General features: G+C 64.5%; 57 protein-coding genes, 1 tRNA gene and 1 riboswitch (2 of these 59 only partly in view). Of the genes, 28 read left to right on the forward strand and 30 right to left on the reverse strand.

What is annotated here, in order from left to right; all coding sequences use genetic code 11:
• From MVC20_RS16020 to MVC20_RS16045, 6 genes are all read left to right on the forward strand, one after another.
• Positions 1-824 carry the 3' portion of a homoserine dehydrogenase gene (locus MVC20_RS16020; RefSeq protein ID WP_297543190.1) on the forward strand. It extends 463 nt beyond the left edge of the window, so the window shows 824 of its 1,287 coding nt (coding positions 464-1,287); the start codon falls outside the window, past its left edge; the stop codon is at positions 822-824.
• Between the two features lie 79 nt (positions 825-903).
• Positions 904-1,869: a class II fructose-bisphosphatase gene (glpX, locus tag MVC20_RS16025; protein ID WP_297543192.1), complete on the forward strand. Its 966-nt coding sequence runs from the start codon at positions 904-906 to the stop codon at positions 1,867-1,869.
• Positions 1,870-1,963: 94 nt separating this feature from the next.
• Positions 1,964-3,712, forward strand: a complete 1,749-nt coding sequence (gene recJ, locus MVC20_RS16030; protein ID WP_297543195.1) for a single-stranded-DNA-specific exonuclease RecJ — start codon at positions 1,964-1,966, stop codon at positions 3,710-3,712.
• Between the two features lie 124 nt (positions 3,713-3,836).
• A tRNA-Glu gene (locus MVC20_RS16035) sits at positions 3,837-3,911 on the forward strand.
• A 208-nt stretch (positions 3,912-4,119) separates the two neighbouring features.
• Positions 4,120-4,482 (forward strand): OB-fold nucleic acid binding domain-containing protein, encoded by a 363-nt coding sequence (locus MVC20_RS16040; protein ID WP_297543197.1) that lies wholly within the window; start codon positions 4,120-4,122, stop codon positions 4,480-4,482.
• Between the two features lie 35 nt (positions 4,483-4,517).
• Positions 4,518-5,027 carry a peptidoglycan-binding domain-containing protein gene (locus MVC20_RS16045; protein WP_297543199.1) on the forward strand — a complete coding sequence of 170 codons (510 nt, stop codon included), beginning with the start codon at positions 4,518-4,520 and terminating at the stop codon, positions 5,025-5,027.
• A gap of 99 nt (positions 5,028-5,126) precedes the next feature.
• Here MVC20_RS16045 and MVC20_RS16050 read toward each other — a convergent pair whose 3' ends face one another.
• Positions 5,127-6,182 carry an Mrp/NBP35 family ATP-binding protein gene (locus MVC20_RS16050; RefSeq protein WP_297543201.1) on the reverse strand — a complete coding sequence of 352 codons (1,056 nt, stop codon included), beginning with the start codon at positions 6,180-6,182 and terminating at the stop codon, positions 5,127-5,129.
• A 250-nt stretch (positions 6,183-6,432) separates the two neighbouring features.
• Here MVC20_RS16050 and MVC20_RS16055 point away from each other — a divergent pair, with 250 nt between their 5' ends.
• A complete protein-coding gene (locus MVC20_RS16055; RefSeq protein ID WP_297543203.1) occupies positions 6,433-6,657 on the forward strand; it encodes a DUF1127 domain-containing protein in 225 nt (74 codons plus the stop codon).
• A 284-nt stretch (positions 6,658-6,941) separates the two neighbouring features.
• On the opposite strand, the gene MVC20_RS16060 is transcribed toward MVC20_RS16055, so the two are convergent.
• From MVC20_RS16060 to pyrH, 8 genes are all read right to left on the reverse strand, one after another.
• Positions 6,942-7,211, reverse strand: a complete 270-nt coding sequence (locus MVC20_RS16060; RefSeq protein WP_297543205.1) for a hypothetical protein — start codon at positions 7,209-7,211, stop codon at positions 6,942-6,944.
• Positions 7,212-7,319: 108 nt separating this feature from the next.
• Positions 7,320-7,521: riboswitch (cobalamin riboswitch) on the reverse strand.
• A gap of 50 nt (positions 7,522-7,571) precedes the next feature.
• On the reverse strand, positions 7,572-8,042 hold the full coding sequence (locus MVC20_RS16065; RefSeq protein ID WP_297543207.1) for an OsmC family protein: 471 nt from the start codon (positions 8,040-8,042) through the stop codon (positions 7,572-7,574).
• A gap of 80 nt (positions 8,043-8,122) precedes the next feature.
• Positions 8,123-9,472, reverse strand: coding sequence for an RIP metalloprotease RseP (gene rseP / locus MVC20_RS16070; protein WP_297543209.1), 1,350 nt, complete (start codon positions 9,470-9,472; stop codon positions 8,123-8,125).
• 3 nt (positions 9,473-9,475) lie between these two features.
• Positions 9,476-10,654 carry a 1-deoxy-D-xylulose-5-phosphate reductoisomerase gene (gene dxr / locus MVC20_RS16075; RefSeq protein WP_297543211.1) on the reverse strand — a complete coding sequence of 393 codons (1,179 nt, stop codon included), beginning with the start codon at positions 10,652-10,654 and terminating at the stop codon, positions 9,476-9,478.
• The gene (locus MVC20_RS16080; protein WP_297543212.1) at positions 10,651-11,430 is read right to left on the reverse strand and encodes a phosphatidate cytidylyltransferase; all 780 of its coding nucleotides are present in this window, start codon (positions 11,428-11,430) and stop codon (positions 10,651-10,653) included. Before MVC20_RS16080 ends, dxr begins: the two co-directional genes overlap by 4 nt.
• A complete protein-coding gene (locus MVC20_RS16085; protein WP_297543214.1) occupies positions 11,427-12,170 on the reverse strand; it encodes an isoprenyl transferase in 744 nt (247 codons plus the stop codon). Before MVC20_RS16085 ends, MVC20_RS16080 begins: the two co-directional genes overlap by 4 nt.
• On the reverse strand, positions 12,170-12,733 hold the full coding sequence (gene frr, locus MVC20_RS16090) for a ribosome recycling factor (protein ID WP_297543216.1): 564 nt from the start codon (positions 12,731-12,733) through the stop codon (positions 12,170-12,172). The genes MVC20_RS16085 and frr overlap by 1 nt, the downstream gene beginning before the upstream one ends.
• Positions 12,734-12,781: 48 nt before the next feature.
• Positions 12,782-13,507: a UMP kinase gene (pyrH, locus tag MVC20_RS16095; protein WP_206018426.1), complete on the reverse strand. Its 726-nt coding sequence runs from the start codon at positions 13,505-13,507 to the stop codon at positions 12,782-12,784.
• A gap of 141 nt (positions 13,508-13,648) precedes the next feature.
• Here pyrH and miaA point away from each other — a divergent pair, with 141 nt between their 5' ends.
• From miaA to MVC20_RS16135, 8 genes are all read left to right on the forward strand, one after another.
• Positions 13,649-14,536, forward strand: a complete 888-nt coding sequence (gene miaA, locus MVC20_RS16100) for a tRNA (adenosine(37)-N6)-dimethylallyltransferase MiaA (protein WP_297543218.1) — start codon at positions 13,649-13,651, stop codon at positions 14,534-14,536.
• Positions 14,537-14,674: 138 nt separating this feature from the next.
• Positions 14,675-15,529 carry a xanthine dehydrogenase family protein subunit M gene (locus tag MVC20_RS16105; protein ID WP_297543220.1) on the forward strand — a complete coding sequence of 285 codons (855 nt, stop codon included), beginning with the start codon at positions 14,675-14,677 and terminating at the stop codon, positions 15,527-15,529.
• An 11-nt stretch (positions 15,530-15,540) separates the two neighbouring features.
• Positions 15,541-16,035 carry a (2Fe-2S)-binding protein gene (locus MVC20_RS16110; protein WP_297543223.1) on the forward strand — a complete coding sequence of 165 codons (495 nt, stop codon included), beginning with the start codon at positions 15,541-15,543 and terminating at the stop codon, positions 16,033-16,035.
• Positions 16,032-18,449 (forward strand): aerobic carbon-monoxide dehydrogenase large subunit, encoded by a 2,418-nt coding sequence (locus tag MVC20_RS16115; protein ID WP_297543225.1) that lies wholly within the window; start codon positions 16,032-16,034, stop codon positions 18,447-18,449. The genes MVC20_RS16110 and MVC20_RS16115 overlap by 4 nt, the downstream gene beginning before the upstream one ends.
• A gap of 67 nt (positions 18,450-18,516) precedes the next feature.
• Positions 18,517-19,395 (forward strand): MoxR family ATPase, encoded by an 879-nt coding sequence (locus MVC20_RS16120; RefSeq protein ID WP_297543227.1) that lies wholly within the window; start codon positions 18,517-18,519, stop codon positions 19,393-19,395.
• Positions 19,392-20,573 (forward strand): VWA domain-containing protein, encoded by a 1,182-nt coding sequence (locus MVC20_RS16125; RefSeq protein ID WP_297543229.1) that lies wholly within the window; start codon positions 19,392-19,394, stop codon positions 20,571-20,573. The genes MVC20_RS16120 and MVC20_RS16125 overlap by 4 nt, the downstream gene beginning before the upstream one ends.
• Complete coding sequence (locus MVC20_RS16130; RefSeq protein ID WP_297543231.1) at positions 20,570-21,325, forward strand: XdhC family protein; 756 nt, start codon at positions 20,570-20,572, stop codon at positions 21,323-21,325. The genes MVC20_RS16125 and MVC20_RS16130 overlap by 4 nt, the downstream gene beginning before the upstream one ends.
• A gap of 26 nt (positions 21,326-21,351) precedes the next feature.
• On the forward strand, positions 21,352-21,801 hold the full coding sequence (locus MVC20_RS16135; protein WP_297543233.1) for a carbon monoxide dehydrogenase subunit G: 450 nt from the start codon (positions 21,352-21,354) through the stop codon (positions 21,799-21,801).
• Positions 21,802-21,928: 127 nt separating this feature from the next.
• Here MVC20_RS16135 and MVC20_RS16140 read toward each other — a convergent pair whose 3' ends face one another.
• Entirely contained in the window at positions 21,929-22,351 is a 423-nt protein-coding gene (locus tag MVC20_RS16140; protein ID WP_297543235.1) for a heme-binding protein, read from the reverse strand.
• 11 nt (positions 22,352-22,362) lie between these two features.
• Positions 22,363-24,489 (reverse strand): malate synthase G, encoded by a 2,127-nt coding sequence (locus tag MVC20_RS16145; protein ID WP_297543237.1) that lies wholly within the window; start codon positions 24,487-24,489, stop codon positions 22,363-22,365.
• A 112-nt stretch (positions 24,490-24,601) separates the two neighbouring features.
• On the opposite strand from MVC20_RS16145, the gene MVC20_RS16150 reads away from it, so the two are divergent.
• Entirely contained in the window at positions 24,602-25,390 is a 789-nt protein-coding gene (locus MVC20_RS16150) for an IclR family transcriptional regulator (RefSeq protein WP_297543239.1), read from the forward strand.
• On the opposite strand, the gene xseA is transcribed toward MVC20_RS16150, so the two are convergent.
• Complete coding sequence (gene xseA / locus MVC20_RS16155; protein ID WP_297543241.1) at positions 25,387-26,874, reverse strand: exodeoxyribonuclease VII large subunit; 1,488 nt, start codon at positions 26,872-26,874, stop codon at positions 25,387-25,389. The genes MVC20_RS16150 and xseA overlap by 4 nt on opposite strands.
• 79 nt (positions 26,875-26,953) lie before the next feature.
• Here xseA and purD point away from each other — a divergent pair, with 79 nt between their 5' ends.
• Positions 26,954-28,219, forward strand: a complete 1,266-nt coding sequence (purD, locus tag MVC20_RS16160) for a phosphoribosylamine--glycine ligase (RefSeq protein WP_297543243.1) — start codon at positions 26,954-26,956, stop codon at positions 28,217-28,219.
• The gene (locus MVC20_RS16165) at positions 28,216-28,692 is read left to right on the forward strand and encodes a GNAT family N-acetyltransferase (protein WP_297543245.1); all 477 of its coding nucleotides are present in this window, start codon (positions 28,216-28,218) and stop codon (positions 28,690-28,692) included. Before purD ends, MVC20_RS16165 begins: the two co-directional genes overlap by 4 nt.
• A 7-nt stretch (positions 28,693-28,699) precedes the next feature.
• Here the strand turns inward: MVC20_RS16165 and MVC20_RS16170 are convergent, their stop codons facing one another.
• The 4 genes from MVC20_RS16170 to MVC20_RS16185 form a co-directional block, all read right to left on the reverse strand.
• Positions 28,700-29,446 (reverse strand): VCBS repeat-containing protein, encoded by a 747-nt coding sequence (locus tag MVC20_RS16170; RefSeq protein WP_297543247.1) that lies wholly within the window; start codon positions 29,444-29,446, stop codon positions 28,700-28,702.
• A 1-nt stretch (position 29,447) separates the two neighbouring features.
• Entirely contained in the window at positions 29,448-29,771 is a 324-nt protein-coding gene (locus MVC20_RS16175; RefSeq protein ID WP_297543249.1) for a 2Fe-2S iron-sulfur cluster-binding protein, read from the reverse strand.
• 98 nt (positions 29,772-29,869) lie between these two features.
• Entirely contained in the window at positions 29,870-30,937 is a 1,068-nt protein-coding gene (locus MVC20_RS16180; protein ID WP_297543251.1) for a hypothetical protein, read from the reverse strand.
• Positions 30,938-31,043: 106 nt separating this feature from the next.
• On the reverse strand, positions 31,044-32,090 hold the full coding sequence (locus MVC20_RS16185) for a hypothetical protein (protein WP_297543253.1): 1,047 nt from the start codon (positions 32,088-32,090) through the stop codon (positions 31,044-31,046).
• Between the two features lie 266 nt (positions 32,091-32,356).
• Between MVC20_RS16185 and MVC20_RS16190 the strand changes: the two genes are divergently transcribed.
• Complete coding sequence (locus MVC20_RS16190) at positions 32,357-32,641, forward strand: hypothetical protein (RefSeq protein WP_297543255.1); 285 nt, start codon at positions 32,357-32,359, stop codon at positions 32,639-32,641.
• Here the strand turns inward: MVC20_RS16190 and MVC20_RS16195 are convergent.
• From MVC20_RS16195 to MVC20_RS16205, 3 genes are all read right to left on the reverse strand, one after another.
• Entirely contained in the window at positions 32,638-34,248 is a 1,611-nt protein-coding gene (locus MVC20_RS16195; RefSeq protein WP_297543257.1) for a thiamine pyrophosphate-binding protein, read from the reverse strand. The genes MVC20_RS16190 and MVC20_RS16195 overlap by 4 nt on opposite strands.
• A 26-nt stretch (positions 34,249-34,274) precedes the next feature.
• Positions 34,275-35,723, reverse strand: coding sequence for a TrkH family potassium uptake protein (locus MVC20_RS16200; RefSeq protein WP_297543259.1), 1,449 nt, complete (start codon positions 35,721-35,723; stop codon positions 34,275-34,277).
• A 63-nt stretch (positions 35,724-35,786) separates the two neighbouring features.
• Complete coding sequence (locus MVC20_RS16205; protein WP_297543261.1) at positions 35,787-36,014, reverse strand: DUF1127 domain-containing protein; 228 nt, start codon at positions 36,012-36,014, stop codon at positions 35,787-35,789.
• 255 nt (positions 36,015-36,269) lie between these two features.
• On the opposite strand from MVC20_RS16205, the gene MVC20_RS16210 reads away from it, so the two are divergent.
• Together MVC20_RS16210 and MVC20_RS16215 are read left to right on the forward strand one after the other, a co-directional pair.
• Positions 36,270-36,857 carry a cytochrome P460 family protein gene (locus MVC20_RS16210; protein WP_297543262.1) on the forward strand — a complete coding sequence of 196 codons (588 nt, stop codon included), beginning with the start codon at positions 36,270-36,272 and terminating at the stop codon, positions 36,855-36,857.
• 85 nt (positions 36,858-36,942) lie between these two features.
• Complete coding sequence (locus MVC20_RS16215) at positions 36,943-37,650, forward strand: CDP-alcohol phosphatidyltransferase family protein (RefSeq protein ID WP_297543264.1); 708 nt, start codon at positions 36,943-36,945, stop codon at positions 37,648-37,650.
• Between the two features lie 121 nt (positions 37,651-37,771).
• Here the strand turns inward: MVC20_RS16215 and MVC20_RS16220 are convergent, their stop codons facing one another.
• From MVC20_RS16220 to ilvD, 4 genes are all read right to left on the reverse strand, one after another.
• On the reverse strand, positions 37,772-38,149 hold the full coding sequence (locus tag MVC20_RS16220; RefSeq protein ID WP_297543266.1) for a hypothetical protein: 378 nt from the start codon (positions 38,147-38,149) through the stop codon (positions 37,772-37,774).
• Positions 38,150-38,158: 9 nt separating this feature from the next.
• Positions 38,159-38,917 (reverse strand): DUF6478 family protein, encoded by a 759-nt coding sequence (locus tag MVC20_RS16225; RefSeq protein ID WP_297543269.1) that lies wholly within the window; start codon positions 38,915-38,917, stop codon positions 38,159-38,161.
• Between the two features lie 107 nt (positions 38,918-39,024).
• Positions 39,025-39,588 carry a hypothetical protein gene (locus MVC20_RS16230; protein ID WP_297543271.1) on the reverse strand — a complete coding sequence of 188 codons (564 nt, stop codon included), beginning with the start codon at positions 39,586-39,588 and terminating at the stop codon, positions 39,025-39,027.
• A 19-nt stretch (positions 39,589-39,607) separates the two neighbouring features.
• Complete coding sequence (gene ilvD / locus MVC20_RS16235; protein WP_297543273.1) at positions 39,608-41,365, reverse strand: dihydroxy-acid dehydratase; 1,758 nt, start codon at positions 41,363-41,365, stop codon at positions 39,608-39,610.
• A 98-nt stretch (positions 41,366-41,463) separates the two neighbouring features.
• Here ilvD and MVC20_RS16240 point away from each other — a divergent pair, with 98 nt between their 5' ends.
• The 4 genes from MVC20_RS16240 to MVC20_RS16255 all read left to right on the forward strand — a co-directional run bounded on the left by MVC20_RS16240 (position 41,464) and on the right by MVC20_RS16255 (position 45,581).
• Complete coding sequence (locus tag MVC20_RS16240) at positions 41,464-42,351, forward strand: CPBP family intramembrane glutamic endopeptidase (RefSeq protein ID WP_297543275.1); 888 nt, start codon at positions 41,464-41,466, stop codon at positions 42,349-42,351.
• Positions 42,352-42,413: 62 nt separating this feature from the next.
• On the forward strand, positions 42,414-43,334 hold the full coding sequence (accD, locus tag MVC20_RS16245) for an acetyl-CoA carboxylase, carboxyltransferase subunit beta (RefSeq protein WP_297543277.1): 921 nt from the start codon (positions 42,414-42,416) through the stop codon (positions 43,332-43,334).
• Complete coding sequence (locus tag MVC20_RS16250; protein ID WP_297543279.1) at positions 43,331-44,605, forward strand: folylpolyglutamate synthase/dihydrofolate synthase family protein; 1,275 nt, start codon at positions 43,331-43,333, stop codon at positions 44,603-44,605. The genes accD and MVC20_RS16250 overlap by 4 nt, the downstream gene beginning before the upstream one ends.
• Positions 44,606-44,963: 358 nt before the next feature.
• Complete coding sequence (locus MVC20_RS16255; protein WP_297543281.1) at positions 44,964-45,581, forward strand: LysM domain-containing protein; 618 nt, start codon at positions 44,964-44,966, stop codon at positions 45,579-45,581.
• Positions 45,582-45,664: 83 nt separating this feature from the next.
• On the opposite strand, the gene MVC20_RS16260 is transcribed toward MVC20_RS16255, so the two are convergent.
• The gene (locus tag MVC20_RS16260) at positions 45,665-46,108 is read right to left on the reverse strand and encodes an Lrp/AsnC family transcriptional regulator (RefSeq protein ID WP_297543282.1); all 444 of its coding nucleotides are present in this window, start codon (positions 46,106-46,108) and stop codon (positions 45,665-45,667) included.
• 81 nt (positions 46,109-46,189) lie between these two features.
• On the opposite strand from MVC20_RS16260, the gene MVC20_RS16265 reads away from it, so the two are divergent.
• Complete coding sequence (locus tag MVC20_RS16265; RefSeq protein ID WP_297543284.1) at positions 46,190-46,786, forward strand: LysE family translocator; 597 nt, start codon at positions 46,190-46,192, stop codon at positions 46,784-46,786.
• A 71-nt stretch (positions 46,787-46,857) separates the two neighbouring features.
• Positions 46,858-47,820 (forward strand): acetyl-CoA carboxylase carboxyltransferase subunit alpha, encoded by a 963-nt coding sequence (locus tag MVC20_RS16270; RefSeq protein WP_297543286.1) that lies wholly within the window; start codon positions 46,858-46,860, stop codon positions 47,818-47,820.
• A 23-nt stretch (positions 47,821-47,843) separates the two neighbouring features.
• Here the strand turns inward: MVC20_RS16270 and MVC20_RS16275 are convergent, their stop codons facing one another.
• A complete protein-coding gene (locus MVC20_RS16275) occupies positions 47,844-48,896 on the reverse strand; it encodes a hypothetical protein (protein WP_297543287.1) in 1,053 nt (350 codons plus the stop codon).
• Between the two features lie 141 nt (positions 48,897-49,037).
• Between MVC20_RS16275 and MVC20_RS16280 the strand changes: the two genes are divergently transcribed.
• Complete coding sequence (locus tag MVC20_RS16280; RefSeq protein WP_297543289.1) at positions 49,038-50,444, forward strand: XRE family transcriptional regulator; 1,407 nt, start codon at positions 49,038-49,040, stop codon at positions 50,442-50,444.
• Between the two features lie 48 nt (positions 50,445-50,492).
• On the opposite strand, the gene MVC20_RS16285 is transcribed toward MVC20_RS16280, so the two are convergent.
• The 5 genes from MVC20_RS16285 to MVC20_RS16305 all read right to left on the reverse strand — a co-directional run.
• Entirely contained in the window at positions 50,493-52,004 is a 1,512-nt protein-coding gene (locus MVC20_RS16285) for a tripartite tricarboxylate transporter permease (RefSeq protein ID WP_297543291.1), read from the reverse strand.
• A gap of 38 nt (positions 52,005-52,042) precedes the next feature.
• The gene (locus MVC20_RS16290; RefSeq protein ID WP_297543293.1) at positions 52,043-52,546 is read right to left on the reverse strand and encodes a tripartite tricarboxylate transporter TctB family protein; all 504 of its coding nucleotides are present in this window, start codon (positions 52,544-52,546) and stop codon (positions 52,043-52,045) included.
• A 34-nt stretch (positions 52,547-52,580) separates the two neighbouring features.
• The gene (locus MVC20_RS16295; protein WP_297543295.1) at positions 52,581-53,537 is read right to left on the reverse strand and encodes a tripartite tricarboxylate transporter substrate-binding protein; all 957 of its coding nucleotides are present in this window, start codon (positions 53,535-53,537) and stop codon (positions 52,581-52,583) included.
• Between the two features lie 166 nt (positions 53,538-53,703).
• Positions 53,704-54,537 (reverse strand): universal stress protein, encoded by an 834-nt coding sequence (locus tag MVC20_RS16300; RefSeq protein ID WP_297543297.1) that lies wholly within the window; start codon positions 54,535-54,537, stop codon positions 53,704-53,706.
• Between the two features lie 231 nt (positions 54,538-54,768).
• On the reverse strand, positions 54,769-54,929 hold the 3' portion of the coding sequence (locus MVC20_RS16305; RefSeq protein ID WP_297543299.1) for a methionyl-tRNA formyltransferase. 757 nt of this gene lie beyond the right edge of the window; only the last 161 of its 918 coding nucleotides appear in the window; its start codon lies beyond the right edge, outside the window; the stop codon is at positions 54,769-54,771.

The raw sequence follows: 54,929 nt of genomic DNA on the forward strand, positions 1-54,929 counted from the left end.
GCGTCATGGGCGTGATGAACGGCACCTGCAACTATATCCTGACGCGCATGCAATCGGCAGGCCTGCCCTATGCGCAGGTCTTCGAGGAGGCCGCCAAACTTGGCTATCTCGAGGCGGACCCGACCCTTGATGTGGGCGGGATCGACGCGGGGCACAAGCTGGCGCTGCTCGCCTCCATCGCCTTTGGCTGCCAGGTCAATTTCGACGGTGTGACCCTCGAAGGCATCCAGAAAGTCACCATCGAGGATATCCGCCACGCGGCCGACATGGGCTATCGCATCAAGCTCTTGGGCGTGGCGCAGATGACGGGGCGCGGGCTGGAACAGCGCATGTCTCCCTGCCTTGTGCCCGACACCAGCCCCCTCGGGCAACTGGAAGGTGGCACCAACATGGTCGTGCTCGAGGGCGACAATGTCGAACAGATCGTGCTGCGCGGCCCGGGTGCGGGCATGGGCCCCACGGCCAGCGCGGTCATGGGCGACGTGATGGACATCGCGCGCGGCTTCCGCCTGCCGACCTTTGGCCAACCCGCCGCCAGCCTCAACCGCTGCCAGACCGCGACCAGCGCCACACCGGCCCCCTATTACATGCGCATGTCGCTGATCGACAAACCCGGCGCCCTCGCCAAGGTCGCGACCATCCTCGGCGAGGCGGGAATTTCCATCGACCGGATGCGCCAGTATCGCCATGACGCCACCACAGCGCCGGTACTGATCGTGACGCACAAGACCACGCGCGACGCGCTCGACACTGCCCTGACCGGCATCGGACGCCTTGACGTCCTGTCAGGAGAACCGGTGGCCCTGCGCATCGAAACCGTCTGACGCGGCCCCGCCCGCCGGACTTGTGCGCCAGAGCGCGCGGCGCTAATGCTGATTTGACCCGATTTACAAGGACCATCCCATGACCTCTGATACCGCCTTCAACGATCGCATGCTCTCGCTCGGCCTCGCGCGCGTGGCCGAACAGGCCGCCTTGGCCTGTGCTGACCTGATCGGGCGCGGCGATGAAAAGGCCGCCGATCAGGCCGCCGTGAACGCCATGCGCGAGCAGCTCAACATTCTGGCCATCAAGGGGGTCGTGGTGATCGGCGAGGGCGAGCGGGACGAGGCGCCGATGCTCTTCATCGGCGAAGAGGTGGGCACCGGCGGCGGCCCCGGCGTCGATATCGCACTTGATCCGCTCGAAGGCACGACCCTGACCGCCAAGGCCATGCCCAATGCCCTGACCGTGATCGCCATGGCCCCGCGCGGCACGCTGTTGCACGCTCCCGACACCTATATGGACAAGCTGGCCATCGGGCCGGGCTACCCTGAGAATGTCGTCTCTCTCGCCATGAGCCCGCGTGAGAGGGTCGAGGCGCTGGCGGCCGCGCGTGGCTGCCGCCCGTCCGAGATCACCGTCTGCGTGCTGGAGCGCCCGCGCCATCAGGAAATGATCGAGGAACTGCGCAGCACGGGGGCCGCCGTGTTCCTCATCCCCGACGGCGATGTGGCCGGCGTCATCCATTGCGCCGAGGCCGACCGCACCGGCATCGACATGTACATGGGCACGGGCGGCGCACCCGAGGGCGTGCTGGCGGCCTCTGCGCTCAAATGCATGGGCGGGCAGATGTGGGGCCGCCTCGTGTTCCGCAACGAGGATGAACGCGCCCGCGCCGCCAAGGCCGGGATCACCGATTTCGACCGCATCTATGCGCGCGACGAGATGGTGACATCGGATGTGATCTTTGCCGCCACCGGCGTCACCGACGGCTCGATCCTCTCGGGCGTCAAACGCCGCCCCGGCTATGTCGAGACCGAGACCCTGCTGATGCGTTCGCGCACCGGCTCGGTGCGGCGGATGATCTATCGCAGCAAGCGGGACTGAGCACGGCACGGGGGTGGGGGCGCTGCCCCCGTCCCGGGCCTGACCCGGGACTCCCCCGAGGTATTTCTCGCCAGATGAATGAGAGGAGGCGCGCATGGGACCGGCCTTTCTCGGAGTGGAACACTCGCTCTCGGGGCGACGCTGGATCGGTCCGGGGGCCGAAGCCGATCGCTTGGCCGAAGCGATGGCGCAGGCCACCGCCCTGCCCCGACCGCTCTGTCAGACGCTGGTCCGGCTGGGTGTGACAGAGGATGCCGCCGAGGCCTATCTCGCCCCCACCCTGCGCGATCTGCTGCCCGATCCGCGCAGCCTGCGCGACATGCAAGAGGCTGCGGCGCGGTTTCTGCGGGCGGTGCGGACCTCGGAGCGCATCGCCATCTTCGCCGATTACGATGTGGATGGCGGCACCTCTGCCGCGCTGCTGATCGACTGGCTGCGCCAGATGCAGGCCCCCGCGCCCACGCTCTATATCCCGGACCGGATCGACGAGGGCTATGGCCCCAACGTGCCCGCCATGTCCGATCTGGCCGCGCGCAACGATCTCATTGTCTGCGTCGATTGCGGCACCCTCAGCCATGAGGCGATTGCCGCCGCCAAGGGCGCGGATGTGGTGGTGCTCGATCACCACCTGGGCGGCGAGACGCTGCCGCCTGCCCTCGCCGTCGTCAATCCCAACCGGCAGGACGAGAGCGGCGATCTGGCCCATCTCTGCGCCGCCGGGGTGGTCTTTCTCATGCTGGTCGAGGCCGGGCGGCAATTGCGCGCGGCGGGCACGCAGGGGCCGGACCTGATGGCGATGCTCGATCTGGTGGCCCTGGCCACCGTCGCCGACGTGGCGCCTCTGATCGGCGTCAACCGCGCCTTCGTGCGCCAGGGCCTGCGCGTCATGGCCGCGCGCGCGCGCCCCGGTCTGGTGGCGCTGTCAGACGTGGCGCGTATGGACAGCGCGCCCAATGCCTATCACCTGGGCTTTCTTCTGGGGCCGCGCGTCAATGCCGGGGGCCGCATCGGCAAGGCGGACCTGGGCGCGCGCCTCTTGGCCTGTGATAACCCCGCCGAGGCCCGCGCCATGGCGGAACGCCTCGACCAGCTCAATTCCGAACGGCGCGAGGTCGAGACGCAGGTGCGCGATGCCGCCCTCGCCCAGGCTGAGGCGCGCGGCCTTGAGGCCCCTCTTGTCTGGGCGGCGGGCGAGGGGTGGCATCCCGGTGTCATGGGCATCGTCGCCAGCCGCCTCAAGGAACGCGCCAACCGCCCCGCCATCGTGATTGGGCTGGACGGCGACGAGGGCAAAGGCTCGGGCCGCTCGGTCTCGGGCGTCGATCTCGGGGCCGCCATTCAGCGACTGGCCAGCGAGGGGCTCTTGATCAAGGGCGGCGGACACAAGATGGCAGCGGGTCTCACCGTGGCGCGGGATCACCTCGAGGCTGCCATGGCGCGGCTCTCAGAGTTGCTCGCCAAACAGGGCGCGGGCGCGGGCGGCCCCGCCGATCTGCGGCTGGACGGTCTCCTGATGCCCGGTGCGGCAACGGTCGACCTGGTCGAGCGGATCGAGGCCGCCGGCCCCTTTGGCGCAGGCGCGCCCGGCCCCCGCTATGTCTTTCCCGATTGCCAGATCACCTTTGCCAAGGCGCTGAGCGGCGCGCATCTCAAGCTGCGCTTTGGCGATGGCATGGGCGCCAGTCTCGATGCCATCGCCTTTGGCGCGCTCGACGGGCCGCTGGGGCCCGCGTTACTGGCGCATGGCGGCGCGCGATTCCACCTTGCCGGACGGCTCGACATCAACAGTTGGGGCGGCAGACAGAGCGTGCAATTGCGCCTCGAAGACGCCGCTCCGGCCTGAAAATCCCCCTGTTCGACAGGCCCGCGCCCCGGAGCGTAAATTTCTGATTGCGGCGTGAAGTTTTTGCAAAATCCCTCTTGCGCCCCCCGCCGCTTTTGCCTAGTTACGCGTCACGCCAAGGCATGGCCCGTTCGTCTATCGGTTAGGACGTCAGGTTTTCAACCTGAAAAGAGGGGTTCGACTCCCCTACGGGCTGCCACTTTTCCACATCATCGAATTCTGCTCTTGTCGCCGTCGGCATCGTCGGGTCACGTTGTGATCGTGTGCCAGAAAGCACGCGCTTCGCAGATCGGAACGCCGCATCACCGCGTATCACCGTGATCCGACCACGTCGCGATCTTGCACAAGGCCCTCGGGATTGGATAGCTCTTGCTCAAGACCGCACGGACCAGAAAGCCCCGATCACGATGCCACCTGCCGGCCCCCCCTCAGCCCTGATCGCTGCCGCCCTCCCCGAGGTGGCGCCGGGGCGGCGCGTGACCGTGGCAGGGCTGGTGCTGGTGCGCCAGCGTCCCGGCACCGCGCGCGGCGTGGTCTTTGTCACGCTCGAGGACGAGACCGGCACCGTCAATGTCGTGATCTGGCGCAAGGTGTTCGACCGCTTTCGCCGCGCGGTCATCGCCGGGCGAATGCTGCGGGTCACTGGCCGGGTCGAGCGGCAATCGGGTGTGACCCATGTCGTCGCCGAAGAGATCGAGGACATCTCGCCCCTGCTTGACCTTCTGGCCGATCCCGAAACCCCGCTTTCCCCACCGGATCAAACAGGCTAGGCTCTGCCCGTTCCTCTCTCGCGAGACGCCTGCCCATGATGCCTTTCCGCCTGTCCTGTCTCGCGCTCGCGCTCGCCCTTGCCGCCTGCCAGCCCGCGCCACCCGGCCCGGATCGCCCAAACCTCGGGGCCGAGGCCCCGCCCGGTGCCGCGCCCGGCACCTGCTGGGGAAAGAAGGACACCCCGGCCGTGATCGAAACCGTGACCGAGCAGGTGCAGCTTTCGCCGGCTGAAACCGATGCCACGGGACGCGTTCTGCGCCCCGCCACCTATGCCACCGTGACCCGTCAGGCCATTCTGCGGGAACGTGTCACGACCTGGTACGAAACACCCTGCCCCGATGTGCAGACGCCCGAATTCATCGCCTCGGTGCAACGCGCGCTCGCGGCACGCGGGCTCTATACGGGCCAGATCACGGCCCGGTTCGATGCCCGCACCCGCGCCGCCATCGCCCGCTATCAGGCCCCGCTTGGTCTGGACAGCGACACGCTCTCGCTCGACAGCGCCCGTCGCCTGGGGCTGGTGGCCACGCCGATCCCCGACTGACGCGGTCGCCCTCTTCAACCCTGCCTCCGGCTTCGCCTGGCCAGAAATACCTCGGGGGAGTCCCGGATCAATCCGGGACGGGGGCAGCGCCCCCAGCCCTCAGCCCTGCCCCTGATCGACCAGCCGCTGTGCCAGCGCCAGATAGGCCCGCGCCGCCGCGCTATCGCCCGCCGCCACGGGACGGCCCGCGTCCCCCGCCAGCCGGGTTTCCAGATCAATCGGCAAGGCCGCCAGAAGCGGCAGACCCAAGCCCTCGGCCTCGTGCCGGACCCCGCCATGACCAAAGACATGGGCCTCATGGCCACAGGCGGGACAGGAAAAGAACGACATGTTCTCGATCATGCCCAGGATCGGCACCTGCAGCGTGCGGAACATGTCCATCGCCTTGCGCGCATCAAGAAGGGCCACATCCTGCGGCGTCGAGACGATGATCGCCCCATCGGGCCGCGCGCGTTGGCTGAGCGTCAGTTGCACATCGCCCGTGCCCGGCGGCAGATCGACAATGAGCGCGTCAAGATCGCCCCAATCGACCTGCGCCAGCATCTGCTGCAACGCCCCCATCAGCATCGGCCCCCGCCAGATCACCGCCTTGGCCGGATCGAGCATCAGCCCGATCGACATGACCTTGACGCCATGCGCCTCAAGCGGGGTGATCCGCGTGCCATCCGGGCTTGCCGGGCGCGCGCTCAGCCCCATCATCCGCGGCTGGCTCGGCCCGTGGATATCCGCGTCGAGCAATCCCACGCACCGCCCCTGACGCGCCAGCGCCACCGCCAGATTGGCCGCGACGGTGGATTTGCCCACACCGCCCTTGCCGCTGGCCACCGCCAGCAGCGCACCGATGCCCTCTGGCCTGATCGAGGCGTTGCCCCCCTTGGGATGCTGCCCCAGCTTGAACACAGGCGGGGCCGCCTGCGCCGTGAGCACCACCCGAGCCCGGACGATCCCCGGCAGGCTCAGCGCCGCGCGTTCGGCGGCGGCACGCAACGGCTCCATCATCCGCGCCATCTCCGGGCTTGGAGCCTCGATGACAAAGCGCACCTCGCCCGCCTCGACTTCGAGCGCGCGCACCATATCCCGTGACATCAGATCGCCCCCGTCGGGCAGTTCGAGGTGCCGCAACCGCGCTTCAAGTTCGCTGCGAAAATCGCTCATTTTCGGTCCTTTGGTCTTGGGTTGCTCTTTCGCCCGCCCCACAACCGGGACGGCACATCTTCACATAACGCCTAAAAAATGCCGCATTTGCTTAACCTTAGGTCACTTTCGGCTTATGCAATTGCTGCATAGCAGCATTGCTCATGCGGGGTATTGTGCAGGCGCAGCAAAGGCGTATCTTAGTCTCAACAAAGGGCGAAACGAACTTCGCCGAACTTGAACACGATCAAATCCGCAAGGACCCGAAAAAATGCCGACGACGTTTTACACCAGACGCTCTGCCGCCGCCGTTCTTGGCGAAGACCTGAGCGCGGCTGTTTATGCTGCCATGCAGCGTATCGTGGATTATCGCACCTATCGCCGCACGGTCAATGAGTTGTCGCAGCTCAGCGCGCATGACCTCGCCGATCTGGGCCTGCACCGCAGCGAAATTCGCCGCGTTGCGCATGAAACAGTTTACGGCCACCGGTCGTAATAAAGGATCAGATACCCCCCTCCTCCTCCCTGGGGTATCTGTTACGGTCACGGGCATCTTTCCTCCTCCCTGATGCTCGGGGCCGTCAAATTGGGACTGAACAGGTCCTTATGTTTTGCGGATGGCCCTCTCCTCCTCCCTGGGCCGGACGTATAGGAAACGGCGGCACCCCTCCTCCTCCCTGGTGCCGCCGTTTTTTATTGCGCGCAGGCAAAGCAGAGATTTTCAGTGACATGACCGAACGGCTGGTGCCTCCGGTCGCCATTGGCCACGCGGCCCTGCCCTCAATGCAGAATCCGCGCCCGTCCACGCCGCACCGGCTTGACCTGAAAGGCCCGGCAGGCCTCTTGCAGGACCCCGACAAAGGCCCGCGCCGCGTCGCTCTCGGCGGTCTGGGCCTCCGGACTTTCCAGCGCGGCCCTGACAAGCTGTGACGTGACCGGCCCATCGACCGCGCAGGCCCATTGCAGGAAACCCAACCGCGCGGCCTGCATCGCCTGTGACCCGGTCGCCGGGCTGCTCTCAAGCCCATCCATGATTCGTAGAAAACTCATCTTGCTTTTCTCCCCGACCGCACCCCGGGTCGGATGGGGCGAGAGCGGCAAGGGTCATGGCACGTCAGAGCATCGGCCTGGCGTGCACACGCCCGCACCGCACCCCGCGATTCGACGTCACGCCAAGGCTGGTTTCCGGGCTTGGACGGCAGGCCATGCGGCCCTCGCGTTGCGGCACCTTCCCGGGCAAACCTGCCCAGTGGCCTATTGCCGAAACGCCCTTCCTTACCGTTGCGGGGGCAGCGCCGGACTTGCACCGGCTTCCCAATTCTCCGCCCCAAAGGGCGGCACCCTGACCGGTTCAGCCTAACCGCGCGGGCCCCCAAGCCGCAAGCCTGAAACCGACGCCGCCCGGACCGCTCACGCCAGAACCCGGTAGCGCGCCGCGTAGCTCACCGGAAAATTCACCGAACGCGCAATAAAGCAAAAGGCATGGACCTGCCCATGCAGCGCATCGGCTTGGGCAAGGTCGGTTCCCGCCGGCACCGCAATCCTTGGCCGCAGCGTGGCGCGCAGAAACCGGCTCGCCCCGGTGCTGTCGGTCTCACCCACCGCCAGCGGATCATCCTCGTAGGATTGCACGGCTATGCCTGCGTCACTCGCCAGATGCAGAAACCACAGCATGTGGCAGGCGCTGAGCGCGGCAATCAGCATGTCCTCGGGATTGTGCAGGCCGGGGTTTCCCCCGAGCAGCGGGTCGTTGGAACAATGGATCACCGGCTTGCCCGGCGTCTCGACATTCCAGGTGCGGTCATAGCCTTTGTAATGCCGCGTCCCCTCGCCCCGATTTCCGGTCCAGACGACGCGGGCGGTATAGTCATGCTCTGACATGCTCTGCGCTCCCCTTTGGCACGCGCGCAGCATCGCGCGAAATCGTCGCGCCAGACAAGTCAGGATCGCCGCACCCGCCCTCAGGGGCAGAAAATATCGTTGAAGAGGGCAAACAGCATCAGCGACAGAATGAGCGTGAGACCAACGGTCATCAGCACCCGCAAGGCCCGCTCGCTCGGCGGGCGGCCCGCGACCGCCTCGTAGGCGTAGAACACCAGATGCCCGCCATCCAGAACCGGCACCGGAAAGAGATTGAGCAGCCCCACCGCCGTCGACAGCACCGCGATGAACCAGATGAAACTCTGCGCGCCCTGGCTGGCCATCGCCCCCGAAACCTGCGCGATACCGATCGGCCCGGACATGTTGCAACTGCTGATCGCGCCCGTGATCATGTGATAGAGACCCGAGAGCGAGCTTTGAATGATCTCGCCTGTCTGGCCCACGGCATCGCCCACCGCCTCGACCACGCCCAACCGTTCGGTCGCAGGCTCGAACGCCATACCCCCCGCAATGCCGATCCGCCATTCGGTGCGAAACCCGCCTTCGGGTTGCGGTTCGTCCACCCGGCGCGGGGTGATCGTGACCTCGTGGCCCTCGCTACCCGGCCGCCACACCGTCAGCGCGAGCGGCGCGCCATTCGAGCCCTCGACAACCTCCTTGAGCTCTTCAAAGGCCACAATCTGCGTGCCGTTGACCGCCGTGATGACATCGCCCGCCTCCAGATCCGCGGCAAAGGCCGCCGATTGCGGCGCAAGCCCGCTGATCAAGGGCGGCATGAGCTGTGGCCCCATCGCCTCGATCTCGCGCCCTGCGCGTTCGACCCTGTAGCTGAGCAGCGCCTCGCGCGGCAGCGCGTCGATCATATCGTCATAGACCTCGCCCGCCGCCACATCCGGCAGGGGTTGGCCTTCGATGCTCAGCACCTGGTCGCCCGGCTCCAGGGTGATTCCCGCCACCGGCAGCGGCTTCAATGACCCCACGGTCAGCGGATCGGCGGTCTTGCCGCCGCTCATCATCACCGCGCTGAAAATCGCGATGGACAGAATGAAATTGAACACCGGGCCCGCCGCCACCGTCGCCGTGCGCGCCCAGAGCGGCGCACCATGCATGGTCTGGCGCAGCCGTTCCGGCGGCAACGCCGCCATCGCCGCGCTGTCCTTGCCGCTGGCGGCATCGGCATCGCCGAGAAACTTGACATATCCACCAAAGGGCAAGGCGGCGATCTGCCAGCGCGTCCCATGCCGGTCCATGCGCGAAAACAGTACCGGACCAAACCCCAACGAGAATACCTCGGCCTTGATCCCCGACCAGCGCCCGACGATGTAATGACCATATTCATGCACAGCCACGATCACCGACAGGGCCGCGACAAAGGCTGCAAGGGTCAGGAACAGATTGCCGAACTGCGGTAGAGAGGTAAAAATTTCCACGCTTTATCCTTGGGTTCTTCGCTGGGTCACGACCAGATCGGCCTGCTTCCTAGCCAGATGGTCCATGTGCGCCACCACATCAAGGGTCAGATCGGAATTCCGCGCCTCCGGCGCATCGTGCAAGGCGGTCAACACCTCCTCCACCACGATGTTCATGTCGGTAAATCCGATCCGTCCTGCGATGAAATGGTCCAGCGCCCGCTCCTTGGCGGCGTTGAACACCGCCCCCGACAGGCCGCGCGCCTGCATCACCTCGCGGGCAAGCCGCAGCGCGGGATAACGCTCGGGATCAGGCGGGCGAAATTCCAGCGTGCCAATCGCCGCCAGATCGAGTGCGGCCACCGGCAGCGCCTGACGCTGCGGCCAGTTCAGCGCGTAGCCGATGGCATGGCGCATGTCGGGCGGCCCCACATGCGCCATGAGCGCCCCGTCGCAGAACCCCACCAGCGCATGCACAAGCGATTGCGGATGGATCAGCACCTCGATCTGATCGGGGGCAAAGCCAAAGAATTCGCGCGCCTCGATCATCTCCATCGCCTTGTTGAACATCGAGGCGGAATCGATGGTGATCCTCTGCCCCATGGCCCAATTGGGATGGCTCGACGCCTCGGCCACCGTGGCGGCGGCCAGCCGCTCCAGCGGCCAATCGCGAAATGCCCCGCCCGAGGCGGTGATGATGACCCGGCTCACGGCGGCGGCATCCTCGCCGACCAACGCCTGAAAAATCGCCGAATGCTCACTGTCCACCGGCAGGATATTGGCGCGGTTGGCGCGCGCGGTGCGCATCATCAGCGCCCCCGCCGTCACCAGCGATTCCTTGTTGGCCAGGGCCAGCGTCGCGCCCTGCTCCAGCGCCGCCAGACCGGGGGCCAGCCCTGCGGCCCCTACAATCGACGACATCACCCATTGCGCCGGACGGCTGGCCGCCTCGATCAGCGCCGCCTTGCCCGCCGCTGCCTCGACCTTGCTCCCTCTCAGCGCCTCGCGCAGCGACACCAGCAGGTCGTCATGCGCCGTAACCGCCACTTCGGCCCCCAGATCAATCGCATCCCGCGCCAGCTGGTCGATATGATGCCCGCCGGTCAGCGCGACCACCTTGTAGGCCCCCGGCGCGCGGCGGATCAGGTCAATCGTGTTCTGCCCGACAGAGCCGGTCGCACCCAGAATGGAAATACGTTTCATGCCACCCCCGGCAAGAGGCCAAGCGCCCATATCGTCACGACCACCAGCGCCGCGCCCAGCATCGCATCGAAGCGGTCCAGAACGCCGCCATGACCGGGGATGAGGTTGGAACTGTCCTTGACCCCGCGCAGCCGCTTGACCGCGCTCTCGGCGATGTCACCCATCTGCCCGGCAAACCCCACCAGCACCGACAAGGGCACCAGCGCAAGACCTGCCCCGGTCGGCCCGGCAAAGATCAGCCCGATCACCGCCGCACCAATCCAGCCCGCAATCGTGCCGGACCATGTTTTCTTGGGGCTGAACCGTGGCCAGAATTTCGGCCCCCCCAGAATGCGCCCGGCAAAGTATCCCGCCACATCCGAGATCACCACAACCGCGACCAGCCACAAAACCCAGACCAAACCGGCCTCGGCGCGCAGCGTGCCCATGGCATAGCAGCCCAAAAGCGCCCAGAGCGCCAAGGCAAAGAACGGGCCGCGCTCGCGCGCGACCGAGCTTGACGCAACCACCACTGCCGCCAGCAAAAGAGGCATGACCATGATCCCCGGCAGCCACAGCGCCAGCGCCAGGGCCACCGCCGCCAGCACGCCAGAGCGCAGCGCATCGGGGGCTGCGAACATCCGCGCCGCCTCCCACATCATGGCCCCGGCGAGCACACAAACCAGCGCGGCAAAGGGCAAGCCGCCCAGCCAGATCTCAACCGCGCCCACCACGATCAGAACCACCCCCGACGCAAGCCGCGGCCAGAGATCCGCCCAACGCGCCGCGCCGCTCATGCAGGCACAGCCCCAAAGCGGCGGTCCCGCGTGCCATACTGCGCGAGCAATCGCGCAAAGACATCCGGCGTGAAATCCGGCCAGAGCGTGTCGATGAACTCATATTCCGCATAGGCCGATTGCCAGAGCAGGAAGTTGGAAATCCGCGCCTCGCCGCTGGTGCGGATCACCAGATCGGGGTCGGGCAAGACATAGGTATCCAGATACCGGGGCAGAGTTTCCTCGTCCACATCCTCGGGGCGCAACCGCCCCGCCGCCACATCCTCTGCCAGCCGCCGCGTGGCGCGCGACACCTCGTCCCGCCCCCCGTAATTCAGAGCAATGGTGAGGTTCGTGCCGGTGCAATGGGCAGTCATCGCCTCGGCCTCGTCCATCAGCCCGCGCAGCTTGGCATCCAGTCGCGGTCGGTCCCCGATGAAACGCACCTGCACGTTCTCGCGCACGAACTCTTGCATTTCCTTCATGATGTAGCGGCGAAAGAGACTCATGAGACCGGCCACCTCGGTCTGGGTCCGCTTCCAGTTTTCGGTAGAAAAGGCAAATATCGTCAGATACTTGACCCCCAAACCGGGGCAGGCCTGCACGATTTCACGCACCCGCCGCGCGCCGGCGTGATGCCCAAAGAGGCGCGGCCGCCCGCGCCTTTGCGCCCAGCGCCCGTTGCCATCCATGATGATCGCCACATGGCGCGGCCCCTCGGCCGGCGCGGATGTTCCTGCCGTGGGCGCAGTTTTCGCCATCAGACCTGCATGATCTCCGCTTGCTTGCCGTCAAGCAACTCGTCCACATGCTTGATGAAACGGTCGGTCAGGGATTGCACCTCGGATTCCCAGAACTTCTGGTCATCCTCAGACATGCCATCGCCCTTGGCCTTCTTGATCTGATCCATGCCATCGCGGCGCACATTGCGCACAGCGACGCGGGCGTGTTCGGCATATTGCGCGGCGACCTTGGTCAATTCCTTGCGGCGCTGCTCGTTCAACTCGGGGATCGGCAACATGATGATCGTGCCATTGAGCTGCGGGTTGATACCCAGACCACTCTCGCGAATGGCCTTTTCGACCTTGCCGACCAGCCCCTTGTCCCAGACATTGACCGTCACCATGCGCGGCTCTGGCACGTTGACCGTGCCCACCTGGTTGATCGGGGTTTTCTGGCCATAGGCATCGACCATGATCGGCTCCAGCATCGAGGCCGAGGCGCGCCCGGTGCGCAACGAGGCGAACTCGGTCTTCAGCGCGCCAATCGCCCCTTCCATCCGGCGTTCCAGATCGCCTGTGTCGATTTCGATTTCATCCGCCATACTGTCTTGGTCCTTCTTGCGGCTCTTGCGTCTGAGCCTTGTTTTGCCTCAACCGTGCACGGTTGTATAGGTGCCCTCACCGGCCAGAATGCCCTTGAACCCGCCCGGTTCGTCAAGTGAGAAGACGATGATCGGCAGGTTATTGTCCCGCGCCAGCGCAATCGCAGAGGCATCCATCACCCCCAGATGCTGCGCCAGAACCTCGTCATAGGTCACACGCTCGAACCGCTTGGCATCCGCGTGCTTGATCGGGTCCTTGTCATAGACGCCATCCACCTTGGTCCCCTTGAAGATCGCCTCGCAGGCCATTTCATTGGCGCGCAGCGTGGCGGCCGTATCCGTGGTGAAATAGGGATTGCCGGTTCCGGCGGCAAAGATGCAGACGCGCTTTTTCTCAAGATGCCGCACCGCGCGGCGGCGGATATACGGCTCTGCCACCTCATCCATGCGAATGGCCGAAATGACCCGACAGAACACGCCCATCTTTTCCAGCGCGGATTGCATCGCCAGCGCGTTCATCACCGTGGCCAGCATCCCCATGTAATCGGCGGTCGTGCGTTCCATCCCCTGCGCGCTGCCTTGCAAACCGCGAAAGATGTTACCGCCCCCGATCACCATGCAAATCTCGACCCCCAGATCATGAACGATCTTGACCTCGCGCGCGATCCGCTCGACCGTGGGCGGATGCAGGCCATACCCCAGATCCCCCATCAGAGCCTCCCCGGAAATCTTGAGCATCACACGGGTGAATTTGGCTCTCTCCGGGGTGGTCATCGGCATTCTCCGCTCGGTCGTGTCAATCCCGCGCAAAATGTCGCAAATGCCGCCCATGTGCAATCGCTGATCACCCCCTTTTGCGGGGAAAAGGCGGCAAACCGCCTCGCCAAACCGCGCGATTGGCGCTAACCGGGGCCTATGCACCTGCCCGTTGACATCGCCCCCGACCGCCCTGTTCTGATCGCCGGCCCCACCGCCAGCGGCAAATCGGCGCTCGCATTGGAAATCGCCCGCACCCAGGGCGGCGTGATCGTCAACGCCGACGCTCTGCAAGTCTATGAAAACTGGAGGATTCTCAGCGCGCGACCCAGCCCCGAGGATGAGGCCGCACTCCCCCACCGCCTTTATGGTCACGTTGGTGCGCGCACGCCCTATTCCACCGGCCATTGGCTGCGCGAGGTGGCGGCGATCCTCAAGGCTCCCGCGCGGCCCATCATCGTCGGCGGCACCGGTCTCTATTTCAGCGCCCTGACCGAAGGTCTGGCCGAAATCCCCGCAACCCCCGCCGCGATCCGCGCCGAGGCGGATCACCTGCTGGCCAGCCGGGGCCTTGCCCCCCTTCTGGCTGCGCTCGACCCAACGACCCTTGCCCGCATCGACACGCGCAATCCGATGCGCGTGCAGCGCGCCTGGGAGGTGCAGCGCGCCACGGGTCGGGGGCTGGCCGCCTGGCAGGACGACACGCCGCCCCCCCTTCTGCCGCTCGACGCCTGCACGCCACTGCTGATCACCGCCGACAAGGACTGGCTTGGGGCCCGCATCGCCCGCCGCTTTGACGCCATGCTCGAAGTCGGGGCGCTGGACGAGGCGCGCGCCAATCTGCCCCATTGGGACCCGGCCCTGCCGTCGATGAAGGCCATCGGCGCGCCCGAACTCATCGCCTATCTGCGCGGGGAAATGACCCTCGATCAGGCACGCGAGGCCGCCACCATCGCCACGCGCCAATATGCCAAGCGACAACGCACATGGTTCCGCGCCCGGATGCGGGCCTGGCACGCCGTCGCGGCGGAAACCCTGACCGCCTGAGGCTTTCGCATTTCGTGCAAGCATTTCGCATTTCGTGCAGCGAGCCGCGATTTTCACGACATGTGAGGCGACAAACCCCCGTTTCGCTCTCCAGATCCCGTCCAAGGCCACCCGGCCCCGTCTTTGGGAGGAGACCACATGATTCCAGCCGCATTCGAGTATCACCGCCCCGGTGATCTGCCATCCGCCTTGGCCCTGCTGCAAGAACACGGCGACGAGGCCCGTGTCATCGCAGGCGGTCACAGCCTCATCCCGATGATGAAGCTGCGCATGGCCGAGGTGCCGCATCTCATCGACCTGCAAGCCATCGACGCCCTGCGCGGCATCACCATCGACGGCCGCCGCATCACCCTTGGGGCCATGGTCACGCAGGCCGAGATCATCGCCCATGCCGGCCTCAACACCCACGCCCCCATCCTGCGCGAAGCGGCGCTGCAAATCGCCGACCCGCAGGTTCGCGCCATGGGCACCCTCGGCGGCAATGTCGCCAATGGCGATCCCGGCAACGACATGCCCGGCCTCATGCAATGCCTGAATGCCACCTTCCACGTCACCGGCCCGGACGGCAGCCGCGACATCCCCGCGCGAGAGTTTTACGAAAGCGCCTATCTCACCGCCCGCGAGGATGACGAAATCCTGACCGCCGTCAGCTTTGACGCCCCCACCGGCGGGCAGGCCTATGCAAAACAGAAACGCAAGATCGGCGACTACGCCACCGCCGCCGCCGCCGTGATCCTGACCCGCGAGGGCGCGCATTGCACTGCCGCCTCCATCGCCATGACCAACCTGTCGGATACGCCCATCTGGGCCGAGGCAGCAGGCGATGCGCTTGTCGGCACCGCCTGCAACGAGGATGCCGTCATCGCCGCAATCACCGCGATGCAGGCCGCCATTGATCCATCAGAGGACAATCGCGGTCCAGCCGAATTCAAACGCCACGCGGCGGGCATCATCCTTGCCCGCGCCATCGCCCGCGCGTGGTCGCGCGCCTGAGGAAGAGACCCATGTCAAAGAAAATGCAGATCACCCTCACCGTCAACGGCACCCGGCACGAGGTGCTGGCCGAGCCGCGCGAACTCCTGATCCATGTCCTGCGCGAACGCCTCAACATAACTGGCCCGCATATCGGCTGCGAAACCTCGCATTGCGGCGCCTGCACCGTGATCATGGGCGACCGCTCGGTCAAATCCTGCACGGTGTTCGCCGCGCAGGCCGATGGCGCCTCCATCACCACCATCGAGGGCCTTGGCACGCCGGACGCGCTGCATCCGCTGCAAGAGGCGTTCCGCGAGCATCACGGGTTGCAATGCGGCTTCTGCACGCCGGGCATGATCACCCGCGCAGCGCAACTCCTCAAGGAAAACCCCGACCCGACCGAGGAAGAGGTGCGCTTTGGCATGGCCGGCAATCTCTGCCGCTGCACCGGCTATCAGAACATCGTCAAATCCGTGCTTGCCGCCGCCGCCACGATCAATGCTGCCAAGGAGGCCGCAGAATGAACGACCTGACCCCAGACCGCGACGACCGCACCGCCAAGCTCAAGGGCATCGGCTGCGCCCGCAAGCGCGTGGAGGATGCGCGCTTTACCCAAGGCAAGGGCAACTATGTCGATGACATCAAGCTGCCCGGCATGCTCTTTGGCGATTTCGTCCGCTCGCCCTACGCCCATGCCCGCGTCAAATCCATCGACACCTCCGCCGCCATGGCGCTCGATGGCGTGGTCGCTGTGCTGACCGCCAAGGATCTCGAGCCCTTGGGCCTGCACTGGATGCCCACGCTTGCGGGCGACAAACAGATGGTGCTGGCCGATGGCAAGGTGCTCTTTCAAGGACAAGAGGTGGCCTTTGTCGTCGCCCGCGACCGCTATATCGCCGCCGATGCCGTGGAACTGGTCGAGGTCGAGTATGAGGAACTGCCCGTCATCACCGACCCGTTCGAGGCCCTGCAATCCGATGTGACCCTGCGCGAGGATCTCACCCCCGGTGCCGATGGCGCGCACGGCCCCCGCCGCCACCCCAACCACATTTTCCTGTGGGAAGAGGGCGACAAATCCGCCACCGAAGAGGTCATCGCCGCCGCCGATGTGGTGGCCGAGGAAATGATCTATTACCACCGCACCCACCCCTGCCCACTGGAAACCTGCGGCTGCGTCGCATCCATGGACAAGGTCAATGGCAAGCTCACCGTCTACGGCACCTTTCAGGCCCCGCATGTGGTGCGCACGGTGGCCTCCTTGCTATCGGGCATCGACGAGCACAACATTCGTGTGGTCAGCCCCGACATCGGCGGCGGATTTGGCAACAAGGTGGGCGTCTATCCCGGTTATGTCTGCGCCATTGTCGCCTCTATCGTGACCGGCGTGCCGGTGAAATGGGTCGAGGACCGGATGGAAAACCTGATGGCCACCGCATTCGCCCGCGACTACTGGATGAAAGGCAAGATCGCGGCCACCAAAGACGGCAAGATCACCGGCCTCTGGTGCCATGTCACCGCCGATCATGGCGCGTTCGACGCCTGCGCCGATCCCACCAAATTTCCTGCCGGCTTCTTTCACATCTGCACCGGCAGCTATGACATCCCCGTGGCCTATGTCGGCGTCGATGGGGTCTATACCAACAAGGCCCCCGGCGGCGTCGCCTATCGCTGCTCCTTCCGCGTGACCGAGGCCGCCTATTTCATCGAACGGATGATCGAGATACTTGCGATCGAGTTGGGCATGGACGCCGCAGAGCTGCGGCGCCTCAACTTCATCCGCGCCGACCAGTTCCCCTACCAGTCGGCGCTTGGTTGGGAATACGATTCGGGCGACTATCACACCGCTTGGGACAAGGCGCTCAAGGCCGTGGATTACGCCGGTCTGCGCGCGGAACAGGCCGACCGGGTCGCCGCCTTCAAACGCGGCGAAACCCGCAAATTGCTGGGGATCGGCCTGACCCATTTCACCGAGATCGTCGGCGCTGGCCCGGTCAAGAATTGCGACATCCTCGGGATGGGCATGTTCGACAGCTGCGAGATTCGCATCCACCCCACCGGGTCGGCCATCGCCCGTCTTGGCACCATCTCTCAGGGCCAGGGCCACGCCACCACCTTTGCCCAGATCCTCGCCTCCGAAATCGGCATTCCGGCGGACAAGATCACGGTGGAAGAAGGCGACACCGACACCGCCCCCTACGGCCTTGGCACCTATGGCAGCCGCTCGACCCCCGTTGCAGGCGCGGCCACCGCGCTCGCCGGTCGCAAGATCCGCGCCAAGGCGCAGATGATCGCGGCCTATCTGCTGGAGGTCCACGACGATGACGTCGAATTCGACATCGACCGCTTTGTCGTCAAGGGCGCGCCGGAACGGTTCAAGACCATGGCCGAGATTGCCTATGCCGCCTATCATCAGGCCATTCCCGGCGTCGAGCCGGGGCTCGAGGCGGTCAGCTACTATGACCCGCCCAACATGACCTATCCCTTCGGCGCCTATATCTGCGTGATGGAGATCGACGTGGACACCGGCGAGATCGAGGTGCGCCAGTTCTACGCGCTCGACGATTGCGGCACCCGCATCAACCCGATGGTGATCGAGGGCCAGGTCCACGGCGGCCTGACCGAGGCGCTCGCCATCGCCATGGGGCAAGAGATTGCCTATGACGAGATGGGCAATGTCAAAACCGGCACGCTGATGGATTTCTTCCTCCCGACCGCCTGGGAGACGCCGCATTACACCACCGATCACACCGAAACCCCCTCGCCGCATCACCCCATCGGGGCCAAGGGCGTGGGCGAAAGCCCGAATGTCGGCGGTGTCCCGGCCTTTTCCAACGCCGTGCATGACGCGCTGCGCCCGTTTGGTCTCAGGCAAACGCATATGCCGCATGACCACTGGCGCATCTGGCGCGCGGCGCATGCGCTTGGGCTGCATGGCTGAGGACGGGACCGGGGGCCAGCCCCCGGACCCCCGGAGTATTTGCACCAAGAAGAAACAGGATGACAGCATGGCAGACTGGCGCGACCTGCAACAGGGCATGGCGGATCATGGCTATATCGCGGGCGATGATCTGGTCATGGCGCTGCATATCGCGCTGTCGCTGGGGCGGCCTCTCCTGCTCGAAGGGGCGGCGGGCGTGGGCAAGACCGAAGTGGCCCGCGTGCTGGCCGCCCTCAAGGGCGCGCGCCTGATCCGGCTGCAATGCTACGAAGGGCTGGACGCCGCCCAAGCCATCTACGAATGGAACTACCCCCGCCAACTCCTTGCCATCCGCGCCGCCGCCGAAGGGGGCGAGACAGGGGCCGGCGTCGAGGCGCGGATATTCTCGGATGACTATCTTCTGGAGCGTCCCTTGTTGCAGGCCATCAGGCAGACGGAATCGCCGGTTCTGCTGATCGACGAGATTGACCGCGCCGATGAGGAATTCGAGGCCTATCTCCTTGAAATCCTGTCCGAGTTCCAGATCACCATTCCCGAGATGGGCACCATCGGCGCCACGGCGCGCCCTATGGTGATTCTCACGGCCAATGGCACCCGCGACCTCTCGGATGCGCTGCGCAGACGCTGCATTTATGCGCATGTCGACTACCCTGACCGCGCCGCAGAGCTTGCAATATTGCAAGGCCGCTGTCCCCAGATCGACCAACACCTCACCCGCCAGATCGTCAGCTTCGTGCAGACACTCCGCCGCGAGGATCTGGAGAAAACCCCCGGCATCGCCGAGACCCTCGATTTCGCCGCCGCCCTTGCCGGCCTCGGGATCAACGACCTGACCCATGATCCGGTGGCCCTGCAAGCCGCCCTTGCCACCCTGCTCAAGACCCAAGTGGACCGCGCCCGCATCACCACCGAAGTGGCGCAGCGCCTTGCGGGACAAGCGGCATGAGCCGCGTCACCCGCTTTGCCGCCCGCGATCCGGGGCCATCGGCGCGTGTCGCGGGTTTCATCGCCCATCTGCGCGCCAATGGCCTGCGGTTGGGGGTGGGCGAGACGGAAACAGCCCTCGCCGCGCTCACCCATGTCAACGCCGCCAACCCCGACGAAACACGCCGCGCCCTCAAGTCGGTCTGCGCCAGCACCGCCGATGAGGTGACGCAGTTCGACGCGCTCTTTGACAGCTATTGGCTGAACGCCGGCCGCGTGCGCGAAAAATTTGCCCCGTCAGAGCGCGGCGGCAACGCCCACAGCCGCAACAGCCGCGAGGCAAGCGGTGAAAACGCCGCCGCGCGCGGGCAAATTCACGCCCCCGACGATGGTGCAGGTGCCGCGCATGGCGAGGGCACCGGCACGCTCATCGCCAGCCGCACCGCCAGCCTCATGCATCACGACATGCGCAAACTGGTCAGCCCGCAGGACATTGCCGCCGCGGAATCCATCGCCCGCCACCTCGCGCATTCCCTCGCCTACCGCCGCTCTCGCCGCCGCCGCGCCGCGCGCCGGGGCGATCACATCCACTTTCGCCGCCTGATCCGCGCCAGCCTCTCGACCGGGGGCGAGCCGCTGACACTCCCACGCAAGAAGCGCCCGGACCGGCGCATGCGGATCATAGCCCTGTGCGATGTCTCCGGTTCGATGACAATCTACGCGCGGGTGTTTCTCGCCTTTCTCACCGGCCTCATTCGCGCCGATGACGCCACCGATGCGTGGCTGTTCCACACCCGCCTTGTACGCATCTCGGACGCGCTGCGCGACCCTGACCCGCTGCGCGCGCTCAACCGCCTGTCGCTCTTGGCCGATGGCTTTGGCGGCGGCTCGAAAATCGGTGCGTCGCTTGCACAGTTCGCCCATGGCCCTGCGCGGCATTGCGTCACTTCGCGCTCGGTCGTTGTGATCCTTTCGGACGGCTATGACACCGACCCGCCCGCCGCCCTGACCGACGCCCTCACGCGACTGCGCAGGCGGGGCGGCCGCATAATCTGGCTCAACCCGCTGAAAGGCTGGAAGGATTACGCACCTGTGACCGCTGCCATGGCCGCCGCCCTGCCGCATCTTGATCTCTTCGCCGCAGCCACGACGCTCAATGATCTGGCAACGCTCGGCCCGCAACTGGAGCGCCTGAAATGATCCCCGACACGCTCGATACCGCCACCCGACGCCTGGATGCGGCACGCGCGCCCTATGCCATCGCCACCGTGATCCGCACCGTGGGGGCCACCGCCGCCAAACCCGGCGCGCGGGCGCTGATCCTCGCGGATGGCACCATGACCCAGGGCTGGATCGGCGGCGGATGCGTGCGGGGTGCGGTGGCCCGCGCCGCCCAGAGCGCCATCGCCGAAGGCACACCGCGCCTGATTTCCATTCAGCCCGACGAGGATCTGACCGCGCAGGGTCTCACCCCCGGTCAGCGCCATGAGGGGCGCGACATCGCCCGCAACGGCTGTCCCAGCAAGGGCGCGATGGAGATTTTCGTGGAACCCGTCCTGCCCCGCCCGGAACTGGTGATTCTCGGGGCCTCGCCCGTGGCTCTGGCGCTTGCCTCTCTCGCCCAGCCCTTCGGCTTTGACATCACCACGCCGGATGCCGGCCCCCTGCCCGCCGCCAACCATGTGCGCATGGTGGTCATCGCCACCCAGGGCGCGGGCGATCTTGACGCCCTGCGCGCGGCGTTGGCCTCTGACGCCACCTATATCGGCTTTGTCGCCAGCCGCCGCAAGTTCGCCACCCTCGCCGCGCGGCTTGAGGCCACGCTCGAGACGCTGGCGCGGGTTCACGCGCCCGCAGGCCTTGCGATCCATGCCGTGACGCCCGAGGAAATCGCGCTCTCGATCCTTGCGCAGATCGTCCAGCACCGCCGCCAGGGCCAGCGCCAGACCTGACATTCCCCAAGTATCAAGGAGACCCCATGGACCTCGCCGATGAAATCACGCTTCACGCGCCCAAATCCCGCGTCTACGCCGCGCTGAACGATCCCGAAATCCTGCGCCAGAGCATTCCGGGCTGCGAGGAGCTGATCAAACATTCCGACACCGAGTTCGAGGCGCGCGTCGTGCTCAAGATCGGGCCGGTCAAGGCGCGCTTTACCGGCACGGTCACGCTCGACACCACCGGCGCGCCGGATGCGTTTTCACTGACGGGTCAGGGCAATGGCGGCGCCGCAGGCCATGCCAAGGGCGGTGCGGATGTGACTTTGACCGAAGACAACGGCGTCACCACGTTGCGCTACACCGCCCGCACCGAAATCGGTGGCAAGCTTGCGCAATTGGGCAGCCGCCTGATCCAGAGCACGGCGAAGAAACTCGCCGCACAGTTCTTTGCCAATTTTCAAGAGGTGGTCGCCCCGGCAGAGGTCTAGCTGCGTTACACTCTCATCCTCTCGCTCGCCCCGCCCCGGCCGGGCACCCGGACCGGGGCCTCTGCGCGGACGAGGCGCGGTGCCGGGCCAAGCCCGGGACGCGCCTTGCAAGTGCACAGATGGCTGGCTAGATCCCCGCCAGAAACGCCGCGATCCCGGCCTCTGCGACGTCGCGGTCCTGCATCGGTGTGCCCGAACTCACGCCGATACCCCCCACGACCTCGCCCTCCACGATCACCGGCAGGCCACCGCCCACCACCATCAAGCGCCCGCCAATGGCCGAGGCGATGCCGTACACCGGCTTGCCGGGTTGGCTCACCTCGCCATATTCATGCGTCGCCTTCTTGGCCCCGGCCGCGGTAAAGGCCTTGTCGATGGCGATGGTGATCGACGTGACCTTGCCGCCATCCATCCGCTCGAATGCCACCAGATTGCCGCCCTCGTCGGTGATGGCGATGCACATCGGCACGCCGATTTCCGCCGCCTTGGCCCGCGCCCCGGCAAGGAGCACCCCGGCATCCGCCAGATCAAGCCGCTTCACTGTCATCATGGCCCTGTCCCTTATGCCGCCTTGATCCCGCGCCGCGCCGCATGCAGCAGCGGCTCGGTATAGCCCGAGGGCTGCTTGGCCCCCTCGAAAATCAGATCCCGCGCCGCCTTGAACGCGGCCCCGTCGAAATCGGGCGCCATGGGGCGATAGGCCGGGTCATGCGCGTTCTGCGCATCCACCTTGGGGGCCATCCGCCGCAACGAAGCGTCGATGTCCTCCGCCGTGCAGATCCCGTGGATAAGCCAGTTCGCCAGATATTGCGACGAAATCCGCAGCGTTGCGCGATCCTCCATCAGGGCGACATCATTGATGTCCGGCACCTTGGAACAGCCAATGCCCTGATCGACCCAGCGCACCACATAGCCCAGGATGGACTGACAGGAATTGTCCAGCTCGCGCCGCACCTCTTCGCCCGATAGGTTCCGCCCCACCATCAGCGGCGGCGTCAAGAGATCGGCGCGCGCCGCGCGATCCCGCCCTTTCAGCGCCTCTTGCAACCCGGCCACATCCACCTGATGATAATGCGTGGCATGCAGCGTCGCCGCGGTGGGCGACGGCACCCATGCGGTATTCGCCCCGGCCTTGGGATGCGCGATCTTGACCTCCAGCATATCGGCCATGGCATCGGGCTTGGCCCACATGCCCTTGCCGATCTGTCCGCGCCCGGTCATGCCCGCCGCAAGACCGGCATCGACATTCCCGGCCTCATAGGCCGCGAGCCAGATCGCCTTTTGCATCTCGCCCTTGGGAATGACCGGCCCCGCCTGCATCGAGGTGTGAATTTCATCCCCGGTGCGGTCGAGAAACCCGGTATTGATGAACACGCAGCGATCCTTGACCGCCTTGATACAGGCCATGAGATTGGCCGAGGTGCGCCGCTCTTCATCCATCACGCCCAGTTTGACGGTGTTGCGCGTCAGGCCCAGAATATCCTCGACCCGCCCATAGAGCGTGTCGACAAAGGCACATTCCTCCGGCCCATGCAGCTTGGGGATCACCACATAGACCGACCCCGCCCGCGAATTGCCCTCAGGCCCGCGCGCCAGGTCATGCATCGCCGCCGCCACGGTCACAGCCGCATCCAGCATCACCTCGGGCGTCTCCTTGCCCTCCAGCAGCACCGCATCAGTGGTCATCAAGAGCCCGACATTGCGCACCAGCATCAGCGCGCGACCGGGATGCACCACCTCGGCGCCCTGCGGATCAACATAGGTCACATCCGGGTTGAGCCGCCGGGTCAAGAGCCGCCCACCCTTCTCGAACCGCTCTTCCAGATCACCGCGCATCAGACCCAGCCAGTTGCGGTAGACCACGCATTTGTCGTCGGCATCCACCGCAGCGACCGAATCCTCGCAATCCTGTATAGCGGTCAGCGCGCTCTCGATCCGAATATCGGCAATACCGGCGGGATCATCGCGGCCAATGGTCGAGGCACGGTCAATCACGATCTCGATCATCAGACCGTTGACCCGCAACATCACGTTGCCGCCCGCGGTATGGCCCGCGAACTGCCCCGCATCGGCCAGCCCGGTGACTTGGCCGCCCACCGTGACACGTAGGCTGTCCGCCACCTCCAAGGCATCCACATCCGCCCAAGACCCAGAAGCCAAAGGCGCCACCTTGTCCAGATGCGCCCGCGCCCATGCAATCACCTGGGCTCCCCGCGCCGCGTCATAGCCCGGCCCCGCTGCACGCCCCGCAATCGCATCCGTGCCGTAGAGCGCATCATAGAGACTGCCCCAGCGCGCATTGGCCGCATTGAGGGCAAAACGCGCATTCATCACCGGCACCACCAGTTGCGGCCCCGCAACCTGCGCAATCTCGGCATCGACATTCTGCGTGCCCAGCTCGAATGCCTCGGGTTCCGGCACCAGATAGCCGATCTCGGTCAGAAACTCGCGATATGCCTCACCGTCGAATTGCTGGCCGCGCCGCGCGCGGTGCCAGCCGTCGATCTGCACCTGCAATTCCCGCCGCTTGGCCAAGAGGGCCGCGTTCCTGGGGGCCAGATCACGCAACAGCGCGGCATAGCCCGACCAGAACTGATCGGCGCTCAGCCCAAGCAGCACCTCATCCTCGATCAGACGGGCCAGCGGTGCGGCCACGCTCAGGCCGTGACGGTCAACATAGGTGGTCATGAGTATCGCTCCAGTATTTCAGGAAATCATCGGGTTTTGCAGCTACTTCAGCGCTGCGGCACTTGTAAGAACGGGAAAAATGTTTTCCATTGTATGGAAAGGTATACCGAACATGACCGATCCCCAATCCCAAGGCGTCCAGTCTGTCGCCCGCGCCCTGCGCCTGCTGCACCTGCTCAGCCAGCAGGACGAAGGCGCGCGCGTGTCAGACCTCGCGCGGCTGGCCGGTCTTGCGGTCTCGACCACGCATCGCCTGCTGACCACGCTCGAATTGCAGCATTTCGCCCAGTTCGATTCGGAACGCGCGCTCTGGCATGTGGGGCGCGGCGCGTTTTCGGTGGGCACCGCCTTTGCCCGGCGGCATAATTTCGTGACCCCGGCGCTGCCGCTCCTGCGCCACCTGCGCGACATCACGCGCGAAACCGCCAATCTCGGGATCCTCGATCAGGACGAGCTTGTGACGCTGTCACAGGTCGAAAGCCGCGAGATCATGCGCGCCATATCGCCGCCCGGCGGGCGCGTGCCCGCCTTTTGCTCTGGCATGGGCAAGGCGATTCTCGCCACCTGGCCCGATGCCGATATCGCGGAATTCGTGGCGCGCACCGGCTTTCACCCGATGACCAAGCGCTCACATCGCAGCCTCACGACCGCCATGGTTGACGTCAAACGCATCCGAGCCCAGGGTTACGCGCTCGATGACGAGGAACACGTGACCGGCCTGCGCTGCCTTGCCGCCGTGGTCTGGTCGCCGCAGGCCGAGGCGGTCTGCGCCATCTCGGTCTCGGGTCTGGCCGCCCGCCTGCCCGATTCCCGGCTCGAGACCGTCGGACGGCAAGTGGCCGAGGCGGCTGCGGACCTGACCCAGCGCATCGGCGGGCAGAAACCGGACGGCGCTTATTAGAACAGGCTGCCTTGCCCTTCGGGCGGCGTCTTGGGCTTGGATTTCGGCACCGGGGTCGCGCCCCCCGACAACTCGAGCATCCCATCGGCAAATTCGATCGCCAGCGCTCCGGCCCCCGCGGCGGCCGCCCGCGTGGTCACAACCGCCCCATCGCCACGCACCACCGCATAGCCGCGCTTGAGCGTGGCCTTGTATCCCAGGGTCTCGCGCAGTCGCTCCAATGCAGCCAGCCGATCTTCCCAGCCCTGCTTCTGTCGCCTGGCCGCATCCGAAAACCGCAGCGTCACCCGGTCCAAATCGCGCCGCTTCTGCGCAATATCGCGGTTGAGCGCGTGCACATTGAGCCGCGCCGCCGTCGCCTGCAACCGCCGCCGATCCCCCTCGACCGCGCGCCGCAAGAGCGCGGGCCGCAGCGCCCCCGCCGTTTCCGACAGATGCACCCGCCGCACCTGCACCGAACGGATGAGCGCCGCAGGCAGGCGCTCGCCCAGCGCATCCAGCCGTTGACGCGGCCCATCGAGCAGCACCTCGGCCCGTGGCAAGGCCCGCGCCAGATCGCGCAGCCGCTGCCCACGCAGGCGCACCCCTTGGCTTAGCGCATGGCTCAGCCGCGCGCCCTGCCCCTCGACCCACGCCAAAAGGTCCATGCGCACCGGCACCGCCAGTTCCGCCGCCGCCGTCGGTGTCGGCGCCCGCTTGTCCGAGGCGAAATCAATCAGCGTCGTGTCGGTCTCATGGCCCACGGCGGAAATCAGCGGAATCGCACTCTCCGCCGCCGCACGCACCACGATTTCCTCGTTGAACCCCCACAGGTCCTCAACCGATCCGCCCCCGCGCGCCACGATGATCAGATCGGGGCGCGGCAGCGCGCCACCGGGCGTCATCGCATTGAATCCCCGGATCGCCCGCGCCACCTCGGGCGCACATCTGTCCCCCTGCACGGCGACAGGCCAGATCAGCACCTTGCGCGGAAACCGATCCCTGAGCCGGTGCAGAATATCCCGGATCACCGCACCCGAGGGCGAGGTCACAACCCCGATGATCTCGGGCAGATAGGGCAGCGCCTGCTTGCGCTCCGGCGCAAAGAGCCCCTCCGCCGCCAGCGCCGCCTTGCGCTTTTCCAGCATCGCCATCAGCGCGCCCATGCCCGCTGGCTTCATATCCTCGATGATGATCTGATAGCGCGACTGGCCGGGGAACGTGGTCAGGCGGCCCATGGCCACCACCTCCATCCCCTCTTCGGGCTGCACCGCAAGGCGCGCCGCAACCCCTTTCCAGATGATCCCCGCCAGCACGGCACTATCATCCTTTAGATCCAGATAGATATGCCCCGACCGTGGCCGCGAGATACGCCCCAATTCGCCGCGCACCCGCACATGCGAAAACTCGCCTTCGATCATCCGCTTGATCACACCAGACAGATCCGAGACCGAAAATTCCGGGGCATTGCCGCCCTCTTGGGGATCGTCGATCAGATCGGACATGCGCGCGCCTCCTGCCTTGTGTCTGGCTGCCCGCCACCTTAGAACGCGGACCAACCGAGGCCAAGCAGGAGTTGCCGCCATGAACATTCTAATCCTTGGATCGGGCGGGCGGGAACATGCGCTTGCCTGGGCGGTGCTGCAAAACCCCAAATGCGATCGGTTGATCGTGGCCCCCGGCAATGCGGGCATCGCGGAAATCGCCGAATGTGCGGCGCTCGACATTCTCGACGGCGGGGTCATCGCCGGCTTTTGCGAGGCCGAGGCGATTGATTTCGTCATCATCGGCCCCGAGGCGCCCTTGGCCGCCGGTGTCGCCGACCGCCTGCGCGACGCCGGATTGCTGGTCTTTGGCCCCTCCGCCGCCGCCGCACGGCTTGAGGCCTCGAAGAGCTTTACCAAATCCATCTGCGACGCCGCAGGCGCCCCCACCGCCGCCTACGCCCATTTCACCGATCTCGCCGCCGCCCGCAGCTATGTCGAAACCCAAGGCGCCCCCATCGTGGTCAAGGCCGACGGTCTGGCCGCGGGCAAGGGCGTGATCGTCGCCATGACCCTGCCCGAGGCCTTGGCCGCCCTTGACGACATGTTCGGCGGCGAATTCGGAAGCGCCGGGGCCGAAGTGGTGATCGAGGAATTCATGGACGGCGAAGAGGCCAGCTTTTTCGTCCTTTGCGACGGCGAGACCGCCCTTCCCATCGGCACCGCCCAGGACCACAAACGCGTGGGCGAAGGCGACACCGGCCCCAATACCGGCGGCATGGGGGCCTATTCCCCCGCCCCCGTGATGACCGATGCCGTCACCCGACAGGCGCTCGATCAGATCGTCCGCCCCACCTTGGCCGAAATGGCACGGCGCGGCACGCCCTACCAAGGCGTGCTCTTTGTCGGGCTGATGATCAAGGACGGCGCACCGCGCCTTGTCGAATACAACTGCCGCTTTGGCGATCCCGAATGTCAGGTGCTGATGATGCGCCTCGGCGCGCAGGCGCTCGACCTGATGCTTGCCACCGCCGAGGGGCGGCTTGCCGATCTCTCTGTCAACTGGGCCGAGGATCACGCCCTCACGGTGGTTCTGGCCGCACAGGGCTATCCCGGCGATTACGAAAAAGGCAGCGTCATCAAGGGGCTGGACACTTGCCCCGAGGACAGCTTTCACATGGTCTTTCACGCCGGCACCACACGCGCCCAAGGGCAGATCACCGCGACAGGCGGCCGCGTTCTGGCCGCCACAGCCCGTGGCACCACCCTGCAAGAGGCGGCCGACCGCGCCTATGCCATGGTGGATCGCATCGACTGGCCCCAGGGCTTTTGTCGCCGCGACATCGGCTGGCGCGCGCTGAAATGACCCTCGACACGGCCCCGGTCCGGGTGCAACCCGGCGGCGGGCAGGCCGACGCGATCCTCGATCTCATCCGCCGCAGCTTTGCGCAGATGGAGGGCCGGATCGACCCGCCCTCCTCCATGCACCGTCTGACCGTGGAAACCGTCGACCAGCACTGCCGCGATGGCGAGGTCTGGACCATCGGCACGCCGCCCGTGGCCTGCGTTTTCCTGACGCCGAAATCCGGGTGTCTCTACCTGGGCAAACTCGCAGTCGATGCCGCATGGCGTGGGCAAGGGATGGCCGCGCGGCTGGTAGACCTTGCCATGGACCGCGCCCGCGCCCGTGGCCTCGACGCGGTGGAATTGCAGGTTCGTGTGGAATTGACGGAAAACCACCAGGCCTTTGCCAGGATGGGCTTTGTCAAAACCGGCGAAACCGCCCATCCCGGATATGACCGCCCCACCTCGATCACCATGCAGCGCGTCCTGCCCTGAACCGGCGTCAACCGCAGGTCAGCGCCTGTGCGAACCCCTCCGGGTTGGTCGTGATCCCCAAGGGCCGCGCCGTCAGGTCAGCGCCGTCAAACGCCACCGCCAATACTTCGCGGAATCCGGCATCCGCGACGATGATCTCGGCCCCCTCCCCACAGTCACGCAACCCGCCCCAGATCACCTCATCCCCGATCCGGTGATTGGTGACACCCGTGAGGCTGGCAATTTGCGTCAATCCCCCCGGCGCCCAGCTCCAGACGCGCAGGGTCTTGCCCAGATGTGGCGTCTCGACATAGGCGATATCGGTGATCCCGTCGCCATTCAGATCAGCAATCGCGGCGGGTGCGAGCCAGCGAAACCGTGTGCCGATATGCGGGGTGGCCGCGGATTTCACCAACTGCCCGCGCCGCAGAGTGTAAATCGCGAGTTGCGCACCTTGCGTGGGGCTCGATTCCACCACCACGACATCGGTCTGACCATCGCCATCGGCATCCACAAGACGCGGGGCCATATCCTCGAACACATGGCTTGGCTCCGGCCCTTGCCGCAGGTCGTGCCGGATTTCCGCGCCAGAGGCATCGCGCACCGCCAGGACACGACGCTCTTGTATCTGCCCCATGATCCGGTGCGGATAGCTGTCATCGGGGGCCTCAAAGCGCGCAGCGGCGATGCTGCCACCGCCGCTCGCGACCCAAGGTTCGGCCAGAACCGGCCCGGCAAACAGCAGCGCCCCGATAACCGCCGCCGCGCCGCGCATCTCAGATCTGTTTTTCCGGCATCTGCACGACCAGACCATCCAGCGCATCCGTCACCTTGAGCTGGCAGGTCAGGCGCGAACGCGCCGGGTCCGGCTGATAGGCGAAATCGAGCATGTCCTCTTCCATGTCATCCTTGGCGGGCAGTTTTTCCACCCAGGCCGGATCGACATAGACGTGACAGGTGGAACAGGCGCAGGCCCCGCCGCAATCGGCCTCGATGCCGGGGATATTGTTGTCGCGCGCGCCTTCCATCACGGTCAGGCCATTGGCCACCTCGACCTCGTGCCGGGTGCCATTATGCTCGATATAGGTGATTTTAGCCATGTCTGGGCTCACTCCATTGCGTCGCTATCGCCCATCTACCTAATCGCGCCACTGCCCCGAGACCAGCCCAATTTGCGCCAGCCCGGCAAAAGATTCCCTCACGTCTTGCGCCGGCGCGCGCCCAGCCAGCGCCGGACCCGCACGCCATCGGGTCTGGGCTCGGGCAGGGCTGCCCGCATCTCCTGCACCACATGCGTCGACAGGATCGCCACCGCCCGCTCGGCCAGCGGCACCCAATCCTCCGCCTCCGCCTTCGGTGCCTCGAACGGATCCCGCCCCCCTAGAAAATCCCGCGCCAGCGCCGCATTCGAGGCGGCACAGCGCGCCAGCAGATCGCGCCGCGCCTCGGGGCTCAGGATCTCTTGTGCGGCACCGGCTTGCGCCCGGTCTGACGCCCGCGCCATGAACCGCGCCAAGAGCGGCGCAACATCCGGTGCCCGCATCCCCTGCGCCATCAGCGCCGCCTTGATGTGCCGCGCCGCCTCGATCACCGCCGCGGGCGGGCTGACATTCTGCTGCGCGATGCCGAGCGGCCCATCTGGCAGGGCCACGCCGATCACGTCCAGCAAACGGCGCACGGCAAAATCCTGCGGCTGCGATGGGTTGAGCGGCACAATGCGCATCGCCGCGCGCCCCACCTGCGCCTCCCATGCCGACAAGAGCCGGTGATAATCCAGCGTCCCCCGCGACCACCGCCGCTCCAGCAGATCCTCAAAACTGCCGACCCAATCGCTGCGGCCCTTCACATGCTGCTTGAAATCGCTCTCGATCCACAGGTCCTGCCGCTTGAGATAGACCACCACCCGTGGCTCATAGCCCATGCGCTCCACCGCATCGCGCAGCGGCATGAACTTTTTTTCGCGCCACAGGTCGAACAGGACCTCGCTGCTCAACACCACATCGCGCCCCGAGCGCAGAAAATAGCCCAGATGCGCCTCCATCCGCGCGGCATCCTGCGCCATGCAGATGGCGGCCAGTTGCGCCGCATTGCCCTGATTGCGCGTGCGATCCTCGGGATGACGCTCGTATATCTGCCCTTGGGTCGCCAGCCAGTCTGCCCGCGCCTCCAGAAAGCTCTGGATCGTCGTCGTCGCGCATTTCGGCATGCCGATATGAAAGGTTGCTACGGGCATCACCGCGCCTGTGGTCTGAACGGGACGGGCCATGCCGGTCGCATCACCCAATGGCCGCGAGTCTATAACACGTCGAGATCACAGCGATAGAGGGGCAGCGCATGATACCCCAATCCGGCACGCCAAGAGGCGGACCATATCAGCGGTGGAGCAGGGTCTTTATCCGCTCCAGGAATGACACCTCCCGCTCTGGCTCGATCTCCGCCTCTTTGTCTTGGCCTTGCAGCAAGGACCTTGCAATCACCCCGGCAAGCACCATCGGCACCCGCGCCTCTGGTGAAACCCAGTCCGCCTCCGCCTCGGGCTCCGGATCGTCAAAGGCGGGTTTGCCCTTGAGAAAATCCCGTGACAGCGCTGCGTTCGAGCTTGCATACGCCGTCAAAAGCTCCCGCCGGGCCACCGGGCTGAGCAGGCTTTCGCCCTTGATGCGCGGGCTGACGCCATCGGCCACCTTCAGAAATGCGCGGATCACCTGTTGAACCTCACCCGGCGAAATTCCCGACGCGATCAGGCGGCGCTTGACCTCGCGCGCAGCCTCGGCCGCGCTGGCCGAGGGGCTCTTGTTTCGTCGCTTCCCTCCCGATACGTCCACCGGACGGCGCAGCCCCAACAGGCCGAGAAAACTGTCGATGGCGTAATCCTCATCCTGCGACGGGTTCAGAGCCACCACGCGCATCCGCGCATGCCCAACCTGCTTGGCCCAACTTGTCAGGAGGAAATGATAGTCAAGCGTATGCTTGGAACGGCGCAGCGCAAGCAGGTCGGCAAATGTCCCGTCCCAGAGGTTGGCGTCCTTTACATGCTGTCTGTAATCGCTCTCGATCCACAAATCCTGGCGTTTGAGATAAACGATCACCCGCAGATCAAAGCCCCGGCGCAGCACCTCTTGCTGGATCGTCTCAAAGCCGTTTCCGCGCCCCAGAGCGAACAGCATTTCACTGCTCAGAACGACATCGCCGTCACAGTTCAGGAAAAAGTCGAGATGGTCGAGCAGCTGTGCAGGGGTGCCGGTCATCGCATAGTCGGCCAACTGCGCAGCGTTTCCCTGCCTCTCGGTGGGATCATCCGGGTGCTTCTTGTAGGAAAACCCACGCTCTTCCAGCCAGGTCCCCTGCTTTGTCAGAAAATCCTGGATCGTCGTGGTGGCGCATTTCGGCATGCCAACGTGAAACAGAACCGTCTTCATACGCACCCCAGATCCTGCATCGCGCCTCAATCCTACAACCACAGCCGCCAAGCGCAAGCAAGCGCGTGTCGCACAGACACCGCGCTATGGACCCTGCCCGCGCGCCAAATGTGGCACGCAAAGCGGAACGCCCCTCAAGGCTTTGGTACAATTCGAGAATAATCCGAACGGAGAGCCGCGCTTTTGCCATGGTCCTGACGCCAACGCGCCCCTGCCGGGCGCTGGAATGACCGCCGGAACACAACATTTGAACCGGAGTCCCGACCATGAAACCCATCCTCACGCTCGTCACCGCGCTCACCCTTGGCCTCACCGGTGCGGCTCAGGCCGATGTCTCCAAGAAAATCGGCCGTGCCAGCCAGATCAAGGTCGGCAAAAGCAGCGTCACACCCCCCGCCAGCCATCAGGGCCAATGGTGGACGCATCCCTCGGGCTGCGAATATTCGCGCACCGGACGGCCCGGTGAAACGGTCTGGTATCTCATCATCAACACCGCCCGGCCCGGATGCCCGGCCTATATTTCCGTCACCGGGCGCGGGGATGTCTACTAGGCCTGTCCCGACAGAACCGGCGTCATGTGAATCAGCGTAGGGCGGTCCGCGCGCAGCGCCGCCTGCACCGCCGCTTGCAGCGCCGCCAAACTCTGCGGGGCCTCGGCATTGGCACCGTAAGCCCGCGCAAGGGCGCCGAAATCGGGGTTATGCGCCTTGACCGCATTGGGCGCGATCTGCGCACGCACCATGCTGTCCTCGATCTCTTTCAGCTTGGTATTGTCCCAGACCAGGATCGGCAGGGCCAGCCCCTGCTCCACCGCCGTGCCCAGCTCCTGCACCGTGTACTGAAACCCGTAATCGCCCGCGATGGCGACGGTGGGCTTGCCGCGCCGCGCCATTGCCCCGCCAACCGCTGCGGGCAGCGCATAACCCAGCGTGCCAAAGCCGGTGGGATGGTGCCAATGACCGGGCCGCGCCATCGGCCAGACCTCCTTGGCGACATAGGCGAATTGCGTCATGTCCGAATAGATCATCGTATCCTCGGGCAAGGCGGCGCGCAGGGCATCGCAAATGCTGGCAATCCCCGGTCGCTCGGCATCGCTCTCGGCCCGCCAGCGTGCCCGCGCAGCCGTAATCTCCTCGGGTCGCCAGCCGCCCCGAGAGCCAAGATCCTGCGCCAGAATCCCCCGCGCCAGCGCCCCGGCATCCGCCAGGATCCGGCGATCCCCGGCCATGGCACCACCCAGAACATCCGGGTCCATGTCCACCCGGATGAGCGGCGCACGATGCCCCAAGGCAGGCCGCCACAGATCGTTCTGCGACAACTCGCTGCCCACGACCAACACCAGATCGGCCTCGGCGATCAAAGACGCGCTGTCCGGCCGCGCCAGATAGGCCCCGAAATCGAGCGGGGCCGCCGCCCCCATGATCCCGCGCCCGGCATAGGTGGTAAAGGTCGCCGCCCCCAGCCGCGTCGCAATCTCGTGCCAATCTGCGGCACTCTTCACAGCGCCACCGCCCAGAATGATCAGCGGCTTGCGCGCCGCACATAGCGCCCCGGCCACCTCCGCCGCCACCTCAGCGGCCAGCGCCGGCGCATGCTCCAAAGGCACCGCCGCAGGCGCCGCTTCGGCCATGCCCTCCAGCGCCGCAATCGGCACCTGGATATGCCGGGGCCGCCCGCGCCGCGTGGCAAACTCGACAAGCGCGCGGTCGATCAACCGATAGGCACTGGCGGCGTCGCGCGCCTCGGCGCTCCATTCCGTGACACATGCCGCCGCCGCCCGCTGGTCGCGCATCTGGTGCAGCTGCCCCTGCTGCGCCGCTGCCTCATCCAGACAGGATGACAGCACCAGCACCGGCACACTGTCCGACCACGCCTGCCCCAGCGGCGTCAGGATATTGCACAGCCCCGGCCCGGTGATCACATAGGCCACCCCGGGCCTGCCCGTGGCCCGCGCGTAACCATCCGCCATGAATCCGGCCCCCTGCTCATGCCGCGCCAGAACATGGGTGATGCCCGCCTCTTCGATGCCGCGATACATCTCCTGGTTATGCACGCCCGGAATGCCAAAGATCACCTCGACCCCGCGCGATTTCAGCATATGGCTGATCTGCGCGCCCAAAGGGGCCTGCGCGCGGAACTCGTTGGATGTCTCGGCCATGTCAGGCTCCTTTTCAGGTCAGGGTGTCAGGGACGCCAGAACGACGGCAGGATAAGCACGATCACGGCCAGAATTTCCAGCCGCCCCATCAGCATGGCAAGGATCATCAGCGCCTTCGCCGCATCGGGAAAGGCAATCAGCGATCCGGTCGGCCCGACACTGGGGCCAAAGGCCGGACCGACGTTGAAAATCGCGGTCCACGCCCCCGTCACCGATTCCATCAGCGTGAGCCCCGTCAATTCCAGCGCGACCGAGAAGAATCCAAATGACAGGATATAGACGGTAAAGAGCAGCATCACCGATTGCAGCACCTCATCCTCGACGCGCCGCCCCTCATGGCGCAGGATCATCACGCTGGACGGGTTGAAAATGCGCCGCGCCTGCTGCCCCATGGCGCGCAACATCAGCTGGTAGCGGAAAATCTTGATCGAACAGCCCGTCGAGCCGGTGCAGCCGCCAATCGCCCCCACTACGATCAGCACGACAAAGGGAAAGGTCCCCCAAGCGGTCACATCGCCATCGCCGAATCCGGTGCCGGAAAAGATCGACACGATGTTGAACAGTCGCAAGCGCACGCTTTCTTCCGAAAACTGGCCGTTCATTATGAAATCATAACCCACCACCAAGGCGACGGAATAAAAGATCCACCGCAGATAGGTGCGCACCTGCGTGTCGCGATAGAGCGGCAGGATATTGCCCTGCACCCCCTGCATCATCCGCACAAAGGGAAGACTGGCCAGGATCATGAACACCACGCAGGCATATTGCGGCCCGCCAGGAAAGGCCGCAAAGGAACTGTCCATGCTGGAAAACCCCCCCGTCGAGACCGTGGTCAGCGCATGCACGGTCGCATCAAACGCCCCCATGCCAAGGGCAAGAAAGGTGAGCGTGCAAATCGCGGTCAGCCCCAGATAGACGTTGAGCACACCCTTCGAGATGTCGATGGTGCGCGGCAGCGCCTTGCCAAAGGTGTCGAACCCCTCGGCGCGAAAGAATTGCATCCCCCCCACCCGCATCTCGGGCAGGAACACCAGCGCCACGATCACGATCCCCAGACCGCCCAGCCATTGCAGGATGCCCCGCCAGAGCAAGAGCCCCTTGGGCAGGGTATCAAGCCCCGCAATCACCGTCGCCCCTGTGGTCGTCACGCCCGACATTGCCTCGAAAAAGGCGTCGATGAACTCCAGATCGGTCTCGCCCAGCATGAACGGCAGCGCGCCAAAGAGCGGCATCGCCACCCAGACCAGAGTGGTCAGCAAGAACGCCTGCTGGATCGTCAGTGGTTGACCCATCGAATTCTTGCACGACAGCGCCACCAATCCGCCCGCAATGCAGGTCACGATCATGCTTTCGGCGAAAACAGGCCAATGTTCGCGCCCCTCGGCGATATCCACCAAGAGCGGCAGCGCCATGGTCAGGCCCATGGCCATGACCATCAGGCCAACGAGATATCCCACGGGTCGCACATCGAACATGAGGCGCAGAGTTGGCCGTTGCCGCCGGTACTGTCAAGCTGCATCGACACCCGTATCCTGCCCTCAACCGGGCAGAATGTCCTCGAACACAAAAGCGGCAATATCGTCGCGCGTCAGCCCCATGGCCGCCAACTCCGAGTCGCTCAGACTCTGAAGATGCGCCACGCTCGCCAGCCTCGATCGAGCCAGCAGATAGCCGTTCATCCCGGCGGCGCGTTCCACCAAGAAAAGATCCAGATCGCGCCGCCAATTGGCGGGCATGAAGCGGGTCGTCAGGTCGGTCTCGGCCATGTGGGTTCCCTTTCCCGGATCGGACAGGTCCCCTCCCAAAAGCTATCATAGCGCGAATCCGGTCGAAAATCGCCCATCCCCGCACGGCCGCCACAGAGTGTTGCCGCATTGCAGCAATCGCACGGACCAAGGACGGGATGCCGTCCGAACCCTTCAACGCCTCACGCAATAGTTAAGTTCAATTACAGTGGATTCATGCAAATGTCCGCGTGGACGACCAACGTGTCTCATGATTTTCAAGGGAGTGAACATAGAATGAAACGCCAGCTTTTCGCCGCCGCGACCCTGATGGCCAGCCTCAGCCTTGCGCAAACCGCACATGCTGCCGAATGTGCCGTCGACGTGGATGACCCCTTCGCGCTCGAGGCCGCCGCGATCGAGGAAATCTACGCCTGCATCAAGGACGAGTTGGTCGCAGGCTACGCAAAAGAGGGCGATGCCGTCGCCAGCGCCTATCGCGACTGGACCGTGTCCTCGACCCGCCCCGCCGTGGCCGGTGCGCATGGCAACCGCCTGCTTTATACCTTCGCCAATGACATCGCCGCCGAGCAATACCTGAAATACGCGACCGAGGGTGTGAGCATGCCCGTGGGCTCTGTTCTGGCCAAGGAAAGCATCACCATCAGCGCCAAGAAAAAGGCCGCCGTGCCCGGCCCGCTCTTTATCATGACCAAGGGCGAACCCGGCAGCGCGCCGGAGACCGCCGATTGGGTCTATGGCGGCATTCAGCCCAACGGCCAGCCGATGAAATTCAAGCAGAGCTTCTGCCATGACTGCCACGTCGCATGGGAGGCACAGGACATGCTGGCCTATCCGCTGGAAGAGGTGCGGCTCGCAAACTGAGCAGCATGCCAGAAAATGCGCCCGGCTCCTCTCAGGGGCCGGGCTTTTGTTTGCAAATCCGTGTCCCCTGGGTCATTAAACCCGAATGACCTTACAGATGCGCGCACTCCTTGTTCACCTCTTTACTGCCACCGGCGCCGTCTTCGCGATGCTCGCGATGCTTGCGGCGGTCGATCACAAATGGGAACTGATGTTTCTCTGGCTGGTGGTGGCCTTTGCGGTGGACGGCATCGACGGGCCGCTCGCGCGCAAATACGATGTGCAGCAATATGCCCCCGAATTTGACGGCGTGCTGCTCGATCTGATCATCGACTATCTCACCTATGTGTTCATCCCGGCCTTTGCGCTGTTCAAATCCGATCTCTTGCCGGGCTGGACAGGCTGGCTCGCCATCATCGTGATCACCTTTGCAAGTGCGATGTATTTCGCCGACACGCGGATGAAAACCAAGGACAATTCCTTTTCCGGCTTTCCCGGATGCTGGAACATGCTGGTGCTGGTGCTCTTCGCGCTTGCTCCGAATTTCTGGATCATCCTCGGATTGGTGGTGGTGCTCGCGGTGGCCATGTTCCTGCCGCTCAAATTCGTGCATCCCGTCCGCACCGAACGCTGGCGCTGGCTGACCCTGCCGATGGCCCTCGCGTGGACGTTCTTTGCCGGATGGGCCGCTTGGGTCCATTTCGATCCGCAAAGCTGGGCGCATTGGGGGCTGGTCGTCACAAGCGTCTACCTGCTCTTCGCAGGGATCGTGCAACAGATTTTCCCGCGCAAGGGTGATCTCGACCGCCTTTAGAACGTGCGGCACCCCATCGAGACCATACCCGTCCCGGGCTTGACCCGGGACCACGCCCAAGCAGCATAGAGACCCCGGCTCGGGGGCCGGGACGCCGTAACCCCGATCAGATGCAACGCCCCTAGAGCGTATCCAGACAATGCCGCCGGAACGCCCGCTTGAGCAGGTCCAATTCCTCGCGCAAGAGCGCCATCTCGGCGCGGATGTCATAGCTCAGCACATCCCCCGCCAAGAGCGCGAAACTGTCCAGAACCTCGCCGCTCCGCCGATCCCGGATGACAAAGGTCTGCACCCCGTCGGCGATCTTCTCCACGGGCACCGGCACCCGCACCACCCAGAGCTTTTCCTCTGGCTTGGCCGTCACCACGACCCCCGCCACCGGCTGCTGCTGATGCGTCACCTCGATCTCGGGCGCGGCCTCGGTCGCGTCCGTCCGCGTCAGCACCCCCTCCCAGACCCCTTCAAAGAGCCGCGTCTTGGTCAATGTCCACTCGTTCATCGCACCCTCCTAGAGCGCCGCGCGCGGGCGACGACTGAACGTCACATCCCGCAACACAAGCTGGCTCATCTGCGGATTCTCGAAGATCAGGTCGATCCACGCCCGCTCCACCCGCTTTTCGTTCAGGTTGGAATAGGCCAGATCGAACTCGACCATGATTTCTTCCGCGTTCAGCGGCAATTCCCGCACGATCTGTTCGGTATTCGGCCCGTGCTTGATGTTGAGCCGGGCAAAGATTTCCAGCGGCTTTTCCAGTTCCACAATCGTGTCCATCCGCAACAAATGCCGCTTGGTCAGCCCGTTCACCGCCTGCTGCGGAAAATCCAGCACCACCGACAGAAACGATCCGTCAAAGGCAAACACATCCATCCGCAAACCATACGGGGCCAGATCCGCCTCGCGACTGTTGCGCAACTGGCGCAAACACAGCTCCGAGCGCGCGCAATCGTGAAACAAAGTCACCTCGCGCCCCAGCATCGACTTGGACCGGACCGAGGCCATGCCGGGCACCGGCAGGGGCTCGCGCCACAACTCCGGCCGCCACGCCCAATCGGTGCCATGCGGACGGGAAAACGAATTCGACCCGATCATCGGCAGGGCCAGCCGGTTATCGGCAATCGAGATCACCTCGTTGAGCGAATACATCAGCTTGCGCGCCCGCGCCCGTGCGCGCCGCAACTCGGCCAAGCCCATCATCGGGGCATTGCGCGCGGTCTGCCGCCAAATGCGCAGGCTGCGGCGATGCGTCAACACGTCCAGTAATTTCATGCAGAGCGCACCCTTGCCAATCTTCGCACGCACGGCCGTGCCGAAATGCTACGTCCCAAATCCTTGCATAGCATTAATTCAAAAGAGGAAACAATCCATCCCAAAGATCAGGAAGAGGGGCTTGCCCCCCGCATCGCCCGCGCCAGGGCTTGCACCAGCGCCAGCCCCTCGGACCCCGACACGCCCTGCCCCTCGGGGCCGTAAACCGCCAGTCCCACCATATGCCCGTTCACGATCATGCCGGCACGCCAATGCACCGGATCACCCCCGGGCAGCACGGCATCGCCACCCTGCATCACCTGCACCACAGCCAGATCGTCCTCGTCCTGCGCCACCCGCACCTCTGCCGGGGCCAGCGCCCGGGCCATGGCCTGCGCATCCGGCGCCTGTCCCGAGGCCGCACGCGGCAGAACCGAAACCGTCATCACCGCCGGATCGGCGTAAACACCGCCGGTCTGCCCGAGGCTGTGACAACTGGCCATCAGCGCAAAACTGCCCGACGCCCCACGCCGCACGCTGGCGGCATCCACGCAATAGCCGCGCGGCCCCGTCACCACCACAGCCCCCTCGTAAAACGCCACCGCCGCCACCGCCTGCGGCTTGCTCGCAGGCGCGGCGAGACAGCCCGCAAGGGCCATCATCCCCAGCCCAAGCAGGGTCCGGCGCGCCATCGCCCGGACCCTGCCCCGCTCAGAGGTCCATATAGACATGCCGCTCGGCAGCCGCGCCGGGATGGGTCACAGCGCCCTTGTAGGTCTCGCCCACCAACTGCGCATATTTCCACAGCGCGCCGCTCGTGTAGATGGTCTCACGCGGGCCTTTCCACGCGTCCTTGCGCTTGGCCAGTTCCTCGTCGCTCAGAGCCACCGACAATTCGCCCTTGATCGCGTCAATGGTGATCACGTCGCCTGTCTCGATCAGGGCAATCGGCCCTCCATGCGCCGCCTCGGGGCCAACGTGACCCACACAGAAGCCGCGCGTGGCCCCCGAGAAACGCCCATCGGTAATCAGCGCCACCTTCTTGCCCATGCCCTGACCGCTCAGCGCCGCCGTGGTCGACAGCATCTCGCGCATGCCGGGGCCGCCCGCCGGACCCTCATTGCGGATGACGATGACCTCGCCCTCCTTGTAGGCGCGCGCCTTGACCGCCTCGAACGCATCCTCTTCGCATTCGAACACGCGCGCCGGGCCGGTAAAGACCTGATGTTCGGGCGCGATGCCCGCCACTTTCACGATCGCGCCGGTCGGGGCCAGATTGCCCTTGAGACCGACAACGCCCCCCGTCTTGGTGATCGGCGTTTCAATCGGATAGATCACCTTGCCATCGGCCTCGCGCTCGATCAGGTCCAGTTCCTCGCCGATGCTGCGCCCGCTCGCGGTCATGCAATCCTCATGGATCAGCCCCGCCTTGCGCAATTCCTTCATCACCACCGGAATACCGCCTGCATCATAAAGGTCCTTGGCCACATAGGCCCCACCCGGTTTCAGATCGACGAAATAGGGCGTGTCGCGGAAGATGTCGCAGACATCCTCAAGAAAGAAATCAATCCCCGCCTCGTGCGCAATCGCAGGCAGGTGCAGACCGGCATTGGTGCTGCCCCCGGTGCAGGCCACGACCCGCGCCGCATTCTGCAAACTCTTGAGCGTCACCACATCGCGCGCCCGGATATTGCGCTCCAGCAGGTGCATCACCGCCCGCCCCGAGGCCTCGGCATATTGATCGCGGCTCTCGTAAGGGGCCGGCATACCCGAAGAGTTCATCAGCGCCAGACCGATCGCCTCGGACACGCAGGCCATGGTGTTGGCCGTGAACTGCCCCCCGCAGGCCCCCGCCGACGGGCAGGCCACCCGCTCCAGCATATCCAGCGCCTTGTCCGACATCTCGGCATTCTGATGCCGCCCGACCGCCTCGAACATATCCTGCACGGTCAGGTCACGGCTGCGGAAATCTTCGGGAATCTCGCTCACCTGCGGCGCCTTGCCCGGCAGGATCGACCCGCCATAAATGAACACCGACGGCACATTCAGCCGCACCATCGCCATCATCATCCCCGGCAGGGATTTGTCACAGCCCGCCAGCCCCACCAGCGCGTCATAGCAATGCCCGCGCATGGTCAACTCCACCGTATCGGCAATCGCCTCCCGGCTCGCGAGGCTCGACCGCATCCCCTCATGCCCCATGGCGATCCCGTCCGTCACGGTGATGGTGGTGAACTCGCGCGGGCTGCCATGCGCCTCTTTCACGCCGCCCTTGACGGCCTGCGCCTGACGGTTCAGCGCGATATTGCACGGGGCCGCCTCGTTCCAGCAGGTCGCCACACCGACGAGCGGCTGATGGATCTCCGTCTCGGTCATGCCCATGGCATAATAATAGGACCGATGCGGCGCGCGCTCGGGCCCTTCGGTCACGTGACGGCTGGGCAGTTTGGCTTTGTCGAACTTGGTCATGAGAGGCCTCCCGGAATTAGCTGGAAATCGGTCTAGGCCAGCGGCGCGGCGGGGGCAAGCCGATTGCAACCCCTCAGCCCTGCCTATAGCTTGCGCGCATGAGATATGACGCCCATGAAATCCTCGTTGGCCCTGCCCGCGCCACGGCCCATCCCGCGCGCCTTCTGGCAGGCATCGCCCTTGGCGTGCCGGTATTTGTGGCGCTGAGCTTTGGCTATGCCGCCCTCTTGCCGCGCCTCTTCGGACCCGAGGCTTGGGCGCAGATCGCGCCCGGCATCGAAACCGCCTCCAACCCCCAAGGCGTGTTGATCAACCTCTTCGTGTTCGGCCTCTTGATCGTGGCCTTGGGCCTCACCCTGCGCATCGTCCACCGGCGCGGCCTATCTGGCATCATCGGCCCCCGTGCCCTTGCCCTGCGCCAATTCACCCGCGCAATGGGGGTCATGCTGCTGCTTTACGGTGTTCTGCTCTTTCTGCCCATGCCCGACGGGCTGGAACCGGTTGCCAACCTGCCCGCCGCGCAATGGCTGATGCTTCTGCCGCTCGCGCTGACCGGCCTCTTTCTTCAGGTCTTTGCCGAGGAACTGGTGTTTCGCGGCTATCTCCAGAGCCAGCTTGCCGCGCGCTTTGCATCGCCTCTTGTATGGATGGTGCTGCCCTCTCTCGGCTTTGCGGTGCTGCATTACGATCCGGTCAGTTTTGGCACGAATGCCTGGGTCGTGGTCGCCTGGGCTGCGGCCTTTGGCCTTGCCGCCGCAGACCTCACCGCCCGCTCTGGCACCCTTGGCCCCGCCACGGCGCTGCATTTCATCAACAATTTCAGCGCCATCATGATCGCCGCCCCACGCGGGCAGTTCGACGGGATGGCGCTTTATGCCTATCCCTTCACCGTGGACAATTCCGAGGCGCTCTGGGCGATGATGCCGCTCGACCTGCTGATCCTCGTCTGCGGCTGGCTCGCCATTCGCCTCAGCTTGCGCCGCTGATTGCATTTCGCCCGCGCCCCGCTTATGTGATGGCGCAATCGTCACCAGAGGGACCGGACCCGATGAACTGGATCACCAATTACGTGCGCCCCCGGATCAACTCGATCTTCTCGCGCCGCGAAATCCCCGAGAACCTCTGGTCCAAATGCGACGAGTGCGGCACCATGCTGTTTCACCGCGAACTCTCGGGCAATCTCAACGTCTGCACCAATTGCGGCCACCACATGAGCATCACGCCGCGCGCCCGGTTCGCGGCGCTCTTTGACGGCGGCATCTTCTCCGAGGTCGAGGTTCCCGCGCCCACCCCCGACCCGCTGCAATTCCGCGACCAGAAGAAATATCCCGACCGCCTGCGCGCCGCCCAGAAACAGACCGGCGAGAAAGAGGCGATGCTCGTCGCCACCGGCGAGATGGGCCGCACGCCCATCGTGGCCGCCGCCCAGGACTTCAGCTTCATGGCCGGCTCCATGGGCATGTATGTCGGCAACGCCATCATCGCGGCGGCAGAAACCGCCGTCAAACTCAAGCGCCCCCTCATCCTCTTCTCGGCCGCAGGCGGCGCGCGGATGCAAGAGGGCATCCTGAGCCTGATGCAAATGCCCCGCACCACCGTCGCGGTGCAGATGCTCAAAGAGGCAAACCTGCCCTATATCGTGGTGCTGACCCATCCCACCACCGGCGGTGTGACGGCCTCCTATGCCATGCTGGGCGATGTCCAGATTGCCGAACCGGGCGCGCTCATCTGCTTTGCCGGGCCGCGCGTCATCGAACAGACCATCCGCGAAAAACTGCCCGAGGGCTTTCAGCGCGCCGAATACCTGCTGGATCACGGCATGCTCGACCGCGTGACGCCCCGCACCCAGATGCGCGACGAATTGATTACCATCACCCGCATGTTGATGGGCCTGCCCCCCGCGATCAAGGGCGACCTGCCCGCCCCCGGACCCGAGGCACAACCGCAGCAGGACGCCACCAAAAAATGACCGCCCCCACATCCGACGCCATCCTTGCCCGGATGATGGCGCTGCACCCCAAGATCATCGACCTCACGCTCGATCGCGTCTGGCGCTTGCTCGAGGCCTTGGGCAATCCGCAAAACGACCTGCCCCCGGTGATCCATATCGCGGGCACCAACGGCAAGGGCAGCACTCAGGCGATGATCCGCGCCGGGCTCGAAGCGGCGGGCAAGACGGTCCACGCCTATACCTCGCCCCACCTTGCGCGCTTTCACGAACGCATCCGCCTTGCAGGCGAGTTGATCACCGAAGAGCACCTGACCGCCATTCTCGATGAATGCTACGCCGCCAACGGCAGCGACCCGATCACCTATTTCGAGATCACCACCTGCGCGGCACTTCTGGCCATGGCCCGGACACCTGCGGATTACACCCTGCTCGAGGTGGGTCTTGGCGGACGGCTGGACGCGACCAACGTGATCGACCAGCCGGCGCTGACGGTCATCACCCCGATTTCCATCGACCATGAACAATATCTGGGCGACACGCTGGCCAAGATCGCGGGCGAAAAGGCCGGGATCATCAAACGCCGCGTGCCCTGCGTCGTCGGCCCGCAACCCGACGAGGCCTTGGCCGTGATCGAATCCGTCGCCGCCCGCCACGGCGCGCCCCTGCTGGCGCATGGCCAGCACTGGCACGCCACGCAGGACCGCGGCCGCCTGATCTATCAGGATGAAACCGGCCTTCTCGACCTGCCCCTGCCCAACCTGCCCGGCGCGCATCAGATCGAGAACGCAGGTGCCGCCCTCACCGCGCTGCGCCACCTCCAGATGGGCGAGGCCGCCTATGAGGCCGCCGTCACCCGCGCCTTCTGGCCCGCGCGGATGCAACGCCTGCAAACCGGCCCGCTGATTGATGCGGCCCCCGGGGCCGAGGTCTGGCTCGACGGTGGCCACAACCCCGCCGCGGGCGAGGCGCTCGCCCGGCATCTGGCCACCCTGCCCGCGCGCCCGACCTATCTCGTCTGCGGCATGCTCAACACCAAGGACATCGCGGGCTATCTCACGCCGCTGGCCGCCCATGCCACGGCCCTCACCGCCCTGTCGATCCCCGGCGAGGCCAACACCCTGCCCGCCGATGTAACGGCCGACGCCGCGCGCGCGGCGGGCCTGCCCGCCACCACCGCCGAGAGCGCCCTTGCCGCTATCACCGAGATCGTCGCAACCTGCCCCGAGGCACGGATTCTGATCTGTGGCTCCCTCTACCTTGCAGGGGGAATCCTGCGCGAGAACGGATAGGCCGTCTTGGGGATAGGCCTGCGGGCCAAACACACGCAAAAGGCTTACAAAATTCATGTACGAACCTTACAGATTGTAAGGTTGCCCGGCGGCTCGGACGCGGCCGCAGAAAACGGCGCATTTACCGGCTTTCCGGGCATTTTCATGCCATTTCCGAATCACTCCATATTGACGAAATCGTGAAATTCAGACTAAATGTAGGCAATAAAATCCGGCCTCACTGCCCGCCGGATCGCATAATCGTCGAGGGGGAGAGAGCCGTGCCAAACCGTGACACTGGCGATGCAGCAACTGCGGTTGCCTGTGCCCCTGCCCCGGCCGCATATTCCCAAAGCGTTGATTATTACGAGGTTTTCTTATGTTGCGTGCAACACTGATCGCGGCGGGATTTGTCGCCATAACGCTTGCCTTGATCCTGCTTCAGCCGGGAAAATCGCCGTCCATGGCTGATCTGCCCCCCGTGAATGGCACCGAAGTCACCCGCATAGCGCCCGACCTTTCAACGCTCAGCGCAGCCGCGCCCGCGACCGATCCCTTGGTGAACAGCGCGCTCGTTGCCACGTTGCCCGCCCTCCCCGCGGCCCCTGCCCCTGCGCAACCGCAGACGGCCATGCCGGTTGATGCGGCACTGGAAACCATGGTGCTGGGCGCGCTGCAGCAGGGGCAGTCCGAGGGCTATATCGACGCGCTGGTGAATGACGCCGCAAGAAAGGGCAAGGTCGAGGTGCCCCACGGTCTCGTGACCGCCGAAGGCCGGGTTGATACAGCGCTTCTTCTCAGCGCCCTGTCGCAGCCCGCCCGCCCCCGTATACCCACCACCTATACCGTGGCTACGGGCGACAGTTTGGCGTCGATTGCGTATCGCTTTTACGGCGACTTCGCGCGTCAGGCTGACATCCTCGCCGCCAATGCCGACACGATGCAGCCCACGGATCGCCTGCGCGTAGGTCAGGTGCTCAATCTTCCAACCCCCTGACTTTACGGGGCTTTCCAGTTACGATGGCAGGAATGATCGAGGGGCCGAACCAACGGCCCCCTTTCATTTCATGGGGGCATTGCTCAGCCGCGCCCATCCTTGGGCGACCCCATCACAACGTACGAAGTGATCGCATTGACCTGCGGCAGCGTACCCAAAACATCGGTGTGAAACCGTTTGTAGGCCGCCAGATCGGCCACTTCGACCCGCAGGATATATTCCACCGCTCCGGTGATGTTGTGGCATTCCACCACCTCTGGCGCACGGCTCATCGCCTGCTCAAAGGCCACCTGACTGGCCTTGGTATGGCTGTTGAGGCCAACCGTGACATAGGCCAGAAACCCGATCCCAAGCGCGCCCCGATCCAGCACCGCGCGATAGCCCGCAATGACCCCCCGGCGCTCCAGATCCTGCACCCGCCGCAGACAGGCAGAGGGCGACAGCCCCACCTTTTCCGCAAGCTCCAGATTGCTGATCCGGCCATCGCGGGTTAACTCATGCAATATACGGTCGCCGATCTTGTCCATGGATCAATTTTATTGCACTGAAACCTTAGATTTGCAACAGAACGCAATTTCACGGCGGGTTTCATCGCATATGGTTGCGACATGACACTCGATTTGCTCACCGCCCTCGCCACTTTTGCCTTTGTCACGGTCATGACTCCGGGGCCAAACAACCTCATGCTCATGGCGTCGGGTACGAATTTCGGTTTTACCCGCTCGATTCCCCATATGTTGGGGATCGGGTTGGGCTTTCCGCTAATGGTGGCCTGCGTGGGCCTTGGCGTGATGCAGGTGTTCGACCTATGGCCGCTCAGCTACACCCTGCTCAAGATCGGTTCCGTCGCCTACCTCGTCTATCTCGCCTGGAAAATCGCCAACGCCGCCCCGCCTCGCGATGCGGAAGCGTCCGGTAAGCCATTGACTTTCCTGCAATCTGCGGCGTTTCAATGGGTCAATCCCAAGGCGTGGAGCATGGCGCTTTCGGCCATCACCCTCTATGCGACAGGCCGTGATCTGGCCTCGGTCCTCTGGGTCGCAGGCGTATATGTTGTGGTCTCAAGCATCAGCACCACAAGCTGGACCCTGCTTGGCCAACAACTCCGCCGCCTGCTCAAGAACCAAACCCGGCTGCGCATTTTCAACTGGCTCATGGCCGCCCTTCTGATTGCAACCCTGATCCCGGTCCTGTGGCCCTCCTGACCCGGTTGTGATTGCAAATCATCGCTCTTGCAGCCATATAACGCCACGGCAACCGTGGAGACCTGAGCGCAATGACCAACTACCTCGACTTCGAAAAGCCTCTGGCCGAGATTGAAGGCAAGGCCGAGGAACTGCGTGCGATTGCCCGCGGCAACGCCGAAATGAATGTCGAGGCAGAGGCCGCCGCGCTCGATGCCAAGGCCGCCGAGATGTTGCGCGATCTCTACAAGTCCTTGACCCCATGGCGAAAATGCCAGGTCGCGCGCCACCCCGACCGCCCGCATTGCCGCGACTATATCGAGGCATTGTTTTCCGAATACACCCCCCTCGCCGGCGACCGCGCCTTTGGCGAGGATCACGCCATCATGGGCGGTCTTGCCCGGATCAACGGGCGCCCCGTGATGGTGATCGGCCATGAAAAGGGCAATGATACCAAGAGCCGGATCGCCCGCAATTTCGGCATGGCCCGCCCCGAAGGCTATCGCAAGGCCGTGCGCCTGATGCAGATGGCCGACCGCTTTGGCCTGCCGGTCGTGACGCTGGTAGACACGCCCGGCGCCTATCCCGGCAAGGGGGCAGAGGAACGCGGTCAGAGCGAGGCGATCGCCCGCGCGACCGAAACCTGCCTTGCCATCGGCGTGCCGCTGGTGTCGGTCATTATCGGCGAAGGTGGCTCTGGCGGGGCCGTGGCCTTTGCGTCTGCCAACCGCGTGGCGATGCTGGAACACTCTGTTTATTCGGTGATTTCGCCCGAAGGCTGCGCTTCGATCCTGTGGAAGGATTCCGAAAAGATGCGCGAGGCCGCCGAGGCGCTGCGCCTCACCGCGCAGGATCTGACCCGGCTTGGTGTCGCGGACCGGGTGATTGACGAACCATTGGGCGGCGCACATCGCGACCCAGCCCGCACCATCGCCGCAGTCGGCAAGACGATCGAGGCGATGCTGAGCGAATTGTCGAAAAAGGATCGCGCCGCCCTGATCAAGGACCGGCGCGAGAAATTTCTTCGCATGGGAACCAAAGGGCTCGCGGCCTGAGCCGCGAGCACGGATGTCTCAGTTCAAGCGGCGTCGCGACGATTGGCCTTGAGCCGCGCGTTCACTGTGTCCACGATCCCCGCGAATTCCGACGACTCGATGCCCTGCTGTTCGGCGATGAGCTTCACGAGCATATCCACGCGTTCGATGCGGTCCGCCCCGCCTTCAATCGCGCGCGCGGCCGAGGACGGCTTGAGCAAGCCATTGGCGGCACTGGCATATTTGGCGAACGGAACGGCATCGTCGGCCTCTGCACCCAACCGGCGCACAACCTCGTCAACGGTGCTGTAGATCTTTTCCGACAGCGCCACATCGCCATGCACCGCTTCTTTGATCGGGCGCGCGCCCTCGGGCAGGACACAGCGGTAATTGCCGGTAAGCAGCATGCTCCATTTGGCAAAGGGAACATAGATCGAGTCGAACACGCGCAGCTTGACCGGCACGTCCTTGCCATCGACCGTCACCGCATCAATCGCCGCCTCCAGATCACGCAGGATGCGGTTGTGGGCCTCATCCTCGAAAATCGCCGCCTTGAAATTGGTGGGCAGGCCGACATGCAGCGTATTGGCGCCATCCTCGGCCACACGATACGCCTGCGGGTCGGGGCTGCAGAGCGTGACTGTGCCGGGCTTGAACGCGGCCCATGCACCCGGGCAGGTATAGGCCGCCTCAAGCTTCGACGTATCGAGGCCCGGCACCCGACGCAGATAGGGCAACGGCGGCATGTTCATGATCGAGAGGCACGGCGTGCCCGCCGCGGCAATGCGCCCCAAGAGGTCGACGATATTCTGGGCACAATACTGCGGCTCTGACATGGCAAGCGCCACCATGTCGTAATCGGCGGGATTCACATCCTCGGGTGCCAGAGCGTTGAGCGTGCCAGGCAGGTCATGCGAGCGGAACGAACGATGCTCTGCCTCGTCGCGCAGCTTGATGCGCACATCGGTGCCCTCGGAGTTGATGAGATCAGCCGTGGACTGGCGGCAGACAAGCGTCACATCCTGCCCGGCCATCAAAAGCTTGGTGCCAAGAAGAGAGCCGTAAGAGGCCCCAAGGATTACGATGCGATATGCCATGACAGTCCTTTCGAAAGAATCTTGCGCGTGTTTTGGTGCCCCTAGTTATATAGGAGCGCGCCGATTTCACTACGAAATTAATGTCAATGTGTGTATGGTAAACATTACAAAGAAAAATTCTGTAATATTGTAAGGTTTCGCATGGCAAAGACGCTCATCGGCCCCCGGCTGCGCCAGTTGCGGCGCGAGCGGGGGCAAACCCAGGCCGACATGGCCCGCAAGCTGGACGTGAGCCCGTCCTATATCAACCTGCTGGAAAACAACCAACGCAGCCTGTCGGTTCAGATGCTGATGTCTATCGCCGACGCCTATGCTGTCGATTGGCGAGACCTGACCCGGGACGAAACCGCGCGCCGGGTGGCGGACCTGCGCCATGCGGTGCGCGATCCGGTCTTTGCCTCCGATCGCCCGGATCTTCAGGAATTACGCGGAGCGGTCGATCACGCCCCCCGGTTGGTCGATCTTTTTCTGGAATTGCACGGGGCCTATCGCACGGCACTGGAAAAGATCCTGAGCCTTGCTGGCGAAAACGCCGCCGATGAGCTCTTGCGCAGCTCACCCGAGACAGTGATCCACAACTTCTTTCGCGACCACGAGAACCATTTCCCGGAATTGGAACGCGCCGCCGAAAGCGCACGCGACGGGGAATTCAGCTCGCCCGAGGATCGCTATTTCGACCTGAGAGAGAGGCTGCGGACGCGGCACGGCATCAGCGTGCGCATTCGGCGGATCGGAGAATTGGGCGATGCGCTGCGTTATTATGACGAAGCCACAGGTGTCGTGCACCTGTCGCAGGCGCTGGACACCTCAAATCGCGCCTTTCAATTGGCCCATGTGCTGTGTCTTGTGGCCTATCCTGACGTGCTGTCGGGGATCGTGAACCGCAGCGGGCTGGGGTCGCAACATGCCCTGGCGCGCCTCCGGGTGGAGCTGGCCAATTACTTTGCCGCTGCATTTTTGATGCCTTACAACGCGTTCTTGCGCGAAGCCGAGGCCGCAGCCTATGACATTGACCGCGTTGCCGCCGTATTCAGCACCTCGTTCGAACAGGTGTGTCAGCGCCTGACCACCCTGCAACGCGAGGGCGCGCGTGGCGTGCCGTTCTTTTTCCTGCGTATCGACAAGGCCGGGAACGTCACCAAGAGATTCAATTCCACCTCGTTTCACCTTGCGGAATACGGCGGATCCTGCCCGGTCTGGAACATTCATACGGCGTTTTACCAACCCGGCGTGATGATGCCGCAGTTCGTCGAAATGCCCGATGGCGCGCGTTATTTCACGGTGAGCCGCACGGTGCATCGCCCGGTTTTCAGCGAGGAAACACAGGATCGCCGCCTGACACTTGCCTTGGGCTGCGAGGCGAAATTTGCGCATCGCCTGCGCTATGCCTCGAGTTACAATTTCGACGACCCCAAGCTCTACGCGCCTATCGGCCTTAACTGCAATCTCTGCCCACGGCAGGCCTGTTCGCAGCGCGCGCATCAGCCCCTGTTGATGGAATTGCCGATTGACGAGAACCGGCGCGGCAGCACGCGATATGAAAGCTGAAAGGGGGGCCGACCGGCCCCCCTCTCCATTTTCTCTGATCTGCGGGCGTTATTCCGCAGGCTTGGCCCGGCGCGGCCGCAGATACTTCAATGCGGGCATCAGGATCAGAATGATCGCCACGATCATGATCGGCGCCGAAATCGGGCGGCTGAAGAAGATCGACGGATCGCCAGAGGACAGCAGCAGCGATTGGCGCAGCGTCGGTTCGGCAATCGGGCCAAGCACGATGGCCAGCACCGCGGGGGCCACCGGATAGTCGAACTTGCGCAGGAAGAACGCGCCAAAGCCGAAGATCAGCAGCAACCAGATGTCGAACATATCCTGCATGGCCGCATAGCCACCGACCACCGAGAGCACGAAGATCAGCGGTGCCAGCACCGTGAAGGGCATGCGCAGCATCCAGATAAAGAGCGGGATGAAGGCAAGATTCACGACCACGGCGAAGAAGTTGGACACGTAGAACGATCCGATCAGACCCCAGACGAAATCCGACTGTTCCACGAACAGGCGCGGGCCAGGGGTAAGCCCCCAAATCACCATGCCGCCAAGCAGGATTGCCGTGGTGGGCGAGCCGGGGATACCCAAGGTCAGCATCGGCAACATGGAACCCGTCGAAGCCGAGTTGTTGGCTGCTTCCGGTGCCGCGACACCGCCGACATGTCCCTTGCCGAAATCATCGGGACGCTTCGAGATCATCTTGGAGACGCCATAAGACATGAGCGAGGCGGGTGTGGCCCCGGCGGCGGGCAGAACCCCGACGAAGAAGCCAAGGAACGAGCCGATGGACATGCCCTTCCAGCCCCGCTTGAAGGTGGTGCCGGTATCCTCGACGATGCCTTTGACAGAGATCTTTGCGTCACTCTTGCTGATCTCTCCCCGCGTGCTTTCGATCGTCCAGATCATTTCGCCGATGCCATAGACACCGATGGCCAGCACAAGGAAGCTGATCCCGCCGAGGAAGCCGTTGAGATCAAAGAGCACGAGACGCGGTGCACCGGAAATCTGGTCGAACCCGACGGTGGCCAGCACCAGACCGAAGCAGATCGAGAACACCGTCTTTGGGATGTCATCGCCACCCAGACCGACAAACGTCGCGAATGCAAGGAGCATCAGTGCAAAGATTTCAGGCGGTCCAAAGCTCAGCGCGACCGTGGCCAGCAGGGGCGCAAAGCCGGTAAAGAGCACGTTGGACACGGTGCCGCCGACAAAGGATGCAATTGCTGCGGCCACGAGGGCCAGGCGTGCCTTGCCCTGCATGGCAAGCGGCCTGCCGTCAAAGGTCGTGGCCACCGCTGTTGACGCGCCGGGAATGCCGAGGGTGATTGATGAAATCGCCCCGCCATACATGGCGCCATAGTAGATCGCGGCCAGAAAGATGATCGCGGAGCCGGGCGGCACCAGAAAGGTGATCGGCAAAAGGATCGCCACCCCATTGACAGATCCCAGCCCCGGCATAGCTCCGATAAAGAGACCAAGCGTGACCCCGATCAGGATAAGCAAAAGGTTAAGAGGTTGGATGGCGACCAGCATGCCGTCGCCGAGCAGAGATAGAATTTCCATGGCTTTTTGGCCCTTATGTCAGCAAGGTCGTGACTGGCTCAGTAGATGATGTCGTACAGGACATTGAATACCGGCTCGGTGAAACTCATCCCAGTCGGCATGGTGATCTGCATCAGACCCTCGAAGAAAAAGAACAGTCCGAGGGGAAAGACGAGAACCATTGGCAAGGTCAGGGTCCAACTATGGCGACCCAGGACCTTGAGGTAATACAGCATGAAGACCGCAACCGCCCCATACATGGAGAGGATGTCGACCAAGGCGACGAACCCGACAATCCCACCACCTACGAGAAGCAGGGTCTTGCGACCGAAATCGTCGAGCACCGGCTCGTCCGATTGCGAGGCCGGAGAGAGGCCCCGAATTGCGTTGAGCGCGATGAACCCGGTCGAGATCAGCATGCCCAGCGAGAGCCAGAATGGCCAGAAGCCGCCTTGTGGTCCGGTCCCGGCGACGAACCCGATGCCGTTCGCCGTTGCCTTGTACATCAGATAGATGGAGAGGAGGGCCAGCACGCCCGCCGTCACTATTTCGCCAACCCGCATGGCCAGCCCTCCCGTTTGTTGATTTCAGTTAAGGTTACTTCATGCCTTCAAGAAGCTTGGTGTGGTTCTCGACCTGAAGCTGCCAGTAGGCGCGCTGCTCGTCGGCATTCATCCAAAGCGGCGAGAGCGATTCAGCTTCGAGGTAACCCTGCCACTCTTCCGAGTTGAAGATGTCTTCAAAGAGCTTCTGGTAATAGGCTGCGGCTTCATCCGACATGCCCGGCGCGCCGACAACGGCCCGCTGGTTGTAGTAGCTGAAGTCGTGGCCCTTTTCCTTGAGCGTCGGAATGCCCGGATAGGCGCTCATCTGCTCGTCCGAGAAGACCAGGAGCGGACGCACGTCACCCGACTGGAAGAAACCGCGCGCTTCGGCGGGGTTGTTCACAGTGGCCATGATCTGCTTGCCTGCCAGAGCCGCCGCAACCGCGCCGCCACCGTCAAAGGGGATGTACTTGGTCTTGAGGTCGTAGGCCCCGTTCACATAGGCAAAGACGATGCTGTCTTCCTGGCCCGTGCCGGTGCCGCCGGTGACATACTCACCATTCGCCGCCTTGACCGCGTCGACCCACTGCTCGAAGGTCTCGATACCGCTGTCCTTGTGAACCCAGAGCGCGAAGGGGTCGACGCCCATCATCGCAATCGGGGTGAAGGTCTGGATGTCGATACCCAGATCCGGCTGACGGATCGGTGTCGAGAAGAACGAGTTGAGCGTCACCAGAATGGTGTGATCGGGATCATTGGTGGTGTTGAGCCAGATCAGCGCCTCTGCACCAGAGCCGCCGCCCTTGTTGTTGGGGATCAGAGGACGGTTCGTCATGTCCTTCTTCTCGGCCACCGACTGAATAAAGCGGGCGATCTGGTCTGCACCGCCGCCAGGACCTGCCATGATGACAAAGTCGATGGGCTTGCGCGGCTGCCATTCAGCCATTGCCGCAGGGGCCGAAAGCCCGAGCGCGGCGATGCCGATTGCTAACGTCTTCAGAATATTCATGTCTTCCTCCCGTTGATGGCCTGTCAATTTGGCCAGATGCGTTAGAGGTCCTGACAGCCCTTGACCCTCCTCGGTCATGTTTTGCGGGCTTATCCGAACCAGATTTCAGTTTGCTGTCGTCCTCCTTAATCTGTCCACAAGTTTTCCGTCCCTCGTGCTCGCGGCCTCAATGCACCATGACGACGGGGATTTTCGCCTCTGCGACAATCGTCGCGGAATTGCCGCCCAAAAGCGATTCCCGTTCATAACTCTCGTGGTAAGCACCCATAATCAGCATGTTTGCCCCCACTTCGGTGCATTTGTCCAAAAGCGTCCGGCCTACGTTTCCGGTGCGCTCAAAGGAATTGATCTGCGATGTAATCCCGCGCTGCGCGAGGTAATGGCGGAACTCTTCGGGCGTGGCGGTGTGTTCGATTCGCCCTGCCGTCAGGATCGTCACCTGATCCGCGCCCTCGATCAGAGGCATCGCCATCGCCACCGCGCGCGACGCCTCGAGCGAGCCGTTCCAGCCAATCGCCACATGGCTGCCGATGTCGGGAGATACCTGATCGGTATCGGGGCAGACCAGCACCGGACGCCCCGACGTGAAGAGCGCCGATTTCAGCGTGTTGTAGCCCAGGTTCTCTTCCCGGCTCGGCTTGGCCACGCAGATCAGATCAGCCAGCCGCCCGTAATGGCGCACGACCTCAACCTGCTTGCCTTCGTATTCGCGGAAGGCCGCGGTAGGCTTGCCGATGGCGCGCGGCTCGACGCTGATGCCGTGACGCTTGGCATCTTCAAGGAACTTGTCGCGCATATAGCCCTGTTCGTAATCTGCCCGCTTCTTGCTGGCCTCTTCCAACTGCGCGCGCAGGAAAGCGGGGATCACCACGCCATAGGGCATCATGTCTTCGGCCTTGGGGTGACAGTGCACCACCCGCACATGGGCGTCGTAGCGCTTGGCGAGGGCTGCGGCATGGGCGAAGAGGATCGGCCCCCGCCCGTCTTCGCGAACCGGCATCATGATGGTGTGAAGTGTGCTCTTGCCCATGATCAATAGAACCCGTTGGGAACGCCTGCGGCGTTGGTGGATGGGAATCGCGCCGGAGAGCTTTGGCAGGCAACCGGCGCGGTCGCGAAGGTGCAGTATGTCAGACCTTGACCCGGTGGGCGACCGACGAACTGCCGATGCCCTCTGTTGGCTTGGGATTGGTCAAGGTGTGCCATCATGCGCTCCCATTGCTCTGGTGTATCAGCCTCCGAGGGTGGCCCCCGGCGCAAGCCCGACCGATGCGGCCCATTCGGCAGCGGGCATCTTGGCACCGCCTGCCGGACGAACCCTCTTGATCAGGACACGCCCGCCTACACATTGCACCGAGACACCTGCATCAGAAACCTCGCGTACGCGGCCCG

The organism is Roseovarius sp., assembly GCF_027019125.1.
Taxonomy (GTDB): domain Bacteria; phylum Pseudomonadota; class Alphaproteobacteria; order Rhodobacterales; family Rhodobacteraceae; genus Roseovarius.

What these genes read in the sequence shown, in the direction of transcription:
- MVC20_RS16060 (WP_297543205.1), bottom strand. Translation starts at nt 7,211, where the DNA reads ATGAGTTTTCTACGAATCATGGATGGGCTTGAGAGCAGCCCGGCGACC.
- MVC20_RS16205 (WP_297543261.1), bottom strand. Translation starts at nt 36,014, where the DNA reads ATGGCCGAGACCGACCTGACGACCCGCTTCATGCCCGCCAATTGGCGG.
- MVC20_RS16300 (WP_297543297.1), bottom strand. Translation starts at nt 54,537, where the DNA reads ATGCCGGTTCGCGAAGACGGGCGGGGGCCGATCCTCTTCGCCCATGCC.
- MVC20_RS16165 (WP_297543245.1), top strand. Translation starts at nt 28,216, where the DNA reads ATGACCCTCGACACGGCCCCGGTCCGGGTGCAACCCGGCGGCGGGCAG.
- MVC20_RS16280 (WP_297543289.1), top strand. Translation starts at nt 49,038, where the DNA reads ATGGCAAAGACGCTCATCGGCCCCCGGCTGCGCCAGTTGCGGCGCGAG.
- MVC20_RS16230 (WP_297543271.1), bottom strand. Translation starts at nt 39,588, where the DNA reads ATGGCGCGCCGGACCCTGCTTGGGCTGGGGATGATGGCCCTTGCGGGC.
- MVC20_RS16295 (WP_297543295.1), bottom strand. Translation starts at nt 53,537, where the DNA reads ATGAATATTCTGAAGACGTTAGCAATCGGCATCGCCGCGCTCGGGCTT.
- MVC20_RS16040 (WP_297543197.1), top strand. Translation starts at nt 4,120, where the DNA reads ATGCCACCTGCCGGCCCCCCCTCAGCCCTGATCGCTGCCGCCCTCCCC.
- MVC20_RS16195 (WP_297543257.1), bottom strand. Translation starts at nt 34,248, where the DNA reads ATGGCCGAGACATCCAACGAGTTCCGCGCGCAGGCCCCTTTGGGCGCG.
- MVC20_RS16220 (WP_297543266.1), bottom strand. Translation starts at nt 38,149, where the DNA reads ATGAACGAGTGGACATTGACCAAGACGCGGCTCTTTGAAGGGGTCTGG.
- xseA (WP_297543241.1), bottom strand. Translation starts at nt 26,874, where the DNA reads ATGTCCGATCTGATCGACGATCCCCAAGAGGGCGGCAATGCCCCGGAA.
- purD (WP_297543243.1), top strand. Translation starts at nt 26,954, where the DNA reads ATGAACATTCTAATCCTTGGATCGGGCGGGCGGGAACATGCGCTTGCC.
- MVC20_RS16225 (WP_297543269.1), bottom strand. Translation starts at nt 38,917, where the DNA reads ATGAAATTACTGGACGTGTTGACGCATCGCCGCAGCCTGCGCATTTGG.
- MVC20_RS16255 (WP_297543281.1), top strand. Translation starts at nt 44,964, where the DNA reads ATGTTGCGTGCAACACTGATCGCGGCGGGATTTGTCGCCATAACGCTT.
- MVC20_RS16285 (WP_297543291.1), bottom strand. Translation starts at nt 52,004, where the DNA reads ATGGAAATTCTATCTCTGCTCGGCGACGGCATGCTGGTCGCCATCCAA.
- MVC20_RS16190 (WP_297543255.1), top strand. Translation starts at nt 32,357, where the DNA reads ATGAAACCCATCCTCACGCTCGTCACCGCGCTCACCCTTGGCCTCACC.
- MVC20_RS16275 (WP_297543287.1), bottom strand. Translation starts at nt 48,896, where the DNA reads ATGGCATATCGCATCGTAATCCTTGGGGCCTCTTACGGCTCTCTTCTT.
- MVC20_RS16250 (WP_297543279.1), top strand. Translation starts at nt 43,331, where the DNA reads ATGACCGCCCCCACATCCGACGCCATCCTTGCCCGGATGATGGCGCTG.
- MVC20_RS16210 (WP_297543262.1), top strand. Translation starts at nt 36,270, where the DNA reads ATGAAACGCCAGCTTTTCGCCGCCGCGACCCTGATGGCCAGCCTCAGC.
- MVC20_RS16065 (WP_297543207.1), bottom strand. Translation starts at nt 8,042, where the DNA reads ATGTCAGAGCATGACTATACCGCCCGCGTCGTCTGGACCGGAAATCGG.
- frr (WP_297543216.1), bottom strand. Translation starts at nt 12,733, where the DNA reads ATGGCGGATGAAATCGAAATCGACACAGGCGATCTGGAACGCCGGATG.
- MVC20_RS16115 (WP_297543225.1), top strand. Translation starts at nt 16,032, where the DNA reads ATGAACGACCTGACCCCAGACCGCGACGACCGCACCGCCAAGCTCAAG.
- MVC20_RS16180 (WP_297543251.1), bottom strand. Translation starts at nt 30,937, where the DNA reads ATGGCCCGTCCCGTTCAGACCACAGGCGCGGTGATGCCCGTAGCAACC.
- MVC20_RS16085 (WP_297543214.1), bottom strand. Translation starts at nt 12,170, where the DNA reads ATGGCGAAAACTGCGCCCACGGCAGGAACATCCGCGCCGGCCGAGGGG.
- MVC20_RS16105 (WP_297543220.1), top strand. Translation starts at nt 14,675, where the DNA reads ATGATTCCAGCCGCATTCGAGTATCACCGCCCCGGTGATCTGCCATCC.
- MVC20_RS16270 (WP_297543286.1), top strand. Translation starts at nt 46,858, where the DNA reads ATGACCAACTACCTCGACTTCGAAAAGCCTCTGGCCGAGATTGAAGGC.
- MVC20_RS16135 (WP_297543233.1), top strand. Translation starts at nt 21,352, where the DNA reads ATGGACCTCGCCGATGAAATCACGCTTCACGCGCCCAAATCCCGCGTC.
- MVC20_RS16125 (WP_297543229.1), top strand. Translation starts at nt 19,392, where the DNA reads ATGAGCCGCGTCACCCGCTTTGCCGCCCGCGATCCGGGGCCATCGGCG.
- MVC20_RS16055 (WP_297543203.1), top strand. Translation starts at nt 6,433, where the DNA reads ATGCCGACGACGTTTTACACCAGACGCTCTGCCGCCGCCGTTCTTGGC.
- MVC20_RS16200 (WP_297543259.1), bottom strand. Translation starts at nt 35,723, where the DNA reads ATGTTCGATGTGCGACCCGTGGGATATCTCGTTGGCCTGATGGTCATG.
- glpX (WP_297543192.1), top strand. Translation starts at nt 904, where the DNA reads ATGACCTCTGATACCGCCTTCAACGATCGCATGCTCTCGCTCGGCCTC.
- MVC20_RS16110 (WP_297543223.1), top strand. Translation starts at nt 15,541, where the DNA reads ATGTCAAAGAAAATGCAGATCACCCTCACCGTCAACGGCACCCGGCAC.
- dxr (WP_297543211.1), bottom strand. Translation starts at nt 10,654, where the DNA reads ATGAAACGTATTTCCATTCTGGGTGCGACCGGCTCTGTCGGGCAGAAC.
- ilvD (WP_297543273.1), bottom strand. Translation starts at nt 41,365, where the DNA reads ATGACCAAGTTCGACAAAGCCAAACTGCCCAGCCGTCACGTGACCGAA.
- MVC20_RS16150 (WP_297543239.1), top strand. Translation starts at nt 24,602, where the DNA reads ATGACCGATCCCCAATCCCAAGGCGTCCAGTCTGTCGCCCGCGCCCTG.
- recJ (WP_297543195.1), top strand. Translation starts at nt 1,964, where the DNA reads ATGGGACCGGCCTTTCTCGGAGTGGAACACTCGCTCTCGGGGCGACGC.
- miaA (WP_297543218.1), top strand. Translation starts at nt 13,649, where the DNA reads ATGCACCTGCCCGTTGACATCGCCCCCGACCGCCCTGTTCTGATCGCC.
- MVC20_RS16045 (WP_297543199.1), top strand. Translation starts at nt 4,518, where the DNA reads ATGATGCCTTTCCGCCTGTCCTGTCTCGCGCTCGCGCTCGCCCTTGCC.
- MVC20_RS16050 (WP_297543201.1), bottom strand. Translation starts at nt 6,182, where the DNA reads ATGAGCGATTTTCGCAGCGAACTTGAAGCGCGGTTGCGGCACCTCGAA.
- MVC20_RS16140 (WP_297543235.1), bottom strand. Translation starts at nt 22,351, where the DNA reads ATGATGACAGTGAAGCGGCTTGATCTGGCGGATGCCGGGGTGCTCCTT.
- MVC20_RS16130 (WP_297543231.1), top strand. Translation starts at nt 20,570, where the DNA reads ATGATCCCCGACACGCTCGATACCGCCACCCGACGCCTGGATGCGGCA.
- MVC20_RS16215 (WP_297543264.1), top strand. Translation starts at nt 36,943, where the DNA reads ATGACCTTACAGATGCGCGCACTCCTTGTTCACCTCTTTACTGCCACC.
- accD (WP_297543277.1), top strand. Translation starts at nt 42,414, where the DNA reads ATGAACTGGATCACCAATTACGTGCGCCCCCGGATCAACTCGATCTTC.
- MVC20_RS16145 (WP_297543237.1), bottom strand. Translation starts at nt 24,489, where the DNA reads ATGACCACCTATGTTGACCGTCACGGCCTGAGCGTGGCCGCACCGCTG.
- MVC20_RS16260 (WP_297543282.1), bottom strand. Translation starts at nt 46,108, where the DNA reads ATGGACAAGATCGGCGACCGTATATTGCATGAGTTAACCCGCGATGGC.
- MVC20_RS16175 (WP_297543249.1), bottom strand. Translation starts at nt 29,771, where the DNA reads ATGGCTAAAATCACCTATATCGAGCATAATGGCACCCGGCACGAGGTC.
- pyrH (WP_206018426.1), bottom strand. Translation starts at nt 13,507, where the DNA reads ATGACCACCCCGGAGAGAGCCAAATTCACCCGTGTGATGCTCAAGATT.
- MVC20_RS16170 (WP_297543247.1), bottom strand. Translation starts at nt 29,446, where the DNA reads ATGCGCGGCGCGGCGGCGGTTATCGGGGCGCTGCTGTTTGCCGGGCCG.
- MVC20_RS16290 (WP_297543293.1), bottom strand. Translation starts at nt 52,546, where the DNA reads ATGCGGGTTGGCGAAATAGTGACGGCGGGCGTGCTGGCCCTCCTCTCC.
- MVC20_RS16240 (WP_297543275.1), top strand. Translation starts at nt 41,464, where the DNA reads ATGAGATATGACGCCCATGAAATCCTCGTTGGCCCTGCCCGCGCCACG.
- MVC20_RS16080 (WP_297543212.1), bottom strand. Translation starts at nt 11,430, where the DNA reads ATGAGCGGCGCGGCGCGTTGGGCGGATCTCTGGCCGCGGCTTGCGTCG.
- MVC20_RS16185 (WP_297543253.1), bottom strand. Translation starts at nt 32,090, where the DNA reads ATGAAGACGGTTCTGTTTCACGTTGGCATGCCGAAATGCGCCACCACG.
- MVC20_RS16120 (WP_297543227.1), top strand. Translation starts at nt 18,517, where the DNA reads ATGGCAGACTGGCGCGACCTGCAACAGGGCATGGCGGATCATGGCTAT.
- MVC20_RS16265 (WP_297543284.1), top strand. Translation starts at nt 46,190, where the DNA reads ATGACACTCGATTTGCTCACCGCCCTCGCCACTTTTGCCTTTGTCACG.